This window comes from Sulfuricurvum kujiense DSM 16994, assembly GCF_000183725.1.
Taxonomy (GTDB): domain Bacteria; phylum Campylobacterota; class Campylobacteria; order Campylobacterales; family Sulfurimonadaceae; genus Sulfuricurvum; species Sulfuricurvum kujiense.
In genome coordinates this window covers 2186736-2243906 of sequence record NC_014762.1, presented here as the reverse complement: position 1 = coordinate 2243906, position 57171 = coordinate 2186736, and the positions used below count along the sequence as shown (strand labels likewise).

General features: G+C 45.3%; 59 protein-coding genes, 1 tRNA gene and 1 pseudogene (2 of these 61 running past the window's edge). 26 read left to right on the top strand and 35 right to left on the bottom strand.

The features are described 5' to 3' along the window. Nucleotides 1-736, top strand: partial view of a penicillin-binding protein 1A gene (locus tag SULKU_RS11180; protein ID WP_013461079.1) — the 3' end only. It extends 1229 nt beyond the left edge of the window; the window shows 736 of its 1965 coding nt (coding positions 1230-1965); the start codon falls outside the window, past its left edge; the stop codon is at nt 734-736. 142 nt (nt 737-878) lie between these two features. Beyond that, a tRNA-Gln gene (locus SULKU_RS11175) sits at nt 879-953 on the top strand. Nucleotides 954-976: 23 nt separating this feature from the next. Here the strand turns inward: SULKU_RS11175 and SULKU_RS11170 are convergent. Further along, entirely contained in the window at nt 977-1549 is a 573-nt protein-coding gene (locus tag SULKU_RS11170; protein WP_013461078.1) for a DedA family protein, read from the bottom strand. 4 nt (nt 1550-1553) lie between these two features. Then, nucleotides 1554-3527, bottom strand: coding sequence for an excinuclease ABC subunit UvrB (gene uvrB, locus SULKU_RS11165; protein ID WP_013461077.1), 1974 nt, complete (start codon nt 3525-3527; stop codon nt 1554-1556). Between the two features lie 419 nt (nt 3528-3946). On the opposite strand from uvrB, the pseudogene SULKU_RS15475 reads away from it, so the two are divergent. Further along, nucleotides 3947-4594 (top strand): annotated as a pseudogene (locus SULKU_RS15475) (methyl-accepting chemotaxis protein); the annotation flags it as partial. Continuing rightward, entirely contained in the window at nt 4577-5083 is a 507-nt protein-coding gene (locus SULKU_RS15470; RefSeq protein WP_425358598.1) for a CZB domain-containing protein, read from the top strand. The pseudogene SULKU_RS15475 and the gene SULKU_RS15470, both read left to right, overlap by 18 nt. Before the next feature lie 47 nt (nt 5084-5130). Here SULKU_RS15470 and SULKU_RS11155 read toward each other — a convergent pair whose 3' ends face one another. The 6 genes from SULKU_RS11155 to SULKU_RS11130 form a co-directional block, all read right to left on the bottom strand. After that, a complete protein-coding gene (locus tag SULKU_RS11155) occupies nt 5131-5595 on the bottom strand; it encodes a DUF2721 domain-containing protein (protein ID WP_013461075.1) in 465 nt (154 codons plus the stop codon). Nucleotides 5596-5632: 37 nt separating this feature from the next. Then, entirely contained in the window at nt 5633-6385 is a 753-nt protein-coding gene (gene ygiD, locus SULKU_RS11150; RefSeq protein WP_013461074.1) for a 4,5-DOPA-extradiol-dioxygenase, read from the bottom strand. 81 nt (nt 6386-6466) lie between these two features. Further along, the gene (locus SULKU_RS11145) at nt 6467-7036 is read right to left on the bottom strand and encodes a YceI family protein (RefSeq protein WP_013461073.1); all 570 of its coding nucleotides are present in this window, start codon (nt 7034-7036) and stop codon (nt 6467-6469) included. A 19-nt stretch (nt 7037-7055) separates the two neighbouring features. Beyond that, complete coding sequence (locus SULKU_RS11140; protein ID WP_013461072.1) at nt 7056-7769, bottom strand: pirin family protein; 714 nt, start codon at nt 7767-7769, stop codon at nt 7056-7058. 48 nt (nt 7770-7817) lie between these two features. Then, the gene (locus SULKU_RS11135) at nt 7818-8267 is read right to left on the bottom strand and encodes a MarR family winged helix-turn-helix transcriptional regulator (protein WP_013461071.1); all 450 of its coding nucleotides are present in this window, start codon (nt 8265-8267) and stop codon (nt 7818-7820) included. A gap of 98 nt (nt 8268-8365) precedes the next feature. Further along, nucleotides 8366-9955, bottom strand: a complete 1590-nt coding sequence (locus SULKU_RS11130) for a PAS domain S-box protein (RefSeq protein ID WP_013461070.1) — start codon at nt 9953-9955, stop codon at nt 8366-8368. Nucleotides 9956-10112: 157 nt separating this feature from the next. On the opposite strand from SULKU_RS11130, the gene SULKU_RS11125 reads away from it, so the two are divergent. The 5 genes from SULKU_RS11125 to SULKU_RS11105 all read left to right on the top strand — a co-directional run bounded on the left by SULKU_RS11125 (nt 10113) and on the right by SULKU_RS11105 (nt 12324). Further along, the gene (locus tag SULKU_RS11125) at nt 10113-10385 is read left to right on the top strand and encodes a hypothetical protein (RefSeq protein ID WP_013461069.1); all 273 of its coding nucleotides are present in this window, start codon (nt 10113-10115) and stop codon (nt 10383-10385) included. After that, on the top strand, nt 10382-10603 hold the full coding sequence (locus SULKU_RS11120) for a hypothetical protein (RefSeq protein ID WP_013461068.1): 222 nt from the start codon (nt 10382-10384) through the stop codon (nt 10601-10603). The genes SULKU_RS11125 and SULKU_RS11120 overlap by 4 nt, the downstream gene beginning before the upstream one ends. Nucleotides 10604-10691: 88 nt before the next feature. Beyond that, nucleotides 10692-11021 (top strand): hypothetical protein, encoded by a 330-nt coding sequence (locus SULKU_RS11115; protein WP_013461067.1) that lies wholly within the window; start codon nt 10692-10694, stop codon nt 11019-11021. Nucleotides 11022-11061: 40 nt separating this feature from the next. Further along, nucleotides 11062-11355, top strand: coding sequence for a c-type cytochrome (locus SULKU_RS11110; RefSeq protein ID WP_013461066.1), 294 nt, complete (start codon nt 11062-11064; stop codon nt 11353-11355). Nucleotides 11356-11496: 141 nt separating this feature from the next. Continuing rightward, nucleotides 11497-12324: a D-alanyl-D-alanine carboxypeptidase family protein gene (locus tag SULKU_RS11105; RefSeq protein ID WP_013461065.1), complete on the top strand. Its 828-nt coding sequence runs from the start codon at nt 11497-11499 to the stop codon at nt 12322-12324. Nucleotides 12325-12340: 16 nt separating this feature from the next. Here SULKU_RS11105 and SULKU_RS11100 read toward each other — a convergent pair whose 3' ends face one another. The 5 genes from SULKU_RS11100 to SULKU_RS11080 all read right to left on the bottom strand — a co-directional run bounded on the left by SULKU_RS11100 (nt 12341) and on the right by SULKU_RS11080 (nt 16889). Continuing rightward, nucleotides 12341-13525, bottom strand: a complete 1185-nt coding sequence (locus tag SULKU_RS11100; protein WP_013461064.1) for a sensor histidine kinase — start codon at nt 13523-13525, stop codon at nt 12341-12343. After that, complete coding sequence (locus SULKU_RS11095) at nt 13488-14156, bottom strand: response regulator transcription factor (RefSeq protein ID WP_013461063.1); 669 nt, start codon at nt 14154-14156, stop codon at nt 13488-13490. The genes SULKU_RS11100 and SULKU_RS11095 overlap by 38 nt, the downstream gene beginning before the upstream one ends. Nucleotides 14157-14240: 84 nt before the next feature. Continuing rightward, on the bottom strand, nt 14241-14702 hold the full coding sequence (locus SULKU_RS11090) for a DUF2202 domain-containing protein (protein WP_013461062.1): 462 nt from the start codon (nt 14700-14702) through the stop codon (nt 14241-14243). Nucleotides 14703-14778: 76 nt separating this feature from the next. Next, nucleotides 14779-16068, bottom strand: coding sequence for a Na+/H+ antiporter NhaC family protein (locus SULKU_RS11085; protein WP_083801911.1), 1290 nt, complete (start codon nt 16066-16068; stop codon nt 14779-14781). Nucleotides 16069-16265: 197 nt separating this feature from the next. Continuing rightward, nucleotides 16266-16889, bottom strand: a complete 624-nt coding sequence (locus SULKU_RS11080) for a hypothetical protein (RefSeq protein ID WP_013461060.1) — start codon at nt 16887-16889, stop codon at nt 16266-16268. Between the two features lie 69 nt (nt 16890-16958). Here SULKU_RS11080 and SULKU_RS11075 point away from each other — a divergent pair, with 69 nt between their 5' ends. Continuing rightward, entirely contained in the window at nt 16959-17639 is a 681-nt protein-coding gene (locus SULKU_RS11075) for a L,D-transpeptidase family protein (protein WP_013461059.1), read from the top strand. A 39-nt stretch (nt 17640-17678) separates the two neighbouring features. Here SULKU_RS11075 and SULKU_RS11070 read toward each other — a convergent pair whose 3' ends face one another. The 3 genes from SULKU_RS11070 to glyQ form a co-directional block, all read right to left on the bottom strand. Continuing rightward, complete coding sequence (locus SULKU_RS11070; protein WP_013461058.1) at nt 17679-18698, bottom strand: cytochrome-c peroxidase; 1020 nt, start codon at nt 18696-18698, stop codon at nt 17679-17681. Between the two features lie 71 nt (nt 18699-18769). Next, the gene (locus tag SULKU_RS11065; RefSeq protein WP_013461057.1) at nt 18770-21010 is read right to left on the bottom strand and encodes an AAA family ATPase; all 2241 of its coding nucleotides are present in this window, start codon (nt 21008-21010) and stop codon (nt 18770-18772) included. Between the two features lie 61 nt (nt 21011-21071). After that, a complete protein-coding gene (gene glyQ, locus SULKU_RS11060) occupies nt 21072-21953 on the bottom strand; it encodes a glycine--tRNA ligase subunit alpha (RefSeq protein WP_013461056.1) in 882 nt (293 codons plus the stop codon). Nucleotides 21954-22057: 104 nt separating this feature from the next. Between glyQ and SULKU_RS11055 the strand changes: the two genes are divergently transcribed. Then, nucleotides 22058-24322, top strand: a complete 2265-nt coding sequence (locus tag SULKU_RS11055; protein WP_013461055.1) for a transporter substrate-binding domain-containing diguanylate cyclase — start codon at nt 22058-22060, stop codon at nt 24320-24322. On the opposite strand, the gene SULKU_RS11050 is transcribed toward SULKU_RS11055, so the two are convergent. From SULKU_RS11050 to SULKU_RS11030, 5 genes are all read right to left on the bottom strand, one after another. Next, on the bottom strand, nt 24319-25176 hold the full coding sequence (locus SULKU_RS11050) for a damage-control phosphatase ARMT1 family protein (RefSeq protein WP_013461054.1): 858 nt from the start codon (nt 25174-25176) through the stop codon (nt 24319-24321). The two genes, SULKU_RS11055 and SULKU_RS11050, sit on opposite strands and share 4 nt — an antisense overlap. Further along, on the bottom strand, nt 25173-25646 hold the full coding sequence (locus SULKU_RS11045; protein ID WP_013461053.1) for a DUF3972 domain-containing protein: 474 nt from the start codon (nt 25644-25646) through the stop codon (nt 25173-25175). The genes SULKU_RS11050 and SULKU_RS11045 overlap by 4 nt, the downstream gene beginning before the upstream one ends. Before the next feature lie 38 nt (nt 25647-25684). Next, on the bottom strand, nt 25685-26179 hold the full coding sequence (purE, locus tag SULKU_RS11040) for a 5-(carboxyamino)imidazole ribonucleotide mutase (protein ID WP_013461052.1): 495 nt from the start codon (nt 26177-26179) through the stop codon (nt 25685-25687). 72 nt (nt 26180-26251) lie between these two features. Then, on the bottom strand, nt 26252-27583 hold the full coding sequence (locus SULKU_RS11035) for a peptidase U32 family protein (RefSeq protein ID WP_013461051.1): 1332 nt from the start codon (nt 27581-27583) through the stop codon (nt 26252-26254). Between the two features lie 205 nt (nt 27584-27788). Beyond that, the gene (locus SULKU_RS11030) at nt 27789-28499 is read right to left on the bottom strand and encodes a hypothetical protein (protein WP_013461050.1); all 711 of its coding nucleotides are present in this window, start codon (nt 28497-28499) and stop codon (nt 27789-27791) included. A 73-nt stretch (nt 28500-28572) separates the two neighbouring features. Here SULKU_RS11030 and SULKU_RS11025 point away from each other — a divergent pair, with 73 nt between their 5' ends. Together SULKU_RS11025 and glnA are read left to right on the top strand one after the other, a co-directional pair. After that, the gene (locus SULKU_RS11025; protein WP_013461049.1) at nt 28573-29352 is read left to right on the top strand and encodes a histidinol-phosphatase; all 780 of its coding nucleotides are present in this window, start codon (nt 28573-28575) and stop codon (nt 29350-29352) included. 72 nt (nt 29353-29424) lie between these two features. Next, on the top strand, nt 29425-30855 hold the full coding sequence (glnA, locus tag SULKU_RS11020) for a type I glutamate--ammonia ligase (RefSeq protein ID WP_013461048.1): 1431 nt from the start codon (nt 29425-29427) through the stop codon (nt 30853-30855). 328 nt (nt 30856-31183) lie between these two features. On the opposite strand, the gene pckA is transcribed toward glnA, so the two are convergent. Both pckA and SULKU_RS11010 read right to left on the bottom strand, forming a co-directional pair. Then, entirely contained in the window at nt 31184-32770 is a 1587-nt protein-coding gene (gene pckA / locus SULKU_RS11015; RefSeq protein ID WP_013461047.1) for a phosphoenolpyruvate carboxykinase (ATP), read from the bottom strand. Between the two features lie 123 nt (nt 32771-32893). Continuing rightward, a complete protein-coding gene (locus SULKU_RS11010) occupies nt 32894-33286 on the bottom strand; it encodes a NifB/NifX family molybdenum-iron cluster-binding protein (RefSeq protein WP_013461046.1) in 393 nt (130 codons plus the stop codon). Between the two features lie 170 nt (nt 33287-33456). On the opposite strand from SULKU_RS11010, the gene SULKU_RS15060 reads away from it, so the two are divergent. The 6 genes from SULKU_RS15060 (at nt 33457) to SULKU_RS10980 (ending at nt 40312) form a co-directional block, all read left to right on the top strand. Beyond that, complete coding sequence (locus SULKU_RS15060; RefSeq protein WP_013461045.1) at nt 33457-33933, top strand: type II secretion system protein; 477 nt, start codon at nt 33457-33459, stop codon at nt 33931-33933. Nucleotides 33934-34039: 106 nt separating this feature from the next. After that, nucleotides 34040-34522: a prepilin-type N-terminal cleavage/methylation domain-containing protein gene (locus SULKU_RS14575; RefSeq protein ID WP_013461044.1), complete on the top strand. Its 483-nt coding sequence runs from the start codon at nt 34040-34042 to the stop codon at nt 34520-34522. A 9-nt stretch (nt 34523-34531) separates the two neighbouring features. Beyond that, the gene (locus SULKU_RS10995) at nt 34532-36376 is read left to right on the top strand and encodes a primosomal protein N' (RefSeq protein ID WP_013461043.1); all 1845 of its coding nucleotides are present in this window, start codon (nt 34532-34534) and stop codon (nt 36374-36376) included. A 36-nt stretch (nt 36377-36412) separates the two neighbouring features. Next, entirely contained in the window at nt 36413-37474 is a 1062-nt protein-coding gene (gene ispG, locus SULKU_RS10990; RefSeq protein ID WP_013461042.1) for a flavodoxin-dependent (E)-4-hydroxy-3-methylbut-2-enyl-diphosphate synthase, read from the top strand. 111 nt (nt 37475-37585) lie between these two features. Then, entirely contained in the window at nt 37586-39049 is a 1464-nt protein-coding gene (locus SULKU_RS10985; protein ID WP_013461040.1) for a replicative DNA helicase, read from the top strand. Beyond that, the gene (locus tag SULKU_RS10980) at nt 39050-40312 is read left to right on the top strand and encodes a ComEC/Rec2 family competence protein (RefSeq protein WP_013461039.1); all 1263 of its coding nucleotides are present in this window, start codon (nt 39050-39052) and stop codon (nt 40310-40312) included. Here the strand turns inward: SULKU_RS10980 and SULKU_RS10975 are convergent. The 3 genes from SULKU_RS10975 to SULKU_RS10965 are packed head-to-tail and all read right to left on the bottom strand — an operon-like array spanning nt 40259 to nt 43255. After that, nucleotides 40259-41065 carry a YihY/virulence factor BrkB family protein gene (locus SULKU_RS10975; RefSeq protein ID WP_013461038.1) on the bottom strand — a complete coding sequence of 269 codons (807 nt, stop codon included), beginning with the start codon at nt 41063-41065 and terminating at the stop codon, nt 40259-40261. The two genes, SULKU_RS10980 and SULKU_RS10975, sit on opposite strands and share 54 nt — an antisense overlap. 3 nt (nt 41066-41068) lie before the next feature. Then, nucleotides 41069-42454: an FAD-linked oxidase C-terminal domain-containing protein gene (locus SULKU_RS10970; protein ID WP_013461037.1), complete on the bottom strand. Its 1386-nt coding sequence runs from the start codon at nt 42452-42454 to the stop codon at nt 41069-41071. 3 nt (nt 42455-42457) lie between these two features. Further along, nucleotides 42458-43255, bottom strand: coding sequence for a plasminogen-binding N-terminal domain-containing protein (locus tag SULKU_RS10965; protein WP_013461036.1), 798 nt, complete (start codon nt 43253-43255; stop codon nt 42458-42460). Nucleotides 43256-43376: 121 nt separating this feature from the next. Between SULKU_RS10965 and SULKU_RS10960 the strand changes: the two genes are divergently transcribed. Continuing rightward, nucleotides 43377-44570, top strand: coding sequence for a peptidoglycan DD-metalloendopeptidase family protein (locus SULKU_RS10960; RefSeq protein WP_013461035.1), 1194 nt, complete (start codon nt 43377-43379; stop codon nt 44568-44570). Between the two features lie 9 nt (nt 44571-44579). Beyond that, the gene (locus SULKU_RS10955) at nt 44580-45137 is read left to right on the top strand and encodes an NUDIX domain-containing protein (protein ID WP_013461034.1); all 558 of its coding nucleotides are present in this window, start codon (nt 44580-44582) and stop codon (nt 45135-45137) included. A 38-nt stretch (nt 45138-45175) separates the two neighbouring features. On the opposite strand, the gene SULKU_RS10950 is transcribed toward SULKU_RS10955, so the two are convergent. After that, the gene (locus SULKU_RS10950) at nt 45176-47242 is read right to left on the bottom strand and encodes a TonB-dependent receptor (protein ID WP_013461033.1); all 2067 of its coding nucleotides are present in this window, start codon (nt 47240-47242) and stop codon (nt 45176-45178) included. 248 nt (nt 47243-47490) lie between these two features. Continuing rightward, nucleotides 47491-48504 (bottom strand): agmatine deiminase family protein, encoded by a 1014-nt coding sequence (locus SULKU_RS10945; RefSeq protein WP_013461032.1) that lies wholly within the window; start codon nt 48502-48504, stop codon nt 47491-47493. A 27-nt stretch (nt 48505-48531) separates the two neighbouring features. On the opposite strand from SULKU_RS10945, the gene SULKU_RS10940 reads away from it, so the two are divergent. Further along, the gene (locus tag SULKU_RS10940) at nt 48532-49548 is read left to right on the top strand and encodes an alanine racemase (RefSeq protein WP_013461031.1); all 1017 of its coding nucleotides are present in this window, start codon (nt 48532-48534) and stop codon (nt 49546-49548) included. Here the strand turns inward: SULKU_RS10940 and SULKU_RS10935 are convergent. Genes SULKU_RS10935 through ribA form a run of 4 tightly spaced genes read right to left on the bottom strand, consistent with a single transcriptional unit; the run spans nt 49545 to nt 51325 of the window. After that, nucleotides 49545-49955, bottom strand: a complete 411-nt coding sequence (locus tag SULKU_RS10935; protein ID WP_151174306.1) for a hypothetical protein — start codon at nt 49953-49955, stop codon at nt 49545-49547. The genes SULKU_RS10940 and SULKU_RS10935 overlap by 4 nt on opposite strands. Then, nucleotides 49940-50146 (bottom strand): PP0621 family protein, encoded by a 207-nt coding sequence (locus tag SULKU_RS10930; RefSeq protein WP_013461029.1) that lies wholly within the window; start codon nt 50144-50146, stop codon nt 49940-49942. Before SULKU_RS10930 ends, SULKU_RS10935 begins: the two co-directional genes overlap by 16 nt. 4 nt (nt 50147-50150) lie before the next feature. Next, nucleotides 50151-50729, bottom strand: a complete 579-nt coding sequence (gene rsmG / locus SULKU_RS10925) for a 16S rRNA (guanine(527)-N(7))-methyltransferase RsmG (RefSeq protein ID WP_013461028.1) — start codon at nt 50727-50729, stop codon at nt 50151-50153. Further along, entirely contained in the window at nt 50726-51325 is a 600-nt protein-coding gene (gene ribA, locus SULKU_RS10920; protein ID WP_013461027.1) for a GTP cyclohydrolase II, read from the bottom strand. The genes rsmG and ribA overlap by 4 nt, the downstream gene beginning before the upstream one ends. 83 nt (nt 51326-51408) lie before the next feature. Between ribA and hemB the strand changes: the two genes are divergently transcribed. The 3 genes from hemB to SULKU_RS10905 all read left to right on the top strand — a co-directional run bounded on the left by hemB (nt 51409) and on the right by SULKU_RS10905 (nt 54578). After that, on the top strand, nt 51409-52374 hold the full coding sequence (hemB, locus tag SULKU_RS10915; protein WP_013461026.1) for a porphobilinogen synthase: 966 nt from the start codon (nt 51409-51411) through the stop codon (nt 52372-52374). Nucleotides 52375-52457: 83 nt separating this feature from the next. Next, nucleotides 52458-53378 (top strand): ornithine carbamoyltransferase, encoded by a 921-nt coding sequence (gene argF / locus SULKU_RS10910; protein ID WP_013461025.1) that lies wholly within the window; start codon nt 52458-52460, stop codon nt 53376-53378. A 9-nt stretch (nt 53379-53387) separates the two neighbouring features. Beyond that, nucleotides 53388-54578, top strand: a complete 1191-nt coding sequence (locus SULKU_RS10905; RefSeq protein ID WP_013461024.1) for a multiheme c-type cytochrome — start codon at nt 53388-53390, stop codon at nt 54576-54578. A gap of 18 nt (nt 54579-54596) precedes the next feature. Here the strand turns inward: SULKU_RS10905 and SULKU_RS10900 are convergent, their stop codons facing one another. Next, entirely contained in the window at nt 54597-54800 is a 204-nt protein-coding gene (locus SULKU_RS10900) for a hypothetical protein (RefSeq protein WP_013461023.1), read from the bottom strand. A gap of 324 nt (nt 54801-55124) precedes the next feature. Here SULKU_RS10900 and SULKU_RS10895 point away from each other — a divergent pair, with 324 nt between their 5' ends. Continuing rightward, nucleotides 55125-56705, top strand: a complete 1581-nt coding sequence (locus SULKU_RS10895; RefSeq protein ID WP_013461022.1) for a DEAD/DEAH box helicase — start codon at nt 55125-55127, stop codon at nt 56703-56705. Between the two features lies 1 nt (nt 56706). Here SULKU_RS10895 and SULKU_RS10890 read toward each other — a convergent pair whose 3' ends face one another. Both SULKU_RS10890 and SULKU_RS10885 read right to left on the bottom strand, forming a co-directional pair. Further along, on the bottom strand, nt 56707-57072 hold the full coding sequence (locus SULKU_RS10890; protein WP_013461021.1) for an HIT family protein: 366 nt from the start codon (nt 57070-57072) through the stop codon (nt 56707-56709). A gap of 41 nt (nt 57073-57113) precedes the next feature. Further along, nucleotides 57114-57171, bottom strand: the final stretch of a protein-coding gene (locus SULKU_RS10885; protein ID WP_013461020.1) for a beta-ketoacyl-ACP synthase III. Its footprint extends 944 nt past the window's final position; only the last 58 of its 1002 coding nucleotides appear in the window; its start codon lies off the right edge, out of view; its stop codon occupies nt 57114-57116.

Genomic DNA, 57171 nt, shown 5'->3' with positions numbered 1-57171 from the left:
GTACAAAGGGATGGTTACGATCCGAGATGCGCTGACCCATTCACGTAACCTTGCAACGATTAATATGGTCAGCGATATGGGATTCGGAAAAATTACCGAGGGACTAAGACGCTTCGGTATTACCGAAAACCTCCCGCCTGACCTATCGATTGCGCTGGGAACCATCTCGATTTCTCCGATGGATTTGGCTAAATATTATACGATGTTCGCCAGCGGCGGAGCGATGACCAATCCGATGCTGATCCGTGAAGTGATCACTCCGACAGGTGAAAATATCAAATACCAAAACAAAAGCCGCCAGGTTGATACGCCGCAGCAGATCTATCTGATGACGTCGATACTAAAAGACGTTGTTTCTCACGGAACCGGGACGAATGCACGTGTAGCAGGGATTGAAATCGCCGGAAAAACGGGGACGACGAACGATAATGTCGATGCATGGTTTGCCGGGTATTCTCCGACGGTAGAGACGATCGTCTGGTTCGGGCACGATAATAATACGCCGATGCGCCGAAGCGAGACGGGCGGACGTGCCGCGGCTCCAGTATTCCGTTATTATTACGAAGATATGCTGCGGATTTATCCGAATACCAAACGCTATTTTGATGTACCTGCCGGGGTTTATGTCGGATCGGGAAATGACGGAAACAATAGCGAATCGTACACCGATACCTCGGCAGTACCGGATGCGACTCAGGAAGAAGCACCGAAAACCGACGAAAAGTTGGTTTTCTAATTTGATCTTACGCACTTAATGAACAAAGTTCATCAAGCGGCAAGGACAAGATTGTCCCTGCCGACCCCCTAAAGCTTTCTGTATGAATACAGAAGATTTTAATTTTTTTTAAGGGGTTTTTATCTAAAATCCCACTTCACATTGGGGTATCGCCAAGCGGTAAGGCAACTGGTTTTGGTCCAGTCATTCGGGGGTTCGAATCCCTCTTCCCCATCCACCCTTCATTGCTTCAATCGATCTTCACTTTTTATTTTTTTTATCTTTTGTCGCGGCCGAGAGATAGAACCATGTAAGTCCTCCGATAACGATCAGTGTAACGGGAGCCAGATAGGGTTTGTCGACGATCATATCGTACGCCTTGATCAGTGCACCGCCGAAAACATAGCTCCCTCCACCGACGACAACAGCCCAGATGAGAGCGCCGAGTGCGTTATAGGCGCTGAATTTCCAAAAATCGTATTTGGTTAGGCCGATAGCTAGGGTAACGAGTGTTTTAAGGCCGTAGATGAATTTTTTAACGACAATGATCCATGAGCCGTTGCGTTTGAGCAGAAGATGCGAAAAAGCGAGTTTGCGGCGGTGCTTTTTGAAGTATTCCATCATTTCACGCTTGTGGTAGCGTGAAAAATAGAACATCAGCGTATCGCCGAGAAAGTTGGCGGCAAAAGCGACGGCGATAGAGATGGATAGGTCCATTTTACCCATAAAACTGAGAACACCCGCACCCAACAGGGCAACAAAGCCGCCACCCAAAGAGTAGAGGAATAAAACGATATATCCATAGGTCGATAAATTATTGAGCATGTCTTGCATGAGGTTACAATTTCCTTATTTTAGCTATTTCATCGCGCAAGCGCGCCGCTTCTTCGAATTCGAGTTTTTTCGCCGCTTCTCTCATCTTAATATTGAGTTCTTCGATCAGTTTTTTACGTTCTGCCGCAGGGAGGGTTTTCGCCTTTTTGGAGCGGTTATACAGCTCTGAAGGGTCTTCCAGTTTGAGATTCTCATCGAGTGAGCGTTTGGTGGTGATTGGAGTAATACCGTGCTTTTGGTTGTAGGCCTCTTGTACTGCGCGCCGATCGGTCGTAGTTTTGATTGCCCGCTCCATCGAGCCGGTTATTTTTTGGGCATAAAGGATAACGCGTCCGTGTTCGTTACGTGCGGCACGCCCGATGGTTTGGATGAGTGAGGTCTCTGAGCGCAAAAACCCCTCTTTATCCGCATCCAAAATAGCGACAAGACTCACTTCGGGGAGATCCAATCCTTCCCGCAGAAGATTGATCCCGATGAGGACGTCGAAATCCCCGACACGGAGTCCGCGAATGATCTGGTTGCGTTCGATTGCATCGATTTCGGAATGCATGTATTGCACTTTGATCCCCAAATCGGCGAGGTATTTCGTGAGCGCTTCGGCCATTTTTTTGGTCAATACGGTGACGAGGACACGATCGCCGAGGGCTACCGTCTTTTTAATCTCGTCATGCAGGTCTTCGACCTGATTTTCGCTCGGCTTGATCGTGATGATCGGATCGAGCAATCCGGTAGGGCGGATAATCTGATGGGCGATGGTGGTGCTGATATCGATCTCCTGCGCGGCAGGGGTAGCGGAGACGAACATATAGTGGGGCGCTTTATTCATGAACTCATCGATCATCAGCGGGCGGTTATCCAGGGCACTCGGGAGGCGGAAACCGTAGTCGACGAGAACCTCTTTACGGCTTCGATCCCCGGCAAACATTCCCCGAAACTGCGGCAAGCTCACATGGCTTTCATCGACGATGATCAGATATTTGTCGTGATGAAGGGCGAAATAATCGAGCAGCGTATAGGGCGCTTCGCCCGGTTTTTTGTCGGTGAGATGGCGGGAGTAGTTTTCGATCCCTTTGCACATCCCCGTTGCCTGAAGCATCTCCAGATCGAATTCACACCGTTGTTTGAGCCGCTGCGCTTCGACGATTTTCCCCTCTTTATCGAGCTGTGCCAGACGTTCTCCCAGCTCATCTTCGATCCGTTTGATCGCGCGGGAGAGTTTCTCCTGCCCGACGGCAAACTGACTGGTGGCGTAGATCGTGATCGTTTCGATGGTTTCGACGACGGAGTTGTTGAGAGGCTCGAAAAGGGCGAGACGTTCAACCTCATCGCCGAAAAACTCGATCCGTAATGCCTGATCCTGCCAGTAGGGGGGATAGATATCGACGACTTCGCCGTTGACCCGAAAGTGCCCGCCGTCGAAATAGCTGTCGTTGCGGGCATATCCCATCTCAACAAGGCGGAGGAGGAGTTTCTTCTGACTGATCTCATCGCCTATGGTGACAACCTGCACCATTTTCTCATACTCTTCAGGATCCCCCAACCCGTAGTTCGCGGAGACGGAAGCTACGACGATAACATCGTCATAACTGAGGAGATTGGCGGTAGCCGAGAGGCGTAAACGCTCCAGTTCGTCGTTGATGGAACTGTCTTTTTCGATGAACAAATCCTGGCGGGGGATATAGGCTTCAGGCTGATAATAGTCGTAGTAGCTGATGAAATACTCGACGTGGTTTTCGGGAAAGAAAGAGCGAAATTCGCTGTAGAGCTGCGCCGCCAATGTCTTGTTATGGGTCATGATGATCGTCGGGAGCTGAACCTGCTCGATTACCCGCGCCATCGTCATCGTTTTCCCCGAACCGGTGACCCCTTCCAAGGCGACGTAGCGTTCGCCACGTTTTATGCCGCTGCTGAGTGCTTCGATGGCGACGGGCTGATCACCGGCGGGCTGATAGGGAGAATGGACTTTAAAAATCGGCAATGAAACACCCTAAGAATAAATTATGAAATTATAGCGGAATTGTTGTTTGCACTTATGAAATGAGGCTAGGGTGCAAATATTTGCCTATACGCTGCTGAGTACGTTTGGAATTGACTGTTGAAAATGAAGCAAGATTACGGTTTCTTCCTAGAATTTGAGATAAAAAATATTGTGATGTATATTAAATAAGTTTATAATAAATTATAAAATATATTAATTTGCGACATATTTGCAACATACTTTCTGTACTATTTTGACGAATAATAGATAATGATCTTAAGGAAAATCGAGTATGTTTAACAAAGCAGCAATAAGAACGCCTATTAGAGGAGAAACAAGCACTTGAATCTAAATTTTTAATAGTTGAAAAAAAAAATAGCCAACTTGAAGCCATTTCTTCATTTTCCTATGATGAATACATGGTAGCAATAGATTTGTACGGTCAAGTGATTGCATCTAATACCGCTTTTGAAACGCTTTCCCATCAAGAAACAATAATTTCCGAGTTGAAAAAAAATCGTTCAAGCATCAAAGTGGGCGAATGCGAGGCCGAAGTAAAATACCAATCTATCAAGGATGCAACAGTTTATCGGTTCAAAAAAAGCGATGTCCGACATGACCAAAGCTTGCTAGAAACTCATCATGCGTCAATCCATCAGGCACTCAAAAATAATCAAGATGTATTTACTTCTATGGTAGAACATTTACGCATCATGTCAAAAGATGCCATTCAAATGACCCATGATTCTAATGAAGCAAGCGAACTAGCCACAGAAGCCATGGTTCAGACCGATCAACTTTCATTGTTTTTGGGTGAGGCTGTACAATCAACAATCCAGCTCGCACAACGAAGCGGAGAGATTTCGAGCATTATTGCCCTAATCAAAGATATAGCAGATCAAACTAATCTATTGGCATTAAATGCCGCTATTGAAGCGGCACGTGCAGGTGAACATGGCCGCGGATTCGCAGTTGTTGCGGATGAGGTCAGAAAGCTTGCCGAGAGGACGCAAAAAGCGACCAAAGAGATTGAAATCGTCGTTCAGACTATGCAGCAAGAGACCACCGATATTCAAAACAGTACTGAAGAGATAAATAATCTTGCATTAAAAACTAAAAACCTTATCGTATCTATCAACAATGATATTATCATGTTTAAAAATAATGCGATTGATGCTGAAAAAGAGACCAGCATACTTGCTGATTTCGCCTTTGGCAGTTTGGCAAAAGTTGATCATGTTATCTATAAAAACAACGTTTATACGCTCATATTCGGTGAAAAATCCGAATTTAGAGAAATGGATCATACCGCATGCCGTTTGGGCAAATGGTATAAAACTCTTGGATTGGAAGTATACGGTAAGACCAATGCCTATAAAAATCTTGAACGGCCGCACAGTATTGTCCACCGTGAAGCAAATGAATTGGCCAAAAAATGCTCCGGTAACAATGTGACATGTTCCAGAGAGGAAATAAAAAAATCAATAGATGCGATTGAAAGTGCCAGTACCGATGTATTCCGAATTCTTGATGAAATGATAAAGGAAAAGCAATAGCATTTATCGTCTATTAGCTCAATCAATCTCTTTTCAAGGCTCAAAACTTATTGGCTTTTGTCACTGCCGGATCGGGCTATTGCTTTCGGAAGCTCAATCCAAAGAGCTTTAAGAGAGAGCTCGAGATCGTAGATGAATAACAAAAGCGATACTATCAGGCTGATCACACTGAGTATAAACATGATCACGAGAAAATGAGTGATATTCAGATGACACAAAGCGGATCCGAACAATCCTATAATCAGGATTGAAACGAACAAAATGCTAAGTACGGCCAAAAAATTGCTGCTTCGTATGACCTTTGCCCTTACGGAGAGTATTTTCAGTTCCGATAAAATCCGTTCCTGATCTGCTTCCGAAGCGCTTCGGTACTCTACCGAAAGCTGGCGGGTTCTGTCGACGGTACGTCCGAAACGGTTGGTCAGGCTTAAAAGGACCAAACCGATTCCCGAAATGAGAATGACGGGGCTGATAGACAATTGCAACGTACCGACAAGATCGTTAAGCAACATGACATACCTTCGTGGCTATTTTCGAATATTATAGCGATTATCCGATTTGAAAACATCTCATTGAGAGGGTAGCGTGTTGAAACCCCTCATAGATCGTTGTTATCGCTTCATCCTCTTTTTGTGATCCCAAGATAGGGAGAATCGGAAGGTAATGCTCCAGTGTCGGATGAGCATGGTTAAAGTGGGGGAGATCATAATTAATAATTTTCTCATGATGGTCTATAAGCGCATCCGCAAAAGCGGTGTCAAACTCTTTCGCCCATGGTACGACCGGAGCATCGCGTTCTGGCTCAATATCGCTGAGATTATGGGTCACATTGCCGCTGCCGATAATCATGACCCCCTGATCTCGGAGCTGTGAGAGAGTTTTCCCTAACGCATAATGCCATGATGCGGGTTTGCTCAAATCGATCGAGAGTTGAAAGACGGGGACATCATGGTCGGGAAAGAGATGGACCAAAACAGACCATGCTCCGTGATCAAGACCGTGACGGCGGTCAATCCGCGCATGGGTCAAATGGGCTAAAAGCATGCTGGCGGACATTTCTCCGGGTGCATCATAGCGTACCAAATAAAGAGAATCGGGAAAGCCGTAAAAATCATGTATCGTCTCTGGTTTATCCACAACCGACACCACCGATTCGTTTGTAGCCCAATGCGCCGAGATGATGAGAATGGCTTTGGGTTTGGACAACGTTTTGCCGAGCTGTTTGAGGCTGCGGGTATAAGGGTTGTCATCGATGACATTCATCGGTGAGCCGTGACTGATAAAAATGGCGCTTTGACGCATGATAAGGTTCCTTTTTGGGGATGCATCGGCAGCCAAAGCTGCCAGAAGTGCTAAAAATTGACGGCGGTTCATATTCGGCGGCTATTGAGTCAATATTCCTTCGAGTTGAACATCCAATTTGATTACATCTCCCACGGCAACACCACCCGCTTCGAGGGCTGTATTCCATGTAATGCCGTAATCTTTGCGGTTAAGTTGACCGCTCAGTCCCAAACCGACACGGGTATTGCCCCATGGGTCTTTGACGACACCGTTATTCTCAAGAGCCAGTATGACATTTTTCGTTACCCCGTGCATGGTCAGTTTTCCATACGCTTTGTCCCCTTTGACTTTATCCAAAGAAAATGTAATCGACGGATATTTTTGGACATCGAACAAATCGGGCGCTTTGAGATGATCGTCTCTTTTTGTATTGGCGGTATTGATGGAGTTGACATCGATTTTTCCGTTTAACGACTTGAGTGTTTTGGTTTTCTCATCGTATTCGAATGACCCGTTGAAGGTATCAAATTTGCCCGATACTTCGGAAATCATCATATGTTTGACTTTGAATCCGACATTTGAATGGGTAGTATCCACGTTATAGTTTCCTGCAAACACGGATACAGACCCTAGTAAACATAGGGCTAAAAGAGTAGAGAATTTTTTCATTGTATTTCCTTTTATGTATTTAGTTTTGGTGCATCGGCACGTCAAATAACAAGACCGTAGACTCTGTAAGTGCTAATAGAGTGTATTCCTCCTCATCAGTGATTTGCAGTTCATCTCTTGCTTCAAGGGTATGATCTGCTATGTCTACTTTTCCTTCGACAATAAAAATCAATCGACCGTGACCCGTTCGGACGGGTGGAATCGATATCGTTTTGCCGATCGTCACTTCGGCCGAATAAACAGCGGCATCTTGTTTAATAGTTATCGAATCATCACGTCCGTCACCGCTGATAAGGGTGACCCATTTGTCGGTTTTATCGTGGTGGATAAAGCTGCGCTGTTCGTATCGGGGAGTTCCTCCGTTTTGAGCGGGGTGGATCCAAATTTGAAAAATGGAGGTATCCGACTCATCGGCTGCATGTTCGGAGTGAAAAACGCCGCTTCCGGCACTCATGTATTGAATTTCTCCCGCATGGATGGTGCCGTGATTCCCCTCTGAGTCTTTGTGTACCAATGAACCTTTCGTAACAATGGAGACGATCTCCATATTTTTATGCGGGTGCATTCCAAACCCGCTTCCCGCTTCGATGAGATCATCGTTGATAACACGCAGCGCTCCGAATCCCATCCGTGCAGGATTGTGGTATTCGGCGAATGAAAAACTAAAACGGCTGTGGAGCCAGCCGTGTTCGGCGCTGCCGCGCTTTGCTGAGCGGTGAAGTATCAGTGACATCGTATTCTCCTTGTTAAAGTACTAATTAGTACTATTTAGATAAATTTTTTATTGCGCTTTTTCTAATTTTCGCAGCAAATGCGAAAGAGTCTGAACCTCTTCTTCGTTCAGGGCTTTATCGTACCAACCCGTCAGGTTATCGACATGGGTTTGAAATATCGCTTTCATAATCTCGCTCCCCTCATCGGTTATTGCAAGGATTTTGATGCGTCGGTCTTCGGGTGAGGGGATCGTTTGGATCAGCCCTTTGGATTGAAGATTTTTGATGACGACCGTGATATTGCCCGGCGTGCTTAATGTCAACGTCGTAATCTGACCGACGGTGAGTCTTCCTAAATGATACAGGGATTCCAAAATCCCGAACTGCGGCAAGGTTAGATCATGATTCGCCAGCCAGACGGTCTCTTTCGCTCTGATTTTTGTAAGTGATCGTGAGAGCTCAATATGGGCACGTAAGACAATGTCAGCATGTTTTCCGTAACTTTTTACACGTTTCATAATAGACCTCCTCAAAACAGATACGACAATAATACTACTAATTAGTAATAAATGTCAAGAGTCTTTTATTATTCTCAACTCTATGGGTACATCTCTTTCTAGTCAGGGTTTATTTTAAGGGTGATCTCAAAGCAGGCTCCACCTTCTTTGTTATACCATCGAAGGGTTCCAAAGAGATGTTTTTCGATAATGATTCGTGAGATATACACCCCTAAACCTGTGCCGTTAAGATCTTTTTTGGTTGTAAAATAGGGTTGCCCGATTTTATCGCAAATCGACTCGGGGATTCCTCCGGCATTGTCGCAGACGGAGATGCTAATGGTTTCGTCTGTTTCGCTAACCGTTACCGTGATAGCAGCGTTTTTTATTTGGTTCGCTAAAAGCATGTCTTTTGCGTTTCCCACAATATTGAGTAAAACCTGTATTAATGAACTTTTAGTGATAAATAAAGAGCTTTTGGAGGAGTTTTGGACATTGAGTTTAATGTTGCTGTTTTCACAACTTGCACCGATGATGTTAAGTGTGTTCTCTAAAACTTCTTCCATTGTTATTTGTACTCTGGATTGGGTTGGCATGAAGAAGTTTCTAAAATTATCGATAGTTTCGGAGAGTTGATGGAGTTGTTTGTTTAGAGATTCGGAGAGCTTTAAAAGATAATCGTTAGTTATCTCGTCATCGAAGCCGATTGACATGATAAGATTATTAATTTCCATCCCCATGATAGCCAGAGGTTGTCGCCATTGATGGGCGATCATCGCGATCATGTCTCCCATAGCCGCCTGCTTTGACTGAGCGATCATCATCTCCTCTTTTTGTTTGAGTTCGAGCTCCATCTTTTTGCGTTCGGTGATATCGCGGATGATCCCTATCGCATTCCAATGACCGTTACTCATAACGGCGGAGAGTGAGAGTTCTATCGGAAATTCCGTGTTGTCTTTTTTTAAAGCGACCAGTTCAAGTGTTTTTCCGACAGCTGCCCCTTCACCTGTTTTTTTGAAATGACCGAATGCTTTGTGATGGGCTTCTAAAAAGCGTTCGGGTGCGAGCATCTCATGTAGCGGCCATCCCATTATTTCACTCTCTGAATAACCGAACATTCTTTCAGCGGCTTCGTTCCAATAGGAAATATTTCCTTCGTCATTCATCATTAGAATTGCATCTTGTGCGGATACGGTTATACTGTGAAATTTTTCTTCGCTTTCACGCAGCGATTGTTCTGCAATTTTGCGTTCGGATATATCGCGTACGGTGGCTTGTACCAGTATTTGTCCATCCAGTTCCAAACGTGTAAGGAGTACATCAGAGGCAAAGGTTTGACCGTCCATGCGCTGATGTTCCCATTCAAATGCATTGGAACCTTCTTGGATCGCTGTCGCGATCATCTCTTGAGCTTTTTCTACGGAAGAACGTCCGTCCGGTTGCTGTAGCGGCGAAACATTCCACGGTCCGAGTGTCGTGAATTCCTGTATATTGGCTACCCCGAATAATTCCAAAGCAGCTTTATTAGCCTCTGTATATTTCCATGACGGAGATGTGATCGTCATTAGAGCATCACGGGAGCTGTCAAATAATTGTCGGTACTTTTCTTCGCTTTCACGTAATTGGCGTTCAATTTGCTGATATTCGGAAAGTTGCTTTTCCAAAGCGGCTATCCGCTCCAGTGAGCTCTTTGAATCTGTATGCTCCATGAGCGCTCCTCTCCGATTTGTAAAGTAAACAGATATCTGCCGTAGGGCTAAAATTAAGAAAATGATAGATTATACATTGAAATATCAGCAAAAGAGAAAGCCAACAAAAATTTGTGTTAAAATTCTTCTTAAAGACTCTATATACCTAAGGCTAATTATGCTATTTAATCCTACCCCGTTGGAAAAACTGACTACACTCGTTACCGATTTGATCGAAAAACAAGCGGCGCTGACGGCAGAAATTGAAACATTGCGGGCTGAAAATGCTTCCCGACATGATAATGAACAAAATAAAGACGCAGAAATACAGCGTCTGCACGGGGCACTAGCTTCGAAAGACGAAGAGATTAAAATGTACGCTGAAGAGCTTGCTGCCAAAGATGCCGAAATCGAAGCAATCGTTTCAAAAATCGAAAGCTTGCTTGGATGAAGACCAAAGTATCCCTTACCATCAATGCCAAACGATACGACATTGATGTCGAGGAAGATTTTGCCCATTTTCTGACGGAGCAGATGAAACATGACTTTGCTTTTGAAGGGAACAATGATCTTAAACTCCTTCTCCAGGCGTATGTCCGAAAGAGTTTGACTCTGTACGAACAAGAAAAACAAATGAACGGGTTAATTGACCGCCTCAAAAATCTTTAATTCTCTCCACAATCGATTCACAATCACTTTTTATACTGCTCTTATCAAAAGGGAATCTCGAAAGAGACTCTCTTAAAAGGAGTTTTAGATGAACAAGTTACTCTCATTAGTATTAGTTGCGGTGCTTAGTGCCGCAGTTGCCCAAGCGGATGCCAAAACGGGCCAAAAAGTGTATCTTAAAACGCTAAAGGGCAAGTTTGGAATGAACGGAACAAAATTTGCCGCAGAACATACGGTTTCCGAATGGGAAGATCTTTTTGCAGATGATGCAAAAGGGTTTATTAAAGAGTACGGAGAACGTTTCCCTGTTGCGGCAGGTGTCTTGAATAACCCGTCGATGAAAGATAAATTGCAGGATGTCGGCGATTTTGCTAAAGAGTACGGCAGCGATTCGGGCAATGTACCGAGCTGCGGTTAATGGTTAAAAACTGTAAAAAACTATATAAAAGGAGTTGATTATGAAAACATTGTTTGCAATTTTAGGCTTAAGTCTTATGTTGAGTGCAGCCGACGGCGGCGCTTTGTATCAAAAATGCAGCGCATGTCACGGTGCAAAAGCAGAAAAGGCGGCTTTAGGAAAATCGGAAGTGATTGCCGGATGGAAAGTAGATAAAACAGTAGACGCTCTAAAAGGGTATAAAGCGGGAACACGCAATACCAAAGGGATGGGGTCAATCATGAAAGGACAAACGGCATCGCTTAGCGATAGCGATATGAAAGCACTCGGTGAATACATTGCAGGGCTAAAATAGTCTTATGCCCCCGTTGCAATACGGGGTAACCATACGTTTCAGATGTGCGCGTCTCTTTGTAATAATGCGGTATATTTTAAAAATCATATGGCGGTATTTACCCTTTTAAGCCATAATATCACATTATTTCAAAGGGGTAGAATGCTCAAATCTCTCATCTTCTTTTTTCTTCTTCTATGCATTACTTCTCTTCATGCCGAAATCGATTCTGAAAAACTGGATAAATTGAATGTAGAAGCGTTATTGGTCAAAAATCTCAAAAATAACGAAATACTCTATTCAAAAGAGGCACTTCGCGAGGTTAAACCGGCAAGTCTTACTAAAATTATGACGGCTACTTTGGCCATAGAACAGGGAGAATTAACCCGTCTGGTCGTTATTTCCAAAGAGATGCTTCAAGTGGAGCCTACCAAAGCGGGCTACAAAGAGGGGGAAATCTTTTTATTGGGTGATCTCATTAATGCGGCCATGATTAAATCGGATAACGATGCGGCGATGGCGGTTGCAATAGCCATCGGAGGATCGATAGAAAATTTCAATAAGATGATGAATGCCAAAGCCGCATCCATAGGGATGGTCAATACCGTTTTTACGAACCCGTGCGGCTTCGATATCGGCAATCACCACTCTACGCCGCAAGATCTTCTGACACTGGCGGAATATGCTATCAAAAATCCTGTTTTTAACGATATCACCCGCTTAAACCAGCATACCTATTATTCGCTCAATACGGCACGAAAATTTGTCGCCAATACCCACAATCAGCTTCTAAACAAATATGAGTACGCGGTCGGTGTCAAAACGGGCTATACCTCAAAAGCGGGACCATGCTTAATCGCCCGTGCTAAAAAAGAAGACAGAGATTGTCTGATCGTAATGCTCAATTCCAAAGAGAACCGCTGGAAAACCGCCAAAGAGATTTTTGAGCAGGTATTTGTTCCTTCGCAGGATGTTTTAGCCTCTTTGTAAGCTTGTGAACGGGAGGCTAACTCCACGTCACGCAGATCTTTGTTCCGACTTTCTCTTCCGATTCAATCGTAATATTCAAGTTATATTCTTTGGCAATCATCGCTACGATATTCAGTCCGATTCCGAACCCTCCGACACTTTTATCGGCGCGCATGTAGCGCTCAAACACCCGCTCGATCATCGCATCGGGAATACCGATTCCGTTATCTTCGACACAGAGCATTTGCGGCTGAAGAGTGATTTTGATTGTACCGCCGTGATGGTTGTATTTAATCGCGTTTGAAAGAAGATTGTCGATAACACGGGTCGCTTTGGTAAGATCGATGGTGAGTGAGACATCAGGGCTGATCGTCAAATCCAAAATAAGTTTTTTTTGCTCGATACGATGGCGGAAATACTCCAGTCTCTCATGCAAAAGGCGGCTAAGATCGAGAGTCGTATTTTCAACGGAAAGATCGTGGTTTAGGATGAGGTAGGTAAGGTCGTCATAGAGTGTTGAAATGGTACGTGAAGCGATTTCGATCCGTTTTATCTTTTTTTGTGCCGAGGGGGAAAGGGCATCCGTCTCCAGTGATTCGATATTGGTGAGAATAGCGCTGACGGGGGTATTGAGCTCATGGGTGGTATCTTTGATAAAATCATCGAGCAGGGCAATAGCCTCGTTCATCGGACGGAGAATCAGCCGGGAGAGGAGATAACCGACACCTGAGAGCATCAGAAATAAAACCGCTCCGAAAATAAGGGTGATTTTCAGGGCTTGCTGTCGCCATAGTCCGTCATCTTGAGTTTCGAATATCAGATAATATTCCCCCATCCCGTACGGTGAGAGGGGGATGATCAGATAGACATGATCAGCTGAGAGATAGATATTCTCTTTAAAATCGATGGCGGCGGTATCCAGCCGTGAAACTATCGGCTGCTGATCGTATCCGTAAAGCGCTGTCGTATAGGCTAAATCTTTCGGGAAAGAGGAGAGATTTCGGTCGTCTTCGAGCCATTTTTTGAGCTTGGGGACGTAGCTTTCAGATTCCAACTGCATCGCAAGACGATGGGAAGAGAGCATGAGCGATTTGGCGTATTGAAAATAGAGAATTCCCAGCAGTGCCAGGATTAACACCGACATTACCCCATACAGGGTCAGAAAGCTTTTGAGGGTTCGGTATTTAGCGAAACTGATACCCGAGGCGTTTGTGGCTGACAATGGAGTCCTTTCCGAGGAGTTTGCGAAGCGTTTTGATGTAAGTGCGCAGACTTCCGTCACTAGGGATTTCATCGTAATCCCATAGATTTTCCATAATCATCTCATGAGAGAGGAGCTCATTTTTATGCTGGATGAAGAGCTTGAGAAGCTTATGCTCTTTTAGCTGGAGATTTTGGACATCTCCGTAAACGGTTAGCACTTGGTTATTGATATCGTAGGTAATTCCCTCAGCCAGTGTCAGAACATCGGTGGGGTTGTGATAAAAATTCCGCTTTAGAATGGTCTGTATTCGAAGAAGCAGCTCTTTAAGGGCAAACGGTTTTCGGATATAGTCGTCTCCTCCGCTCTCGAATCCCGCTTCGACATCACTCATCGCATTACGGGATGTGATAAAAATAGCGGGGGTGGAATTGCCCCTTTTCCGGCTCTCTTTGAGAAGTGAAAAACCGTCACCCGAAGGGACATTCACATCCAGGAGGAGCAAATCATACTTTTGCTCATAGAGGCTGTCTTCCGCCGTGTGGGCATCGTAGACGCAGACAACTTCAAACCCTTGTTCTTCTAAGTATTCACTGACACTTTCGGATAGGTTCGGATCGTCTTCAAGAAGGAGAATTTTACTTTTAATCATGAAAAATTGTAGCATGAAAACGATGTGAAACCAATGAGAGTGTTTTGGAAGCGAGAACGTTATGTGACGTTCTCAGGCCGGATGTTAAGCTATGCTGTCAAACGCCCAAAGGTGGTTTAAAGAGGCATTTAACAGATTGGAATATACCTGATCAAGAGAAGATACGGTTGTCTCATCGATCGATGTTTGCAAATCGCTGATATCGGTCTCTTCGATCAAAATACCGACTCCGATAGCATTAGATGTCGATTGTGATCCTTGCAAAATCAGTTGGTCATAGAGGCTTTGGACGGTAACGTCGGTGAATACTCCCGCTTGTGTCGATAAAGAGCCGGTATCCACTCCTAATTTTGAAGCCGTTTTAAGGAGTGTAGAATAATGCGTTTGTTCGGAATCGGATATTTTGTCAAAGATACTTAAACCGGTTTGTTCGTATAAAGCATCATACACGTCTCTGGCCATTTTCTCTTCTTCGATCATGTAAAGCAATTTGGTAACGTCGGTTTGTGTGAGTGAAGAAGAAACAGCACTGTTTTTTATTTTCATAATAAAGTCTCCTTTTTCTGTATAGTAATACATTTTATTATGACAAAACAGTGTTACAAGAGTGTTAAGATGAGAATTACGCTAAAAGAAATCCGAACATAATAAATAAAATAAGAGCCGCTCCTGCTGAAATAAGAGCGTATGGAAGCTGTGTTTTTGTATGTTCTCCTACTTCACATCCGCTTGCCATTGCAGAGATAATCGTGGTATCGGAGATAGGAGAGCAGTGGTCTCCAAAAACACCTCCGGAGATGACGGCGCCCATACATAGTGCAATCGGCGCGTCAAGCCCGACAGCTAAAGGGACGGCAATCGGCAGCATAATGCTAAATGTTCCCCAACTCGTTCCGGTTGCAAATGCAATGATTGCCGCTAAAATAAAAATAGCTCCGGCCAAATAAGAAGAAGGGAGATAGTCGCCGATAAACGATGCGAGGTATTTACCCACCTCCATATCCGAACTGACCCCTCCGATAGCAAAAGCAAATAACAAAATTGCGGCGATCGGAGCCATTGCTTTCGCACCCTGAAGGGTAGTAGATAAAAATTCACGGGTAGTGAGAGCATTTTTGAATCGATAATATCCCCACATTAGGATTAGTGTGATGATAAGGGTATAGAAAATAGAGGTTGAGCCGGAACCTTTGAAAATATCTCCTTCGCCCGTCATAAACATAAATGCGATGACTCCGGTAATCATCCACACCATCGGCCATAAAAAAAGCCCGAAGTGACCTCTGTCATCATCCGAACATTCAATGGCGGGAGGAACAACGGCAGCGTGCCGCATCGGCCCGATATCGATTTCAAACCAGATGGTGACAAAGGTGATGATAAGGGCGATGTAGGCGTAAAAATTGAAAGCGACAGATTGTACAAGCCAGGTTGCGCTCTCTCCGGTAATAAGTCCCGCCGTGATTTGCCCGCCGATGAGTCCCAATAAAAGAGCTCCCCAACCGTTTAGAGGGATGAGTGAGCAAACCGGTGCCGACGTGGAATCGCAGACAAAGGCGAGTTTGGCGCGGCTGATACCGTAGCGGTCACAAAACGGGCGTCCGATCGCACCGGCTACGAGCGATGTGATGGAGGACTCGATAAAAACGACAATCCCTGCGATAAAGCTGGGCATCAGAGCCCCCCGTTTGCTTTGTACCCATGAGCGTTTGATACTGAGCTCATGGACCAGACCGTCCACGCCGCCGCTTCGCTCTATCAATGCCATGGCTGAACCGACCATGACGGCAAACGCAAGGGTTTTGAGTACCCACCCCTCGCTTAGCAGTCCTCCGAATCGCTCCGCCATCAGTATAAAAGTATTCAACGGATTAAAATCGGCAATGATAAATTCGCCGACCAAAACGGCCATCGCTAAAGCGACAAATACGGAACGGCTGAAGAGGGCGAGAAGAATAGCGATAAGCGGCGGGAGTAACCCTAATAATCCATATTCTATGGGGAGTCCTTTTTAATCTCCCACATAGTATGGGGGAAGCTTTAGGGGGTTGCAAGGGACAAATATGTCCCTGCCACTAAAATGGGTTTTGCCCATTTTAGTGTATAACATTAGAGTAACATTTGCAGGCGCATAATTCCGGCACGGTCAAACTGCTCTTTATAATATTCGCTCCGTTTCTCATCGATCATCTCGAACCCGAGTTTCTTGAAGATGAGTTCATTTTCAGCCGAACCGATTTCGATGGAGGTTTGAACTTTGCGATACCCTTTGAGGCGTGCGGTGAGCATACTTTTACCGATGAGCTCTTTATAAACGTCAATACTTTTAAATTCGGGTTTTACGAGCATAAAGTCAAGAACAAAGGTTTTGTTATCCACTTCTCCTTCGCAGAGCAGATATGCGGCGATCCGTTCGTGGTACGTTTCATCAAATCCGATCTCTTCGAGCGCTTTGGAAAAAATCTCATGGGTTGCGATCCGCGGCTCATATCCGCAAATTGTCCCTACGCTGGTTCCGCCCGACATGGCAATAAAAAAGTTGGAAAAGTGACAATAGCTTTTTGTCGTCGTGAGGGCTAAACGTTTAAGATGACCGAGGAGTAGTTCTTCATCGGAGGTATTGAACACCAAATCAAATAATCCTATGTTCTTTCCGCTGCGTGAACTTTCTAATATTGCTTGTGCAATAAGGTCAATATCCGACTCGGATGCTTTGCGAACGGTTATTGCCATTATTGCCTCACTCTTGCGATTTTCAATATGCTATACTACCTAACTTTAAAATAAACTAAGAATGAAGCTATGTTGAAAATAATTGTTATTCTATTGACCTCATTTTCTCTTTCATCACTGGTTGCTTCCGAGCAGTTAATGGTCGTTCTTTCACCTGAACTCAATGCGACCAGTGCGTCGATGCAGAGGTATGAGAAGCAGGACCACTGGGTAAAAGTGGGTGATAAAATCCCCGTTACCCTCGGGCGAAGCGGTTTAGGCTATGTTGCATTTAAAGAGCCTTTGAAAAATGAGGGGGACGGGCGTTCACCGGCGGGTCTGTTTCCGCTGATAGCTGCTTTTGGATACGACCAAAACACGACGTTTAAACTTCCATATTGGTATGCGGATGAAAATCTCTATTGTGTTGACGACGTCAACGATTCGCGCTATAACAAAATACTCCGAATTTATGACAAAAGTTCACTTCCGGCAAGTTATGAAGTCATGCGCCGGTCTGACGGCGTTTATCGCTACGGTGCGGTAGTCGGATATAACGTATCGGCTCAAAGCGGGCGGGGATCATGTATTTTTATCCATCTGAATCATTCCGACAAACGTCCCACATCCGGATGCACGGCAATGGATGAAGCGCCGCTTCGTGAATTGCTTCAATGGCTGGATCCTGTTAAAAAACCGCAGTTGCTTCAAATACTAAAAAGTGAATGTCGGAAATATAAAAAAGAATTTGAGGGAATAGAGTGTAATTAGCGTAGCTAAAGGGAGCTTTGCTCCCTTAGGCATTCTAAATTAGTTGTTTACAACGTCGACTTTAGGTGTTTTTTCCGTTGATGCGGGAAGCATCGGATAGACGATGGTCGGTTTTTTTCCTTCAAGTGATTGTAAGAACGTTTGGATCGATGTCACTTCTTCGTCGTTCAAATTAACACCGAGTTGGATGCGCCCCATCTCTTTGATCGCTTCAGGGAGTGTTGCGATTTGGCCGTTGTGGAAATACGGTGCGCTTTGGGTAACGTTACGCAATGTCGGTACACGGACCATGCCGTTTTTGTCCCCTTTGAAATCGCCTACATTCATATATTTGTATGGAGCGACAACACCGAAAGCCTGCATGGTTCCGCCCAGAGCGATATCGTTATGACACGTTGCACACCCTTTGTCGATAAAAGTTTTAAGCCCTTTTTGCTCAGCTTGTGTAAGTGCTTTTTTGTTTCCGTTGAGGAATGCATCGTAGCGTGAGGGTGTTACGAGCGTACGTTCGAATACGGCGATCGTATCGGCGATTTTTTCAAACGTGATTTTGATATCTTTGCCGTATGCGCTCTGGAATGCGGAAACGTATTGCGGCATTGAAGTGACTACGCCGGTTACGAAATCTTTCGGTGCCGCCATTTCAGGTCCTGCCTGGATCGGTCCTTGGGCTTGGTCTTCGAGGTGCGGACTGCGTCCGTCCCAGAATTGCTGGCTGTAGAATACGGCGTTATAGACGGTCGGCGAACTGAGGCCGTGCGGGTTTGAGGTCCATTTATGTCCGATGGCCGCAGCCATTCCGTCTGTCCCGCCGATTGCAAGATTGTGGCAGGTATTACAGCTGATCAAACCGCTTTTGGAGAGGCGCGGTTCGAAATAGAGCATTTTTCCGAGTTCGACTTTGGCTGCTGTAGTCGGATTTTTAGGATTGGAAGTGAGTTTTTCAACCGCTTTGGGATTTGCAGGGATCGCTTTGAGTCCCGCATTTTTAGCTTCATCGATCAGTGAAGCACCCATAACAGAGGTGGCAACGATGCCAGAGAGAATCAATGTCTTCATGGTGAATCCTTGTGATATATGGATTAGAATTGAAATTGTAGCAGAACTAACTAAAGGAAAAACTTTTTCCTTTAGTTAGTTCGCAATTCCTGCATTACGGTTGTACGTTTGGTATGTTCCAAGCGTCTGCATGCCGACTCAAATGCTCCACCTTCTCCTACAAGGATACAATGCCCTTTTGCACGTGTAAGTGCCGTATAGAGGAGTTTGGTATTAAGCATTATATGGTGTGAAAAACTCATAACCATTACGACACGCTCATACTCCATTCCCTGTACTTTATGAACGCTCAGAGCATATGAGAGATTGAGGTAATCGCTGATTTGCTCATACTTGTACTGTACGATCAACTCTTCATTGGGGTAGAAGACATAACAGAGTTCCTCATCTTCATCGAGCCGAAATACGAGCCCGCACATACCGTTAAAAATTCGCCGTTCACTCGGTTCGATTCCCTCTTTAAACTCTTCGGGTGTGTAGGAGAGGATATTTTCGTTTTTAATATGAACCACTTTATCGTGGAGCCGAAATTCACCTTTGAATGTTTTGATCTTTTTTTTCGCGTTGGGGTTGAAATACTCTTGAAGGAGAATATTGAGATTATCGACTCCGAGTGTATTGCCGCGCATCGGAGAGATCACCTGAAAGGCGTTTAGGTATTCCCGTATCTGTTTGGTTTGGAGCTTTTCACGTGAATGGGGGAGATATTTCAGCGTCACTTCGGCGATAGCGGCTAGGAGATTGTTGTTTTGGATGTGGATCGCATCATCGAACTCCGCATCGCTCAAAGAGCGTTTGAGGGCATGGCGGTTGGAGAGCTCTACCGGGATAAAGGTAAAATCTTCATACTCTTTTTGGTAGGGGGGAATAATACCTTGCCGGACGTCATTGGCGATAAGTGCTATCGCTTGTCCCTCTCTTTGGCGGTAAATCTGAGTCAGCATAACGGCAGGGGCGAGATTCAATGCAATCGCATCGCTTAAGGGGCTTCCGGCTCCGATAGGGGGGAGCTGTGCATCGTCGCCGACGATAATGACGGTTGCGGAACGCTCAATTTTCGCCATGAGACGTGCAAAGAGGGTTGAATTGATCATAGAGGCCTCATCAATCAAAATCACCTGATAAGGAAGCGTGTCGTGAGATTCGAATTTGACCAGCAGGCTTTGGATCGTCGCACTTTGATAGCCGCTGCGTTCACGAATGCGCTGAGATGCGATACCGCTCAGGGCACACGTCATGATGAGACTCGGCTCATGACGTGTCGCCAAAAGATCAAGAAGCGCTTTGGCGGTCGTACTTTTTCCCGTCCCCGCATATCCGACAAGAAAAATCAATCCGCTCCCCTGATTGATCAGTTCCAGTGCACTAAGCTGCTGTTCTCCAAGATTCAGCGAATGGGTTTTTAAGAACGATTCCAGATCACCGGTTAAGGGGTCATTCTTAGTTTTCCCCCGCCCTCTGAATTCGTTTAATAAAAGCAATTCGGCCTCATAAATTCGGGTAGGGGAGAGTTTTGCACTAGGTAGGAGCGTGATGCTCCCTTCACGGAGACGATCTTCCAGAGCTTCGCCGTATTTGGAATGTTCTCCAAGGGATACGAGCAGATCGAGTTTGTTAAACAGTGCCCCCCGTTCGATACAGCTGTTCCCCTCTTGTTCGCAGTATTCGCTGAGAGTATATTCCATCGCCGCTTGGATACGACGTTCGTCATCGCTTTGTAATCCCATATTCAAAGCTATCTCATCGGCTTTTTTAAATCCTATGCCATTGATACGCATCAATCCGTAGGGATTATGTTTGATCGCTTCGATAGGATTTTTGATCTCTTTCATTGCTCCTGCGATCAGTCGAAGCAAAGCGGGGGTAACGCCGAAAGGGGCTAGAAACTCTCCGAGCAGACGCATCGAGCGAAACTGTTTCCATCCGTCCGAGAGCTTAAGGAGACGTTTCTCATTCATCCCTTTAATCTCCATTAGACGCTCAATATCGTTGTCTAAAATCTCGATGAGTCCGTCGGTACCGTATTTCTCAATCAATTCGGCCGTAAGCTTTTTGGTAAATCCCTTGACGACACGATTAAGAAAAAAGAAGAGTTCGTTTTGGTTAACGATCAGCGTATGGGCTTTAAATGTCCGCCCGTGTTGGCGATGTTCTTCCCATGAGCCTTTGAGAGTGACTGCGGCGTTTGCGAGATGATCGACGTCACTTTCGTAATAATGGGCGCTGATTTTATCGCCGCTTTTAAGGACGGCGATAAAAAAGCCGTTGTTTTGGTAAATGATTCGATCGATTTGGCCGATGAGTATTTGCATGAGAGGATTTTAGCGGAAATTTATGTGAAGAGTGGTTTTATGACACCTGAAGGTGTCATTGTTATGCTTTGACGCGGAGGTTTCTTGCCTCTTCTTGTGATTTATAGAGTTCCGCACAGCCTTTGGCCAACTCTCGAATTTTTAGGATATAGTTTGCCCGTTCGGTGACCGAGATCGCTTTGCGTGCATCAAGAGTATTAAACGTGTGAGACGCCATCATGCACAGATCGTATGCCGGAAGGGGAAGCTCGGCGTCAAGGCAGCGTTTGCATTCGGCTGCTTTGGCTTCGAATTCGGCAAAGAGCATCGCGGTATCGGCAATTTCGAAGTTGTACTTGCTAAACTCGATCTCACCCTCTTTATGAATATCTCGATAAAGGGTTTTGCCGAATTTGTTTTCGCTCCACACGATATCAAATACAGTATCAACTCCCTGAAGATACATTGCAAGACGTTCCGTTCCGTAGGTGATCTCAACGGCTACGGGATCGCAGCTGACGCCGCCGACCTGCTGAAAATAGGTAAACTGGGTCACTTCCATCCCGTTTAGCCATACTTCCCATCCAAGCCCCCAGGCACCGAGAGTCGGAGATTCCCAGTTGTCTTCGACAAAACGGATATCGTGGTCTTTCAGATTGAGCCCCAGGTATTCGAGACTTTTGAGATAAAGCTCTTGGATATTTTCAGGGCTCGGTTTAATGAGCACCTGAAACTGATAATAGCTTCCCAAACGGTTTGGATTTTCACCGTAGCGGCCGTCTGTCGGACGGCGGCTCGGTGCAACATAGGCGACCGACCACGGCTGTGAATCGAGTGAGCGCAGAAAGGTAGCAGGATGAAAGGTTCCCGCCCCCGCGGCTATATCGTAAGGCTGTACGATTGCGCACCCTTGATCATTCCAAAATTGTTGAAGTTTTAAAAGCATGTCACCAAACGTAATCATAACTGTCCCATCTAATAAATTGCGTTATTATACCAAAAAGCCTCATCCAAAGGGTTTCTTAAAGGAAAGCATTCTATTATAAGAGGAATTAATAGAGGAAAAAAATGAAGCACTATTTTATTTTGTTATTTTTATGCTTCACGGCTCTTTACGCCCAGTTTCCGATGGAGAAAGTTTCCGTCAAATTGCAGTGGGCGGATCAGTTTCAATTTGCCGGATATTATATTGCCAAAGAGAAAGGGTTTTACAAAGATGCCGGACTGGATGTCACCATTCAAAAGTTCGATCCCAAAAAACTTGCCGTTGATGAGGTAATATCCGGAAGAAGCACGTACGGGATCGGGCGCTCTTCACTTTTGGTCGATCGGATGGAAGGGAAAGATATTGTTGCTTTAGCCGCAATTTTTCAAAGTTCCCCCTTTGTTCTTCTCTCAAAAAAATCTTCTGATATTCAAACTCCGCATGATTTGATCGGCAAGCGGATCATGATGACCAAAGATTTCCAGGATACGATTACGATTCGCGCCATGCTCAATTCGCAAAATATCGGAATAGATAAAATAAAGTTTTTGGAACACAGTTATAATCCCCTTGATATCGCCAACGGTAAAACGGATGTCATGGCCTGTTATATTTCCAATGAGCCGTTTGTTCTCAAAGAACATGGGATTGAGACGAATGCCATTAATCCCGAAGCGTATGGATTTGATTTTTACAGCGATATTTTGTTTACGTCAGAAACTGAAGTCCGTAATCACCCCAAACGGGTACGCGCATTTGTGGATGCGACATTAAAAGGGTGGGAATACGCTTTTGAACACATACCTGAAACGGCACAGATGATCCGTGAACGTTACAACGCTCAAAACAAATCGTTGGAGAGTCTCATTTATGAGGGGCAGGTGCTAAAAGAGTTGGCGTATCGCGGTAACAGCCCGTTGGGTTCGATGGCAGTTGATAAATTTTATCGAATATCGGATATTTACCGGGTTATGGGATTGCCTCAAAACGACAAACGTCTGGAGGGATTCGTGTATAACGATAATTCACGCCAAACGGTACCCATGAGAGTTGACGAACGTTCATTTTTACATATGAACACTATCCGCTACACTTCGACAGCGGCATGGCCCCCTTTTAATTTTAGTACAGAAAGCAACGGTACGAAGCTTCAGGGGATTGCGATTGATTTTTGGCAATTGATCGTAGAACGAACCGGTATGAAGAGTTCATATATTTCTTCGCCGACATGGGCAGCCGTTTTGGATGCGATTAAAACCAAATCGGCCGATATTACATTAGGCACATCACTCTCGAAAGACAAAGAGCCGTATGCTCTGTTTTCAAAACCGTACGCCTCTTTTCCGAATGTCATCGTCACTAATAAAACTATCGATTTTCTTCCGGGGTTAGAGGCGCTTAATGGGAAGCGGGTAGCCATCGGCAAAGGGTATAGCTTTGAGGAAGCGATTGCATCGAAATATCCGAATATAACCATTGTCAGCACAGAAGATACACGTGAAGCCCTGAAATTGCTAAGTTCGGATCGCGTCGACGCTGTCGTTGATATCCTCCCCGTTGTTGCTTATCTCATTAATGCCGATCATCATATTGATCTAAAAATTTCTGGAACAACTGAGTTTGTCTTTGACGTTCGGATGATGATACGAAACGATTATCCGGAACTCAAAACCGTTGTAGATAAAGCGATCGATTCGATTACGCCGGCAGAACGCCAGAGAATTTTGAACCGCTATATTGCGATTACCTATGAAGATCGGGTCGATTATGGATGGGTATACGGTATTACAGTGGGTGCTTTATTCATAATTTCCATTTTTATCTATCGGCAGTTTGAGATGGGGAAATACCATAAACGGCTTTTGAAAATGGCTACGACCGATCCATTGACAGGGCTGGTAAACCGAATCCGTCTGGATGAAAAATTAGCCGAATGTCATCAGTTTTATCAGCGTACGGGGCGCCATTTTTCGGTCATTATTATTGACTTGGATTATTTTAAACGGGTGAATGATACCTACGGCCATTTGATCGGGGATAAAACATTGGTCAATATTTCCAAAATATTGAGTGACAATATCCGCAGTATCGATATGGTGGGACGATGGGGGGGGGAAGAGTTTATGATTATTTGTCCCGAAACGACTAGCGAGGGGGGGAAACAGCTGGCCGAAAAAATTCAGTCGGTTATCGAGCGAAACGATTTCCCTTACATCCATACGATGACATGCAGTTTCGGGATCAGTGAAAGCCGGGAAGGGGATCGTATCGAAAACATTGTAGGGCGTGCCGATAGTGCCTTGTACCGTGCAAAAGAAGAGGGTCGGAACCGAGTTTGTCTGGCTTAGGAGAATTTACAGACGATATCTCCTATTTCACGATTGAGTGAGCGCGCGACGACAGAGCATTTGACTTTCAGTAAAAAGCAGATTTTATTCCGTTGTTGAGGCGTCATGCACTCGTAATTTCCCATCCCTTTGGCTAACACGATGTCAACGGTATCAAACACTCTTTTTGCTTCTTCCGAGGCGAGGTCATAGACAAATCCGGGTGTAGGAACACCGCTGTCCATCACAGAGCAAATTTTTTCGATTCCCGCTTCGCCGGCTTCGCTTAATGTCACATCGTTGATAATCGGATTTCCCCGCACCGCATAGGTGATTGAGAGTTGAGGATAAAGGTTTTGGAGCGACTCGATGGTGAGTGCATCGAAGATATGTTCTCCCGCATTGTCACCGATATAAAGCAGTGTATTCGCACTATCTAGGGTGTGTCGCAACACCTCGGAATCATTATGTCCAAACGGTATGGTGAATACGGAAGAGATGGCGTCATGAAGATCGAAACTGACCTCTGCGGCGAGATCGATAACATTCCCTACTACCGCTGTTTTAAGAGCAGCTATAAACGGATCATCACTGTTCTGGATTGTTTCTTTCAAAAAAGGGATGTAGGTTTTAGCTTGAAGAGTCGCATGTTGTTTTTGCTCTTTGTATAAATCATCCGTTCGGGCAAATTCTGCCATTTTTTCATACAGCGGTGCGGCGACTACGGGAGGGGAAAGGGTAAAATCGGCATTTTGAAGTGCAGTTTCGACGTGGTTGACAATTTTTTCTTTGAGCGCCGCATCGGCATGAATTGCCTCGCAAACTCGGTGACTTTGGGCAACGATGCACCCGATACATTCTTGCTGTATGGTCATTGTGATGCGTGATCGTCGATGACTTTGCCCCACATCAGTTTGTATTTACGGCGCATGAATTCAACTTCCTGTTGCGAAAGTTTGAGCTGTTCGGTAAGGGTAGCAATGGTATTTCGATCTTCTTCGTAAAGCTCTTGAAGTGATGCAAGGGCTTCTTTGAGAAATTCGTTCTCATTTTTGATTGATTCAATGGTCTCTTCTTTGGCAACCAGCACTTTTTCATGAAGGTTGATGATGGTACCGATTGTTTTTTCAACAAAATTAGCACCCAGTGTGACATCCGCTTCGGATGCACTAAGCTCTTGCAAGGTTGCGGGGACGATACCTTCCATCCCTTGACCGGGATCGATGATAACTTCTCCGTCTTCGATGAGAGTAGTGAGCTTTCCACGTACGATTAAGGCTTCAACAGCACTGCGATCCATGTTTGTCATTTGAGCGTAGTCATCAATACTCATCCACCCTTGCATCTTCCACCGCCTTCAAATTTTAAACATTATAGCAAAACTTATAAAATTGTCTCAATTTCTAGTGAATCCATTTCCACTTTTTTTGCTTTTGCGATACGGTCCTCTTGGAGCTTCATACTTAGCTCTTCATTGTTCAATGCAAGGATTTGCATTGCAAGATAGGCAGAATTGATCGCTCCGGCTTTACCGATGGCGACGGTCGCGACCGGCATACCCGCGGGCATCTGTACGGTAGAGAGGAGTGCATCGATACCGTTGAGAGCGGATGCACTCATCGGAACACCAATGATCGGTTTGACGGTTTTAGAGGATAATACACCCGCCAAATGTGCCGCCATTCCGGCTGCCGCGATAAAGACCTGCGCCCCTTTGGCTTCGGCTTTTGCAATATAGTCTTTGGTACGTTCCGGACTTCGGTGAGCTGATGAGATGATCAGTTCATATTGAACACCAAACTCTTCAAGTGTTTGTGAGCACGATTTCATAACATCGAAATCGCTTTTGCTCCCCATAATGATTGATACGAATTTCATACATTGTCTCCTGTGATTTGGTTAAGATTGAAAAAAGCGCATACATGCGCGTGAGTTCTCTGTTGAAAAGAACTAAGCGTTAGCTAGTCCGGAGGGACTTTTCTCCTTGGGTGTATCACATTTAACCGTTCCCATGTCCTCGGTGGCAGGGATACGGAAAAAAGTAAATGCCGGCAGTGCAGCGGGCAGTTTAAAGCGGTTAAGATTTCCGCTGTGGACCTGATCCCATACTTTGCCGTTTTCAGCAAGAAGCTGTTTAAATGCAATGGTCCATTGCCCTTCAATTTTACGGATAGTCCCAATCTCGTTATCCACCTCCGTAAGCACCGATTCATCGGGTGTTAGTATTTCCATTATATCTTCGGGGAAAGTTTTATATTTACACTCAAAAAACAGACCGTCTTCATCGACAATCCCGCTTACCTGGTGTGTCCCCATCATCATTGAAAAATCGAGATTTTGGGTGTCGTTTTTTTCGAAAGGGCGGTTAATGAGATAGGCATCGGTAAAACCGCGGTTTTGCATTGTGTTCAATTCCCGCTGGTAAACTTCGCCGTCAAATTTTCCCTCATAATAATCATCGATGGCACGGCGGTAGACTTTTGCGGTGACCGCGGCATAGTAAGGGGCTTTAGTACGACCCTCGATTTTCAGTGAATCGATGCATCCCGCATCCAAAATCTCTTTGATATGGGATGCTAGATTGAGGTCTTTGGAATTCATGATGTAGGTTCCGATCCCCTCATCTTCGACGAGTTTGAACAGCGTCCCGGTTTCAGGATTGGCGGCATACATCTCATACGGAAATCGGCAGTCATTGGCACAGCTTCCGCGGTTCGGGACGCGTCCGCTTTGCAGGGTCGAGATCAGACAGCGTCCGCTGTAGGCAAAACACATCGATCCGTGGACAAATACCTCAATCTCCAGATCGGGAAGCTCTTTTTTGATCTCTCCTAGGTCTTTGAGTGAAATTTCGCGTGCGGCGATGATGCGGCGCGCACCCATGTCGTAATAAACCTGCGCATCCAGTACGTTCATAACATTGGCCTGTGTTGAGAGATGCAGAGGGATATGCGGCGCGATTTGGTGAGCCAGTTTAAGTACACCCGGAGTCGCCACGATAAAAGCATCGGGTTGTAAAGATGCCATCGTCGCGATATGTTCTTTGAGTAATTTTAATTGGGAGTTGAAGGGAAAACCGTTGATGGTAACGTAGACTTTTCGCCCTCGTGCGTGAGCGTAGTCGATCCCTTCTTTAAAGCTCTCCAGATCGAACTCTTTACCTGAGCGGATACGGAGCGAAAAATGGCTTACGCCCCCGTATACGGCGTCCGCACCGTAATCGATAGCGATTTTGAGTTTTTCAAGATTTCCCGCAGGCGAGAGAAGTTCGACTTTTTTCAAAGAGAGTTACTCGATTCATTAATATTTTAGGGAATTTTATCGAAAAAAAGGTGTGTATTATTTAAAAGGAAGAATTTAACTGTGCCCCCACACCATACCAAGAGCCCAACCGTTGGCAGCAGTGCCAAAACGGTTGGTAGCGTTCTGGTGAGGGGGCGCTTTTCTTTTGGTACTTTATCTTTTTTAAAAAGAAAAGTACAATCTGTTATTTTTGCCCGAATGAAGCCAGCAATGCTTCAATGTCTTCGCTGCTGACGACATCTTCGGTTGTATTATCACCAGGAAGATGAACGGCAGAGCTGACCCGTTTACTGTCATCAATTTTTCCGGCAAATAGGTGATTCATATAAGTTGAGAGGGCACGCATAACATTGATAACACGCTCGATTTTTTGGCGGTGGATATCTTGGTACTGCATGATATCCATAATATTCATGATGGTATCTCCGCCGTTTTGAAGCATATCAAGGACATCTTTAAGCCCATGTGCGGCTTTTTCATTTTCGGATAGTTGTGTTTTGAACGCTTCAATGTGAGGAAATTTTGCACTTAGCGTTGTAAAAAGCTCTAGATTGCTTTGAATAATCGCCTGAAGTGCTTTAACATCCTTTTCTCCTTTGCCGAGATCATTGCTGATTCCTTCAATAAGATCAAAAATTTCGGTTGCTTTTTGTTCGCTCTCTTTAGTGACATCATCCAATTGATGAACCATTTTATTATCATCGGTCGGAGGGGGCGGCGGCCAGCTGTGCATGGCGGAAACACGGTATTTATCCGGATCCAATTCATTATAAGGATCGTCACCGGCCGGTTCGTCTGAAGCTGCGGGAGTTTCATTAACTTCGGCTTCTTCTTCGTACCCTCCCTCTAAATCTATGTCACCATTCATTAGCGCATCTAACTCTTCTTGCGTCATGATCTCTATCCTCAAACGATTTAAAATTGCACTATAATAACATTAAAACCATTATTTTTCTTAGGGTGTATTCATGAAAGTCGATCTTCATAACCATACGGTACTGTGCAATCATGCTACGGGAACGGTTGCAGAGTATGTCGAAGCTGCCATTGGGTGTAAAACCGAGTATTTCGGATTTTCCGATCATGCACCGATGCACTTTGACCCGAAATATCGTATGCACTTTGATCAAATGGAGGTGTACGAGTCGTGGATTAAAGAGGCGCAAGAACGTTATGCTAAAGATATTACCGTCTTATTGGGGTATGAGATCGATTATCTTCCGGGGTACATGGATGAGAGTGTTTGGGGACGAAAGTGTGATTATTTAATCGGAAGCGTCCATTTTATCGATGATTGGGGATTTGATAATCCGGAGTTTATCGGACGTTATGAAGGGGCCGATATTGATGATATTTACCGACGCTATTTCGCTCTCATTGAAACGATGGCTAGCAGCGGAAAATTTGATATCGTAGGTCATCTGGATTTACTCAAAGTCTTCAAATTCTTGCCGACTAAAGATATACGGATATTGGCGGAAGGGGCGTTAAAAGCGATCAAAAAAGCAAATATGACAATAGAAATTAATGTTTCCGGGTATCGCAAACCGATTGAAGAAGCGTATCCGTCTCCTCTTTTGTTAGAGTCAATTTCCGAATTGGAAATTCCGATTACATTCGGTTCGGATGCCCATTGCAAAGAGCAGGTAGGGATGTATAGTAGGGAGACTGAGGCATTGGCACGTTCGGTCGGATATAGTCAATGTGCACTCTATCGCCAGAGGGATCGGGAAATGATTAAATTTTAATCATGCAAAATATTTTAGATAACGTTAACTTTTGCTATACTGCGATACTTTAATTATTTTCAGGAGATTCGCATGGGTAAATTCGTAAACAGTGTCGACGAGTTTTTCAGTTTTTGTAAAGAGAATGACGTTCAGTTCGTTGATTTTCGTTTCACCGATATGAAAGGGACTTGGCATCACGTTAGCTACCGTATGAGCGCCGTTAATGCGGGCCATTTTGAAAACGGTCTTCCGTTTGACGGATCATCTATCGATGCATGGCAGCCGATTAACCGTTCAGATATGCTTCTTAAACCGGATGCTCCATCAGCATTCATGGATCCTTTTACCGCTGATCCGACCATTATCGTATTCTGTGACGTTTATGACATTTACAAAGGTCAAGCGTATGAAAAATGCCCGCGTGCAATCGCTAAAAAAGCGCTTGAGCACCTTGCAAATGCCGGTGTAGGTGATGTTGCCTATTTCGGACCTGAAAATGAATTCTTTGTATTCGACGATGTAAAAATCCGTGACGAAGTAAACTGCTCATACTATGAAGTTGATACCGAAGAGGGTGCATGGAATGATGGGAAAGATTTCAAAGACGGATTCAACACAGGTCACCGTCCACGTACTAAAGGGGGTTACTTCCCGGTAGCTCCGATTGACACTATGGTTGATCTACGTGCAGAGATGATGTTGGTATTGGAACAAGTCGGTCTTGAAGTTGTTCTCGGTCACCATGAAGTTGCACAAGGACAAGGGGAAATCGGTGTTGTTTTCGGAACATTGGTTGAAGCGGCTGACAATGTTCAAAAACTTAAATACGTTATCAAAATGGTTGCTCACCTTAACGGTAAAACAGTTACATTCATGCCTAAACCGCTTTACGGAGACAACGGAAACGGTATGCACGTTCACCAATCTATCTGGAAAGACGGCAAAAACACATTCTATAAAGAGGGTGGTTACAGCAACTTGTCTGAAACAGCACTTCACTACGTTGGCGGTATTTTTGCTCACGCGCGTGCAGTTGCAGCGTTCACTAATCCGTCAACTAACTCATATAAACGTCTTATCCCTGGATTCGAAGCACCTTCAATCTTGACGTATTCAAGCCAAAACCGTTCAGCTTCTTGCCGTGTTCCTTACGGTGCGGGTGAAAAAGCGACACGTATTGAAATGCGTTTCCCGGATTCTACGTCATGCCCATACCTTGCGTTTACTGCAATGTTGCTAGCGGGACTTGACGGTATCAAAAACAAAATGGTACCGGTTGGACCGATGGATGAAGATTTGTTCGAACTTTCTTTGAATGAAATCCGTGAAAAAGGTATTCCACAAATGCCACACACATTGCGCGGTGCGTTGGAAGCATTGATCCGTGATAACGCTTTCTTGCAACCAGTTATGACTCCTGAATTTTTGGATACATACCAAAACTACAAATTCGAAACACAAGTATGGCCTGACGAAGCTCGTCCTACTGCATTCGAATTCAAATCTACTTACTCTTGTTAATCTTCCGTGCGGGGTGAAAGCCCTGCACACTTTTTCTTCACTCACTAATACATAATTTTTTATTTGTCCTTTTCTGTTTAGCCAGAAAAGTACCAAAAGAGCATACCATGATCCAAGAACGCACGTTCCTCTCGGCACTGCTGCCTTCGGAACGGCTCTAGGATTTGGATCACGGGAATTTTAAAAATAATGCCCTCACACCACACCAAGAGCAAGGTCGCGTGCAGTAGTGCACAAGCGTACCGCCAGCGTTTTGGTGTGAGGGCGATTTTCTTTTGCTACTTTTCTTGTGAAAAAGAAAAGTAGAGAGAAAGAGAAGAAAATAAGATTAGTTTGGAAGTTTCGGACCGGCAGCAGAATAATCGAAATCGCTATTACCGTCGGTATATTTTTGGAAGTTTTTGATGAAAAGTGCCGCTAGGTTATCACGCTGAACGAGATATGCGTCACGATCCGCCCACGCATTACGAGGATTAAGGATCACAGGATCGATATCACCGAGTGTTTTAGGGATATGGAAACCGAAAGTGTTGGTAATGTCAAATTCACTTTGATTGATCGTACCGTCCAAGATTGCGTTGATGCAAGCACGGGTATCTTTGATGCTCATCCGTTTTCCGACACCGTATCCGCCGCCTGTCCAGCCGGTATTTACGAGGTAAACATTTACCCCGTGCTGATCGATTTTTTCACCCAATAGTTTTGCATAAACGGTCGGATGAAGCGGAAGGAACGCTTCCCCGAAGCATGAACTGAATGTCGCGACAGGCTCGGTGATCCCGCGCTCCGTACCCGCAACTTTAGCCGTATAGCCGCTGAGGAAATAGTACATTGCCTGTTCTTTAGTGAGTTTACTGACCGGAGGCAATACACCGAATGCATCGGCAGAGAGGAAAATAATGTTTTTAGGATGGGCCGCCATAAGTGATGGCTGGTGGTTCTCGATATGTTCAATAGGATACGAGACACGGGTATTTTCAGTTTTTGAGCCATCGGTATAGTCGACGACACCGTCTTCATCGTAGACTACATTTTCGAGCAAAGCATTGCGGCGGATGGCATTATGAATCTCAGGTTCGCTGGAAGGATCGAGATTGATCACTTTCGCGTAGCATCCCCCCTCGAAATTAAAGACACCCTCGTCGTCCCAACCGTGCTCATCATCTCCGATGAGGGCACGTTTCGGATCGGTAGAGAGGGTTGTTTTTCCGGTACCGCTGAGTCCGAAAAAGAGACAAGTGTCTCCATTGGCTCCTACGTTTGCCGAGCAGTGCATGGAGAGCTTCCCTTCAAGAGGAAGCCAGTAGTTCATCATTGAAAAAATCCCTTTTTTCATCTCTCCGCCGTACCATGTGCCGCCGATGATGCAGAGATTCTCTTCGACGCTAAAGAGGACGAATACTTCGGAATTCAATCCGTGGTTCTTCCATTTTTCATTGACCGCTTTACACGCATTGAGGACGGTAAAAGAGGGTTTGAAGGTTTCGAGTTCCGCTTCGGTTGGGCGGATAAACATATTTTTGACAAAATGGGACTGCCATGCGATCTCAGATACGAAACGGACAGAACGTTTACTGCTGGCGCTTGATCCGCAATAGACGTCGGTGATGTAGAGATCTTTTCCGGAGAGTTGTTCACGGGCGACTACGAGAAGTTCGTCAAAAACCGATTTGTCAATTTTTTTATTGACATCACCCCATGCGATATATTTATTAGAAGGGTCTTGATTGACAAAATATTTATCTTTTGGGCTTCGGCCCGTAAAAATGCCGGTATCAACCATTGTTGCACCGTTATCAGCGAGTTTGCACTCGCCGTTTTCGAGTTCATGTTTGATCAACTCATCATAGCTGAGGTTATGGAAAAGCTTTCCACTGTTTTTTATGCCTAACGTCTCAATCTCTGCGGAAATCATGGTGTTATTTTACCTTTTAGGGCTCATCTGCATACTGTACGCAGATGAAGATTTAAAGCGGATGCTTTATTTACGGTGCGAATTATACGCCTCCAATTTATAAACGAGAATTAAAGTGGCGGATTATTTGAACTGAGATGCCAATTCCGTTAAAATTTTTGGGGCCAATGCTTCGGTTCCGTTGTATTTTTGGAGTTTAACTCCGATGTTATTCATACTTTTAGCAGTATTTTTACATGCCATTTTGACGACGAGGTAATCACAGTCTTCGATGGTATCCGCCATCGTATCATGCGCACGGATATGTTCGATATCCCCCTCATCATGATCGCAGGTATGGTGTTCGTCATGATCATGAGGTTCTTCTCCGGGAACTTTCGGATTGGCACGAAGCCCCTCTAGGGTAAAGCTTTTAAACATCCCTCCGTTTAGATTAAACACGGCAAAGTAAGGGGTATGTCCCGCATTTCCGGCCATTTTCAAACTCTCATCCATTACGGGTACAGCAATTTTCATAAGTCTCTCCTTCATATTGATAAATTATGCCATATTCTCGTTGAAACGCCCGTAATAAAACGGTTTGTAGATTTATGTTAAATTTTAATCAAACTGTAAGAGAATCCCATTCATAATAGCAGGATGGTTACGAGTGTAATCAAAATTTTATTTAATCCAAGGAGTAAACCATGAAACGTTCAGGTTTTACTATGATCGAGTTGATCTTCGTGATCGTTATTTTAGGGATTTTGGCAGCAGTAGCTATTCCAAAATTGGCAGCAACACGTGATGATGCGAAAGCAACCGTAAAAGGGCAAGAAATTACAGGTTTGATTTCAGAACTTGGTAATTATTATACAGCGCACGGTACCCTCGCCGCAAAAATCAGTGACATTACTAATGTTAAAACAAAAGAAGCAGGAACAGTTGTCTTAGCAAATAATGGCACTATCACTCTTCAAGATAGTTCAAACCCTCTTCAAGATTGTGTTGTTATCGCTATGAATAAAGTAGATGATGGTAACGTTACGGTAAAAGCTGGAGCAGGAACGAGTGCTGAGTGTAAAGGGATGCGTCGTATCGTAGCATCTTCACTGAAATTGACTGATTTGAATACAACCGGTAAAGTCGTACTTTACGGCGGTGATTCTAATATAACATATTAATGTTATAAATTCTATTCGTTCCCACTCTATGTAGAGCGGGAATGTATTTGTGTTGATTTGTATGATTGATATTCAATCGTAAAACTCAGAACAAATAAGGGTGACAATGAAACGTTTTGGTTTTACCATGATTGAGTTAGTATTTGTATTGGTGATAATAGGGATTTTGGCTGCAATAGCCATCCCAAAGCTCGCTGCAACCCGTGATGATGCCCAGATTGCTAAGGGGCGTAGCGATGTCGCGGCAATCCGTGCAGCGATTGTGAGTGAGCGACAAGCACGATTGTTACAAGGAAATACGCGCTACATTAATCAACTTCATGCCGGAAATGCCGGTAATAAAACCGTTTTATTTGAGAATAACGGTACGGCTGCAAATGTTTTGTTACAGTATGGAATCGCAACTAGAGACAGTTCAAATGGGCATTGGGATGATACTGTTGCTCAAAATGGAAATAATTGGGATTATGTATACCGCATAGTAGGAACGGATATTACATTTACTTACAATCGTACCAATGGAACGTTTGCATGTGATAATGTCGGAAATACGAAAGCTGAACAGTTATGTCGAAAACTGGTTGATTAAAAGAACGTAGTGAATTTTTTTATTATAGCCCTTTTAGGCTCCCCTCTCGAATCTCTTACTTATCATTCAACACATTTATTGGACATTGGGACGGAAATCGAAGTCGCCCTCTCCAACCGTGCCATGCGCGGAGTCGTTGTCGCACTATGTGAAAAACCCGATTTTTCGACACAGCCTGTGGGCGATAGCACGCCTTTTTTCTATTCGGATACCCAAATACAAACTGCGCAATTTATGGCCGAGTATTACGGGTGTTCGCTGGGGGAAGCGCTGAATTTGTTTGTCCCTTTTACAAAAGAGATAGAATCTATTCACAAAGAGCCGTCTTCTCCATCTATTAACGTCACTCTCTCACCTGCACAGTCGAAAGCTCTTGATTTTATCCGCTCACATCCTGTATCTCTTTTGTTCGGCGATACGGGGGCGGGGAAAAGTGAAATCTATATGCGGCGGATGGACGAAGTTCTGGGTGAGGGTAAAAGGGCATTGCTTCTTCTTCCCGAAATCTCTCTTACTCCTCAGATGGAGAAACGGTTTTGCAACCATTTCGGTGATGCGGTAGTGTTGTGGCACTCGAAGATGACCCCGAAACAGAAAAAAGTGACGCTGGAGAAAATTTATAACGGTTCGGCAAATATCATCGTCGGTCCCCGCTCGGCCCTCTTTTTGCCGATAAAAGATTTGGGATTGATCGTTGTCGACGAAGAGCACGATGAAAGTTATAAGTCCTCAAGCCGTCCCCGTTATAACGCTCGGGATATGGCGGTCTATATCGGAAATCTTCTCAAAATTCCCGTGGTGCTCGGGAGTGCGACGCCGAGTCTCTCAAGCTATGCCAAATATCCGTTTTTCCGTTTGCGTGGAGGGTATTATGAGTCAAAGCGGACGTTTGTGTTTGAACCTTCACTCGAGGCGTTGACGCCAACTATTGATCGTGCTGTAATGGAAAACTTTTCAACAGAGCATCAGGGGATCGTCTTTATCCCGACCCGTGCCAATTTTAAATATACGGTGTGCGAGAGCTGCGGCTATCATGTGGAATGCCCGTTTTGCAGTGTCGGAATGAGCCAGCATAAAAATTCCCGCGCCCTCAAATGCCATTACTGCAACTACACCGAGGTACTGCCTAAAGTGTGTCCGAAATGCCAAAGCGGAGCCCTCAAAACGGCACGCCTCGGGACGGCCGAAGCGGTGGAACATTTTAGTAAACTCGATGACAAGTTGCGGGTTCAGCAGTTTGATAGAGACATCATCACGACCCAAAACAAATTGATCAAAGTGCTCGAAGCGTTTAACAATCGAGATATTGATCTTCTTGTTGGGACGCAGATGCTCTCCAAAGGGCATGATTATCACGACATTACCCTCGCCGTCGTGATGGGGATCGATAATCTCCTGAGCCAGAGCGATTACCGCGCGCGGGAGAAGGCATTATCGCTGCTGGTACAGATTGCGGGGCGGAGCGGTCGGAAACAAAACGCCCTTGTTTTGGTCCAGAGCTTCAACGAGTCGTTTTTCCGAGGCTATTTGGATGATTATGAGACATTTTTGATCGATGAGATGAGAATCAGAGAGGGGCGATATCCTCCGACGAAAAAGTTGGCACGTCTGCTGTACGCCCATAAAAACGGACTCAAAGCAAAGGCAGAGATGGAGAAAGCAGTTGAGCAAATCGAGCAAATGGCTCACGTTCAGATCGTCGGATACGGTGCCTCCCCGATCGAGAAGATTGCCGATAAATACCGTTTTCAAATCCTACTTCGAAGCGATAAAAGTACCGATTTGATCCGTGCTATCAAACATGTCAAATCTCCGCTGTGTGAGATCGATATGGATCCGATAGAATTTACGTAACTTTCTTTTAACATCAAAATCGTTACAATCTATCCTATGATAACACGCTACCCAACCAAACAAATTTTTGTCGGAAATGTCGCTATCGGCGGGGATGCCCCCATCTCGGTGCAGTCTATGACCTATTCGCGGACCGCTGATGTTGCGGCTACGGTGGAACAGATTAACCGTCTCCATTTTGCCGGATGCGACATCGTCCGTGTCGCTGTCCCCGATGAGGAAGATGCGCGTGCGCTTAAATCGATCAAAGAGCAGATATCTCTCCCCCTTGTCGCCGATATCCATTTTAACTATAAACTCGCTCTTATTGCGGCGGAAAGTGTCGACTGTATCCGTTTCAATCCCGGAAATATCGGAGAGAAATCGCGTATCCGAGAGATCGTAAAGGCATGTCAGGAACGCAACATTCCGGTTCGTATCGGGGTGAATGCGGGAAGTCTGGAGAAAGAGTTTGAACAGCGCTACGGGGCAACGGCAGAGGGGATGGTGGCCTCAGCCGAGTATAACATCAAATACCTCGAAGATCTTGGATTTACCGATATAAAAATCTCTCTTAAAGCCAGCGATGTGCAGCGTACCGTCGAAGCGTATCGTCTTCTCCGTCCTAAAAATAACTATCCGTTTCATCTGGGTGTGACCGAAGCGGGGACGGTTTTTCATGCGACGATCAAAAGTGCGATCGGTTTGGGGACGCTCTTGCTGGAGGGCATCGGCGATACGATGCGTGTTTCCATTACGGGGGAACTCGAAGAGGAGATCAAAGTCGGCCGCGCGATTCTCAAAGACAGCGGGGTTGCCAAAGAGGGGCCGAACATTATCTCGTGTCCGACCTGCGGACGGATCGAAGCCGATCTGGTGAGTGCGGTCAGCGTCATCGAAGCGAAAGTCAAACACATCAAAAAGCCTCTCGATCTCTCGGTGATGGGATGTGTCGTTAACGCCATCGGAGAAGCAAAACATGCCGATGTCGCAATCGCGTACGGAAAAGGATCGGGGCTGGTAATGGTCAAAGGGGAAGTGGTAGCGCGGTTGGATGAAGACAAGCTCGTGGATCGTTTTGTCGAAGAGGTTGAGAAAATGGCTAGAGAGGAAGATTAAATGCTAAAACACGATAAATCTGCCCCGAATGGGGCAAGCTTTAGTGACCCAAGCGGTCTTAGCGTAGTTGCATGGGCTTCGCTCATGCGGCGTCTGCCGGAGGCAAACTAAATGGAAGAGTCTTTATATAATTTAGCGTTTGAGCGCTCTGTTCTAAGCTCTATCATTTTCGATCCTTCGCAGTTTGACGATTTTGATGCAGTGCTGACACCGGAAGATTTCTATCTCTCTGCCCATCAGGAGATTTACCGTGCCATGATGAGTTTAGCTCATCGGGATCTTCCGATCGATGAGGAGTTTCTCCGTAAAGAGCTCATGGCAAAACAGAAGTTCGATGAACGGGTGATGGTCGATATCCTCACCGCCAACCCGATCGCCAATACCAAGGCGTATGTGCAGGAGATCAAAGACAAAGCGATAAAGCGTCATCTTTTGACCCTCACAACGGAGATCAAACGGGTAACGCTGGAAGAGGAACTGACCGGTACCGACGTTGTCGATTTGGTTGAGAAAAAACTCTACGAGATTACCCAAAGCTCTCAGGCGACCGATTTTAAAGATGCCCCCTCTATCGCCGATGAGACGCTGGCATATATCGAAGAGATGAAAGCGCGCGGCGATTCGGTTCTTGTCGGTGTCGATACGGGATATGCCGAGTTGAACAAAATGACGACGGGATTCGGCAAAGGGGATTTGGTCATCATCGCCGCCCGTCCGGCGATGGGGAAAACGTCGTTTGCTCTCAATATGGTGCAAAATCTCCTCGATAAAGGGAAAGGGGTTGCATTCTTCTCGCTGGAGATGCCGGCTGAGCAGCTGATGCTGCGCCTTTTGAGCGTTCAAACCTCGATTCAGCTTCAGCGTCTCCGTGTCGGGGATATGAATCCGCAGGAGTATAAACAGCTTAACGATGCGGTCGATAAAATGCGCCGATCCAAACTTTTCGTCGACGATCACGGCTCGGTCAACATCCATCAGCTCCGCTCCAAACTCCGTAAACTCAAATCCCGTCATCCCGAGATCGAACTGGCCGTTATCGACTACCTCCAAATCATGAACGGAACAGGGGGAAAAGATCGTCACCTCGAAGTGAGTGAAATTTCGCGGGGGCTGAAAATGTTGGCGCGTGAACTCGGGATTCCGATCGTCGCCCTCTCTCAGCTCAACCGCGGACTCGAATCGCGCGCGGATAAGCGTCCGATGCTCAGCGATATCCGTGAATCGGGTTCGATCGAGCAGGATGCCGATATCATCCTCTTCGTCTACCGTAACGACGTCTACCTCTACAAAGAGGAGAAAGAACGGGAGAAAGAGGCGATAAGTGCGGGAAAAGAGTTTATTTCCAAATACGTCGAAAAGGAAGAAGAAGAGGCGGAGATCATTATCGGAAAACAGCGTAACGGTCCGACGGGGCACGTGAAGCTGATGTTCCAGAAAAAATTCACCCGTTTCGTCGATCGACCGACATTCGGTGCGGCGCAAATCGTCTATGAAAGCATCGATATGAAACCAGCTGTTATGAACCTTGATGATGAGAATGTTGAGAAAATTTCAATGCCAATAATTCCATTTTAAATGTCAAAACTGGAGCGTGTTGATCTCTTCGATTTCAAAAGCGGCTCGCTCTTTGTTCTGTTTCTCCTTTTTATCTTCTCACTCTCTTTATCCTATGAATATTATCAGTTTAAAAAACTTAAAACATTTGATGATCCGTTGGTTCGAGCCGAGGTCATCGATCAAGAAGTACGTCTTATCGGTGAGATTCCTAAAACCTCGATGAAGCTTCGGCTCGAAAACGGCGCGACTGTCCGATGTGCTATGTCTCCCTATCTGCGTGATCTGCGCGGACGCAATGTATCGATCGAGCTTCAGGTCGCAAAAGTGACTTTTCTAGATTATCTCAAAGGGTTTCGTACACGCGGCGTGATTATGGAGGTGTATCCGCAGCTGAGTCTCAAAGAGCAGTGGTATCGCCGTATTGCGCTTGCACACGATGATCCGTGGATGAAGGAACTCTACGGAGCGCTGTTCGTCGCTACCCCCATGTCGCAAGAGTTTCAAACACTGGTAGGGGCAATGGGGCTGAGCCATATTCTATCCATCAGCGGCTATCATTACGGGATTATTTCGCTGATTGCCTATTTTCTGCTCCGGCGTCCCTATCGGTGGCTTCAAAACCGCTATTTCCCTTACCGTCACGGCAATCGCGATCTATTTTTTATCGTATTGGGAATCTTGTTTTTGTATTTATGGGCACTGGAGTTTATTCCGCCGATGGTGCGGGCTTTCGGGATGATCGCTGTCGGGTATTGGCTTTATGATCGGGGGATAAAGATCGTATCGCTGCAAACACTGCTGATTACCGTCGGGGTATTGCTTGCTTTTTTCCCGAAACTATTGTTCTCTCTCGGATTCTGGTTTTCGACGTTTGGGGTGTTATCGATTTTTATTTTTGTCCGCTATTATGAGCATTGGAAGCCGTGGCAGATATTTCTGGCGCTTCACATCTGGTGTTATCTCGTTCTTTTACCGATTTCCCTTTCTATTTTCGGAACCTTCGGTTGGTGGCATATCGGATCAATTCTGCTGGCCCTTGTGTTTAACCTCTACTATCCTGCTGTTTTGGCATTGCATCTGACACCGTGGGGAAATCTTTTTGATCCGTATCTTGTCGGAATGTTCGAAGCGGGAGCGGTCAATAAGGTAACGGTACCGATAGGGATCGGTATCGGAAGTATTGTCTTGGCGTTGATAGCGATGAGACGAAAAGAGGCTTTTTGGGCGCTAGGCGCTTTGGGACTCACCACGCTGGGCAGCGCGGTTTATCAGATAGCATAGTTTCATTCCGTAGATGACGATAATCCATGAAACATAAATCCACAAAAAGAAAAAGATGAGGGCGGAGAATGATCCGTACATGGTGGCGTAGGTTTTGTTGTAGAAGACGTATTGGATAAAGCTGTTTTTAGCTATTCCCCAAACGACGGCAACGATAAAAGAGCTTATAGCGGCGGCTTTTGGGGAAACATCGGCATTGACCGCAATATGATAGATGACGAAAAAGATTCCCCACAGCAGCAAAAAAGGGAAAATAGAGAGGGCATGGAGTGCCGCTCCGCTGACATGAGAGACCAAATAAGCGTTTAAACTCATGGAGGCGATAAGGACGATCGGCGTAAGGGTAATGAGGGTCCAGTACGTGGTAATAGCATCCCAAAGACCTCTTTTGGGCACTTTGAAAATTTTACTGACGATATGCTCGAAATTTTGGAAAAAGAGCAAAGACGAGACGATCATCGTCGTAAAACCGATGACCCCAAGCTGTACCGAATTTTGGAAAAAGGATTCGAGATAGCCCGCAACTGCGGCGGTTTGAACGGGCATCATGTTTTCAAAAATAAAGATTTGGATTTTGGCGTACTGCTCTTCAAATACCGGGACATTGGCTATCAGACTAAGAGAGATGATCAAAAGCGGTACGACGGTAAAAATGGTGTAAAAGCTGAGGCTTGAAGCATAGACGGTGATTTCCCGATCAAAAAGCATCAGGAAAAAAAGCCGGATGTGACGCAGCAACGCTTTGAGTTTCATCACCTATTCAAGACCCATTTTGGACGGATTAAGGATGTTATTAGGATCAAACGCCCGCTTGATTGATTGAAACAGCGCCATCTCTTCAGGTGTGAATGCCATCCCCATGTACGGTGCTTTCGCCAGACCGATACCGTGTTCTCCGCTGAGTGTTCCGCCCAGATCGATCGTTGCTTGAAAGACCTCTTCGATCGCTTTGTAGCCGATTTTGACCTGTTCAGGGTCTTTGCCGTCTACCATGACGTTAGTGTGGACGTTACCGTCACCCGTGTGGCCGAAGCAGGGGATTTTGATATTGTATTTGTCGGCGATTTTGTAAAACTGATCCAGCAGTGCCGGAAGCGCGGAACGCGGTACGGTAACGTCTTCGTTGAGTTTTTTACTACCGTAGACCGAAAGCGACTGGCTGGCGTTTCGGCGGGCAAACCACAAATCGGACGCTTCCTGTTTGTTTTGGGCGATGTGAAAATCGCTGCATCCGTTTTCACGGAAAACGCGTCCGATAACGTCAAGTTGAAAATCAAGATCCTCTTCGAGGTTCCCGTCGACATCGGTGACGAGGATTGCCCCGGCTTCCACCGGAAGCCCTTTATGGTACGTTTGCTCGACTGCACGGATGGTGAGGTTATCCAAAAACTCCATCGCGACTGGGGTAACACCGCTTGCCATCGTTTTATAGACCGCTTCCATAGCCGAATGTACGGTCGGGAATATTCCCATGGCTGTTTTGGTCATTTTCGGTTTGGAGAGGAGTTTTAGAGTCACTTCGGTCGTAACGGCAAGCGTTCCTTCTGAAGCGATGAGGATGCCAGCGATATTGTACCCCGCGACGTCTTTGATCGTCTTTTTCCCCGCTTTGATAATATCACCGTTGGGAAGTACTGCACGGATCGCCATGACGTAATCTTTAGTAATGCCGTATTTAGCCGCCCGCATACCGCCGGCGTTTTCATTGACGTTGCCGCCGATGGTGGAGTATTCCTGACTTGCCGGGTCAGGCGGATAAAAGAGCCCTACCTCTTCGACAGCACGTTGCAGTTCCATATTGACAACGCCCGGTTGGACGACGGCAACCATGTTTTGCATATCGATTTCCAGGATTTTGTTCATATGTTTTTCAAACGCCAGTACGATTCCGCCGTTGGCCGGAAGAGCTCCGCCGGTAAAGCCGCTGCCCGCTCCGCGCGGAACGATGACGATTTTGTGTTCATTGCAGTATTTTAAGATATCGCTGACGTCTTGCTCATGGCGGGGAAACAGTACCGCTTCTGGCTCAAAACGCTCACGTGTCGCATCGTAGCTGTAGGCGATGAGGTGGGCTTTGTCACTGTAAACGTTCTCTTTGCCCAGTAAAGTTGTAAAAAAATCTAATGCGTGAGTGCTCAGCATTGCTTATTCCTTCGTCTCGAAATAGCGCAATAGTGCACTTTCTTTACTAAATTTCCCTTTGTACAGTTCATATAGCTCTTTGCTTTTTGAATTGTTTAAAGCGATGATATCAAGATAATAGGGTTCATAGCTGTCCAAACTTGAGCTTCCCTCACCCCACCATGCGGCTCGGATAGTCGGTATACGGGTATAAAAAGGGGTTTGTTTTTTTTCTGAAACCGCTGCAAAAGGGGTTGTCTGAAGAACGGTAAAGCTTTTGCAATCGAGGGTAAAAAGGTTCTCTGCGCTTTGGATATAGAGCAGTCCTACCGAATTGGCCGTACAGTAGCTTTTAAAATCGTCTACCAAAGGAGTTTGATGTCCTTCGTAAGAGAGAAACGATGCGTAATTATCGGGATGTACCCATTCAACGCCGGAGATACTTTTGGTGATCGCGTCATAGGTATCGTCATTCGGTGCTATAAGCAGCGCCCGTTCATAATCATACGCCAATACCGCAATATCGGACGGTTTCGGAGTCCAGTTGCCGCCGGGAAGAGCATCTTGATGCAGACCGTCATATTGACTGATGGTGAGTATAGTGCGGTTATTCGCCGGATTGGTTTGTTCAACACGTGCATTGGCAATGATAGTGCTATGGTCGGTATCAAATTGTCTAACGATAAACCCGCTCATCCCTACCTGTAAATTTTCAGCGATGATGGATGCCCGGTTTTGCTCGATATCGAGTAGGGGCGCAGTAATGGGCGAAGCGTTTAAGACGCTGCAGGTAATAAGAGTAATAAGCCAGATGCGCATCATGGTAACCTTTTGGTAAAGTAAGTAGGGTTGATTATAGCCAAACACCACTTTGTAAATGGAATTTTTGCTATTATTTAATTCTTTTTTGCATTTGCAATGCGTATTTTGACCAAGGATGAGAATGGGCCGCCTTTTTATATTGTTAGTATTGCCCCTTCTCCTTTTCGGCGGCTCTGTAAAACCCTTTAAATGGAATAACGGCGAAAGTTTTCTTACTTTTCTAGAGAGGAAAAAACTGCCCCTTTCACTCTATTACAATCTTGATAAAGACGATCAAACTCTGACCGAAGACATACCTTACAGTGCTAATTGCCAGATGGTGGTGAATGAAAAAAATATCATCCGTCAAATCCTTATTCCCGTCAATGATGAACTTCAACTTCAAATTTATCTAACGAAGAAAAATCGTTACGCCATGAAAGTAACACCTATCGTGAGTGAAGAGTATACCGAGACACTTTACCTTCCGATAAAAAGTCTTCCGTATGATGACATATTAAAGGCAACAGGTTCTAAAAACCTTGCTTCCGTTTTTGTCAAAATGTTTAAAGGTAAAGTCGATTTTCGAAAAGGCTTTCGCGAAGGTGATCCGATTATCATTGTCTATACCCAAAAATACCGTTTGGGGAAACCTTTTTCAATGCCGGAAGTTCATGGTGCCATGGTCGGAATTAATGGAAAAAAAGTGACCGTATACCGTCATAAGGACGGCCGTTTCTATGATGAAAAAGGGGCGCAGTACGAGAAGTTTTTATTTAAAATTCCGATTAAAAATCCCCGAATCACTTCCGGTTTTACGAAAAGCAGGTTTCATCCGATACTGCACCGTTACCGTGCCCATTTGGGAGTCGATTTCGGAGCGCGTCCGGGAACGCCGATATTGGCGACGGGGGACGGACGCATCAGTTTTGTCGGATCGTCCCGAGGATACGGAAAAACAATTAAGATTCGGCACTCTAACGGCCTAACAAGTTTGTATGCACACCAAAAATCGTTTCGAAGCGGCATCCATAACGGCTCAAAAGTTAAGCAAGGAGAAGTGATCGGATATGTCGGAAATTCAGGGCTGTCCTCAGGCCCGCATCTGCATTTCGGGATGTATTCGGGAAGTACGGCGATCAATCCCCTTAGCGTTATGAAAAAGACGACGGAAGGATTTAGCGGAAAAGAGCGCAAAATTTTTATCGCCATACGGGATAAGATGAATAAAATATTTAAAAAGGCACTTGCGGCTAAACCTGTCCGGAAGCCGTATTTCGATTTCCACGAGACCTATTATGTGGATCCCGATACCTTTAAACCGAAGCCTTTTTAAAGAAGAGCCATGATTAATAATGTCACTGTCGGGGCGTGTGTACATTCCGATTTTGTGAAACCCAAACGGATACATTACTCTCAGGAGGGTGTTTCCAAGGTTTGGGATATGGTGGAAGTGCACGACAGCGTCGCTATTATTTTGTATCATGAAGAGCGTCAATCACTGGTTGTTGTCAAACAGTTTCGTCCTCCTGTATATCTTAAAAATAATGACGGCTATACGTATGAATTATGCGCGGGGATCGTTGACAAAGATAAATCCCTTGTCGAAATTGCACATGAAGAAATACTCGAAGAATGCGGGTACCATGTGCCGCTGGAAGAAATAAAACGGGTAACATCGTTTTATACGGCAGTAGGCTTTGCCGGATCGGTACAGACTCTATATGTCGCTCGCGTCAATGAATCCATGAGGGTCAGCGAGGGTGGCGGTGTCGATGTCGAATCGATTGAAGTGGTTGAAATTCCGCTTAGCGAAGTGAAAAAATTTGTATTGGATGAGACCAAAGCCAAAACACCGGGTTTGATGTTCGGCTTCGGATGGTTTTTGGAGAATAGAGTATAGTTCCCGCAGGGTGCGGGAATTGACGAAACACTCTAGGATTAGAATTTGTAGCTTAGGGTTGCGTAGAAATTACGTCCCGGTTCATTGAGAACGAGCGGGTCAATACCGTCTCCGGTGATTAGTTCGTTGCCGATGTATCCGTTATTAACGGCATAGGTACGGTCAAAGAAGTTATTGACCCCGGCCATCAACGAGAAGCCGTTTTGGAAATCGTGCCCGTATTTGAGATTTAGGATTCCATATCCCGCAACTTCCTGTTCCCCGTTATCGCTGTCAATGGTTTGAAAGCGTGCTCCGATAACTTCAGCCATAGCATAGTCCGCAGAGTTGTCGAATACAAGAGCGACACGACCCTTCATCGGAGGAATCTCAGCTAAATCGTTATCGTTTTGTCCTAGAACATTCGGATCTTTTTTGGTCCCTTTCTGATAGGCGGCACCCGATTCGATACGCCATTCATTGTTCAGCATGTAATCAGCTTGCAGATCCAATCCGACAATACGCGCATCGATATTGGCCCATGTATTGGTAGATGCCCCTGTTTTATATTGATAGATGAAATCTTTTAAATCGCTGTAAAATGCGGTCCCTTTTACATGGAAGTTACCGGCAGTATGTTCGGCCCCAAGATCAATCTCACGGTTTTTGGTAGCTTTGAGATTGTCATTACCTCCGTTGATGGCAGAGTTGATATTTGCGGTTCCTGTCGTATTGACCGTAACCCAATAAAGCTCTTTAGCATCAGGAACTCGTATGGATTGACCGAGGCCCATAAAAACATTGGTATTGTTTGTGTAGTGGTATTTGGCCAAAATATTTGCACTGACATTATTATAGTCGCGGTCTTCAATTCCGTTAAGATAAGCAGCATTGACGGCATCGTGGGAGGCCAGAGACTGTTTTGGGTCGATCGTCGTATCGTCATAACGTGCCCCCGCGCTCAAATCGTATTTCCCGATTGATTTTGAAGCTTTAGCGTATAGCGCAATATTTTTGGTATCGACATCCGGAAGGAGGATAAATCTTGAAGGGTTCATTTTTGACCCTTTTGTTCCGTCCCAATTGCGTACACTGCCGTCTACTCCTACAGATACTTTTGTTCCGGCCAACGTTAGTGTATTTTCAATCGAAGCCCCTTTGATTGTAGCATCAACAGGTGCTACCATGGTTGCAGCCGGGGTTGTAGCACCTTTTCTGAAATCGGTTCCCATGACGTGTTCAACTTTTGAACGGTAGCCTTCGATTTTCAGTTCATCCGAGAAATCAGACAGGTTAAACAACTGGTATTTAACGTTGAACATATCGGTATCGTCTTTTTGGGCATCCATTTTGTACCGAGGATATAAAACATCATCGGCACGGTCGCCAAAATAGCTCAGGGTGAGTTTTTGATTGCTTCCGATATTGCCTACGATTTTTGTCCAAAAACTGTTACGATCGTATGCATCCATATCTTTATAGGCATCAGCGTATTTTTGTGCTGCCATTGTCGCCAAAAGATCGGTTTGCTCTGTAAGGGTACGGCCGTTACCGTCTTTGTATTGTCCCGATGTTTCGCGGCTGAAACCCACAAGTGCCTGAACGGAGTCGTTTCCTCCCTCGAGCACGGTTGAAAGCTTGCGGTAATCATAGCTGCCTGCTGTTGCCGATATTTCACCGTGAATCCCTTTTGCCGGATCTTTGGTAACAACATTGATTCTGCCGCCGAGACTTCCGAATTGGGTTACGTCAAACGGACCCTCTTGTACTTCGACATTAGCGATTTGACTTGATGATACGTGCATAGCGGGAGGGTCCATACGATTCGGGCAGGCCCCGCATACTTTGGCATCATCGATAGTAACATTGATGTTATCTTTACGAAATCCGCGGACGATGATATCGTTACCTACACCGCTGTTACGAACAAGATTAACTTCCGGGAGAGTATTGGAGAGCATTTCGCCCAGATCAGACTGACGCGAGAATTTGACCATTTCATCGGCAGCTACATTTTTTCCGTCAGCTTTAGGCGCTTGGGCTTCGACGGTGATTTTTTGAATCGTGACAGGTTCTGTAGCCAGCGCAGCAATCGCGGCTAAAGAGAGGAGAGTAATTTTCTTCATACTTCTTAATCCTTAAGATAAATATGAAGAGATAATAGAAAAAAAGTGTTACATTAGTGTTAAGTCGATGCCCTAAATCATGTTAATTGCGGTATTTGCTTTTTATGTTACACTTTCATGCATGAATAAAAAACAAATACTCTTAACCATTATTCTTTTTGCGGCATCGGGCTATTTTCTCTATTCCGGTTTTTCCCTTTTATTCCGTTGATTCGGATACGCCAAAGGTATGATCCTTCGGGCAGAATTTAATCAATTCTCAAAGATATATCTTCGGGGAACTGCATCGTAACGCAGTGGAGCGAACCGTGCTGGCGAATTAATACGGAGCAGTCGATAGGGATAATATCGCGTCCTTTGAACGCTTCGCGGCAGATCGCAATCGCTTCGGCATCATGCGGATCGTTATAGACGGGGAGCAATACGGCATCGTTGATAATCAAGAAATTGGCATACGTTGCCGGCAGCCGCTCATCATCATAAAATACCGGTGAACACATCGGCAGTGCGATAAGATTAAACGGTTCTCCGTCGATATCGCGCAATACTTTCAACTCCTCTTCCATTTTTTTGAGCGCCTCGTAATGTTCATCGTTTTTATCATCGCATTTGACGTACATGATCGTATCGGTATCGATAAAACGGGCTAGCGTATCGATATGGCTGTCGGTATCGTCTCCTGCCAAATAGCCGTGATTGAGCCATAGAATCTGCTCTACGCCGAAATGTTTTTTGAGCTCGTTTTCCATCCCTTTTTTATCCAAATGGGGATTTCGGTTGGGATTAAGCAGACACTCTGCGGTGGTGAGCAATGAACCGTTTGCATTGGTTTCTACGCCTCCCCCCTCAAGTATAAGGTCTATTTTTTCCATTGGCGCACCGTAGACATGGGAGATGGATGAACTCATCTCATTATCACGGGATGCGTCAAATTTTCCTCCCCATCCGGTAAAGGTGAAATCAAGCAGAAGCGGTTCGCCTTCATCTTCGTCGATAACACTGAGGACACTGCAGTCGCGTGCCCAGGTGTCGTTGGTTTGGTATGGGACAAAGATTAGATTCTCATGAGATGAAAAGTACCCTTTGACCAGATCAACGTCATCGCATACGATAAGACAAGGCTGATAACGGGCAACGGCAGTGGCTATGTTGACAAAACACGCTCTCGCTTCTTCGAGATAGGGTGCCCAATCGCTTTGCGGATGGGGAAAAATGAGCTGTACAAAACTTTGAGGTTCAAATTCGGCGGGGAAATAACGCATTAACTTACCTTGGAATATAATATCAGTATGGGAACAATAAAGCTTAGCCGTAAGGCATTGATTCATAATCTTGACATTATCGCACACCAAGTCGGTGGAAAAGATAAAATTGCGGTTGTTTTAAAAGATAACGCGTACGGTCACGGTGCGGTATTAATCGCTCAGACGGCATCGGAGTACGGTGTAAAGCAGGCAGTGGTCCGATTGGAACGTGAAGCCGAAGAGATTGTCAGATATTTTGATAATGTATTGATATTGGGACAAAAGCCGACACAGGTGCATCCGCACTTTAGTTATGCGATCAATTCGCTCGAAGAAATAGCACAGTATCCGAGCGGAGCACGTGTCGAACTTAAAATTGATACGGGGATGCACCGTAACGGAGTCTTTCCCGAACAGCTTGAAGAAGCGTTTGAAAAAATAGCGCAAAGAGGACTCATATGTGTCGGGCTCATGAGCCATTTTAGAGCTGCCGATACACTAAGTTCGGAGTGGTTTTGGCAACGCAAAATCTTTGATGCGACAAAAATTAGAGCTTCGGCTTTAGCCAAAAAATACGGGTGGAGTCTACGGTTTCATATCTCTAACTCAGCCGGAGCTTTTCGTTCAGCGGAATGCAGCGATGATATGGTTCGAGTCGGGATTGCGCTGTACGGCTGTCTTGAAATGGATAAAACCCTCGAACAGCCTGAGCTGCAAAGTGTCCTTTCGCTGTGGGGCGATAAAATAGCGACCCGTGTTCTAAAGGCGGGAGAACGTGTCGGTTATAACGGAATCTATGAAGCGCAGAGCGATGAGGTGATCAGCACCTATGATCTGGGGTATGCCAACGGGTTGGACAGATTGGCTTCCAACCGTTACGTTACGCCCGAGGGGATTGAACTTCGCGGCCGTATATCGATGGACAGTGCCAGTTTTGCCGGTGATGCGGAGCAGTTGATGATCTTTGACAATGCCAACGATTACGCGCGCATCGTCGGGACAATCGGGTATGAGATTCTCGCATGCCTCGATAAAGATTTAAAACGCGAGTGGATCGATTAGGAATTTATTTTAATAATCGCGTCTGAAAAGACGGCTCCGTCAAGACGCATGTCGACCAGCTCATCCAGATGGTTTACGTTTTCAATATATCCCAATACTTTGGCATCAAATAAATAATGTTCTGCCACTTTTTGAACCGAAACGGCATATTTCGGAATGACGATCAGATACGATGCCCCTAAGTTCTCAGCGACAACCGCATCGGTAGCCGTTTCGATATGGAGTGCAAAACGGACGCCGTTTTGGCGTAGATGTTCAATAATATCAAGATTTTCAGGGGTAAAAAAGAGGGCAACGACGGAATTGGGCGGTGTGTGCCGCAGTGCTTCGATCGAATCGATATGATAAAACGGCACAGAGGGGATATATGGGTGGCCGAATAACAACATAATCAGGCCGCCAGACATTCACGCGAGCAGTAATATTTGCCATCGCGCATGAGAGATTCTTTGACTTGTACGTATGTCCCGCATTTGGCACACGGAATCATCGCTTCTTCCTGTGAGTTATCCGAAGAGGGAGGGGTAAGAGCTTTCTTTTTGAAAAAAAGGTAATAAACTCCGATCACTACACCGACTAATAATAATAGCTTTAACATGTTTTTATCTCTTTATGAGCAGATAATGGCGATTTTCTGCTTCTATAATAGTGTAATCGAGTGTTTCATCGATTTCATCATACACTTTTTCCCCTTTGTAAAAGAGTAAAAGGCTTCCCTCTCGGCAAAACGGTTCTGACAGTTTCAAGAGCATTTCGGTGTCGGTAACTGCGCGGGAGGTTATCAGATCGTAGGGTTCGCTTTTGAGCTGTTCGGCTCGGAGCGCTTTGACGTCAACATTCTCAAGTCCCAAATCGGCTTTGACAAACTGCAAAAAACTGGCCCGTTTTGAGAGGGGTTCGACGAGGGTAAAATGGGTTTGCGGCATAGCGATAGCCAGGATCATCCCCGGAAATCCGGCTCCCGTCCCGATATCCATCGCTTTTTTGACGGAAGGTAGAAACGTGATGGGGATAACGGCATCGACGATAAATGCATCGATTTGCTGGAGCGTTTTTGCTCCGGTGAGATTATGGATTTTATTCCATTTCTCAAGCAATGTTTTGTACTGCTCGATCTTTTCAAAAAAATCTTCGTTTACGCTCACGTTGTACTGTGCTAAAAGCTGCTTCAAATGGCTCATAGGTCATGCCCCATCTGTTCTTTTTTAACCCGTAAATATCCCTCGTTATGAGGGTTCGGATCGATAATGACGGGAACCCGTTCGGTAATTTCGACATTGAATCCTTCGACTACATTTACTTTTGCGGGATTGTTGGTCAGCAGACGGATTTTTGTAAGATTAAAATCTTTGAAAACTTCACCGACTACATCGTACGTACGCTGATCGGGGGCAAAGCCGAGTTCGACGTTGGCTTCGATTGTATTGCGTCCCTGATCCTGGAGGCAGTAGGCATTGATTTTGTTCAGCAGACCGATATTTCGCCCCTCTTGACGGTGATAAATGATCAGTCCCCCCTCTTGGGCTATCAACTTAAGAGCTTTGTGTAACTGATTGTTACAGTCACATTTGATACTGCCGAAAGTGTCTCCGGTCAGGCACTCCGAATGGATTCGGACCAACGGCGATTCTTGTAGCTCAAAGTTTTCGGTAAAAATGGCTAAATGCTCTTGAATCCCCTCTTTATAGACACGGATTTTAAAATGTCCGTATTTGCTCGGGAGATTGGCAATGGATGATTTTTCAAAAAGTGGTGTTGTTGTTTTCATTAGTGCCATTATAATCGGTGTTTCTAAAAAATGGATTATTAAACTAAGTGGCGATACAATCTATTCGCTATTTTATTATTGGAGTCACATTTATGGAGCGTTTTCGCCGTACCCGTCTTAATTCCCAACTGCGCGCATTGGTTCGTGAGACCCATGTCGGGGTAAACGATTTTATCTATCCTTTGTTCGTTCGGCCGGGGGAGGGGATCAAAACGGAAGTCGCTTCGATGCCCGGTGTTTTTCAAATGAGCCTAGATGAGATTTTAAAAGAGTGCGAGCTTCTTCAATCGCTCGGAATTCATTCGATCATCCTTTTCGGTATCCCCGAAGTGAAAGATTCGGTCGGTTCCGATGCCCTTTGCGATCACGGGATAATCGCAACGGCGGTACGTGCCATCAAGCGCGCATTTCCTAAAATGTTTGTGGTGACCGATTTGTGCTTTTGTGAATATACCGATCACGGACATTGCGGTATTTTGGACCATGTTCATGAGACGGTGGATAACGATTTGACACTGGGGATCTCGGCGCAGCAGGCGTTGGTACATGCCCGTGCGGGTGCCGATATGATCGCACCTTCAGGGATGATGGACGGAATTATTACGACATTGCGCGACGCACTTGACGGCGGAGGGTATGTCAATCTTCCGATCATGAGCTATTCGACGAAATTCGCCAGCGGCTATTACGGACCGTTCCGTGATGTTGCCGAATCGGTTCCGAGTTTCGGCGACCGCTCTACGTATCAGATGGATCCGGCCAACCGGCGTGAAGCGATTCGGGAAAGTTTGGTCGATGAAGCACAGGGTGCCGATATTTTAATGGTGAAACCCGCTCTTGCTTATCTCGATATTATTCGCGATATCCGTGAAGCTTCTTCTCTTCCTCTGGCGGTTTATAATGTCAGCGGCGAGTACGCCATGCTCAAACATGCGGGTGCGGCGGGGCTCATCGATTATAATCGTGTTATGATGGAGACAATGGTCGGATTTAAACGCGCCGGTGCCGATATCATCATCAGTTACCATGCTAAAGAAGTGGCAGCTTTGCTGTCGTAATTTCAATTCTTGCTTAAACTAAAAGTGGATTTGTTAATGAATTTTTTTTATGATATGATTGTTTTTTGTATCGAAGGAACACTGTGAGACATTTTTTAACGTTAAAAGATTATACGAAAGAAGAAATACTGGAAATTTTGACGATCGGTTTGGAGATCAAAAAAGAGGTCAAAGCCAAAGAGTTTAAACCGCGTATGGCGGGGCAAACATTGGCGATGATTTTTGAAAAAAGCTCTACCCGCACCCGTGTCAGTTTTGAGGTCGGAATGTATCAGCTCGGCGGTCATGCCCTGTTTCTCTCCAACCGTGATATCCATCTCGGGCGCGGTGAGCCGGTCAAGGATACTGCACGTGTTATCTCATCCATGTGCGATATGGTAATGATTCGAACCTATGAGCAGGCTATGCTCGAAGAGTTCGCTCTGTATTCGAAAGTCCCCGTGATCAACGGCTTAAGCGACAGTTACCACCCGGTACAGCTGTTGGCGGATTACATGACGATGATGGAGTGCGGAAAAGATAAAAATCCGGTCGTAGCCTATGTGGGAGACGGTAACAATATGACCCATTCATGGTTGATGCTCTCTGCCAAACTCGGATTTGAACTGCGTGTCGCAACCCCTAAGGGATACGAATGCGATCCGGCAATTATTGCCGATGCACTTGCGCTTGCAGAGCAAAGCGGTGCCAAAATAACCTTCACGAACGATCCGAAAGAGGCTGTTAAGGGTGCTACCGTAGTAACCACCGATACGTGGATTTCGATGGGACAGGAAGAGGAAAAAGCGCAGCGCATCAAAGCGTTCGAAGGGTATATCGTTGATGAAGCACTGATGGCGCTCGCAACGGATGATGCGATCTTTTTGCACTGTCTTCCTGCTTATCGCGGAGTCGAAGTGAGTGAAGCGGTTCTGGACGGAGCTCAAAGTGTCATTTTTGAAGAGGCAGAAAACCGTCTTCATGCTCAAAAAGGGTTAATGGTTTGGTTAAATAAACATCGATAAGGGGTTTATATGCGTTTGATATGGCTGTTGTGGATCGTCAGTTTTAGTCTTTATGCCGCGGTAGCGGTTCAGGTCGGAGACAAATTTAAAGATTCCGGCAAGTGCAAAGCGTGTCACAGCCATATTGTAAAGCAGTGGGATAATTCCTGGCATGCCAAGTCACATTACGGAAACGATGAATATTTCCAAAAAACGATCGATTATGTTGCCCGCAAAGATAACCGAAAATCCCTCAATACGATTAAAATCGAATGTGCCACCTGCCATAATCCCCGCATAGCCGTTACTTCTACCAGCGCCGAATACGAAGCGATTGCGGCATTAAAACTTGATAAAGACTCTGCCGCTACCAAAGCGCTTCAAAGCGATACGATCTCCGAGGGAATCAACTGTGTCGTCTGCCATAATATCGATCAGATACATGATGAACTGCCCGCCGACAAACGAGGTATCAATCGTGTAACATGGATGAAATCGGGAACTATGATCGGTCCGTTTGCCGATGCGAAGTCCCCTTATCATCATGTAGAACAGCGTCCGTTTATGGATACCAATCCGAATCAGCTCTGTTTTGTCTGTCATGCCAATGATACTTCCGAAGAGGGACACCGCTTTATCGATATGCAGTCAGAATTTAAGAGCGGTTCGAAAGCATGTGTCGATTGCCATATGGGGCCTCGAAAAGAGGGAGTTGCATCGACATTGCCTATAGCAAACGGCCAACCGCGCAAACGTCTGATACGTGAACACGGATTTGTCGGAGGCCATACCGAGTCAATGTGGCAAAATGCCCTTAACGTAGATGTACGAAAAAACAGCAATACGTTGGACATCGTGCTTTCCAATCCGCAGCCCCATGCGCTTCCAAGCGGATTCGGATCGAGAGAGATACTGATTGAAGCGCAATACTTCAATAAAGGGAAGTCCGTTAAAAAAGAGGTTTTGTCATTGACTGCACATTATCTCAGTAAGCGTGGCAAACCAACGGTTCCCCATTTGGCGGCTAAAACGATTCAAAGTATTTCGATACCGGCACAGGGAATGAGGGCTTTTTCATTACCGATTGCCGCAGGAGCTGATCAGGCGGTTATAACGGTATCGTACCGTTTGGTAAATGATGAAATTCGGGGGATACTTGATCTGAAAGATCCGATTTGGTCGAAGAAAATGGTGATAAAAAAGATCAGTTTGAAATTCTAAACAAGGGGAGAATTCCCCTTAGTTCATCTCTACTTTAATGATGAGATCATTGCCTTCTTCGGCAACGGTAAAATTGTGTTTTTGGCAAAATGTTTCATTCATCTCTTCCGCCCATGCTTTGGCTTCGATCATTGCATCGTCTTTATTTCCGAATGTTTTGATACTATCCATACCGCTTCGCTTGAAACAGCCGCACTCTTTTTCCATTTTTACATTAAACATTATTTACTCCGGTTTTAGTTTGAATATTTTGGAAGTATAGTTTTTAAAGATTAAAAATGATAGACAAAGTAGAGACAATTTGAAACTAAAGGTTATCTTTATCTTTTAGTATAGTGATATCATCAGAGTTATTTATGTAAAGTTCAGGTATCATTCCATTTGAATTTTGGGTACCTTCTAAAGTCATGCTTGCATGTTTTTCTAAGGTGCCCTCGCGGATGAGAATCCAACTTATCCTCATTAGAAATTTCTCTCCCCCTATGAGCGGGCAAGCGTAACTGGTCGGAAATGGGTTTTCCGATGGCGTATATATAAAGGGTCACTATGAACATTACAGAAGAAACAATCACAGACGAAAATTTGGCTACATTTGAAGCTTTCGGTCTTCGCAAAGAGATTATGCAAAGTATCAATTTTGCAGGATTTAAAACACCGAGTCCGATCCAACAAATGGTTATTCCAGTTATTATGGAAGGGCGCGACGTTGTAGGACAAGCCCATACGGGTACAGGTAAAACGGCTGCATTCGGTCTTCCTGCATTGAATAAAATGCATTTAAAAGGGGGAATTGAAACCCTTATCATCACTCCGACACGCGAACTTGCGAATCAGGTAAGTGATGAAATTTTCAAATACGGTAAACATCTCGGTGTCCGTACCGTAACGATTTACGGCGGATCATCATATAACCGACAAATGGATTTGATCGAGCGCGGTGCGCAAGTGATCATTGCTACTCCTGGGCGTTTGCTTGATATGTTGAGCCGTAACATGCTCAAAGGATTTACCCCTTCAACCGTTATTTTGGATGAAGCGGATGAAATGCTCGATATGGGCTTTTTGGATGATATCAACGAGATTTTCACCTATTTGCCGACGGAACGACAAACATTGCTTTTCTCAGCGACAATGCCGGCTCCGATCAAACAATTGGCTGAGCGTATTTTGGTGAATCCGTTTTTTGCCTCCATTACCAAATCTGAGACAACGAATACCGATATCACTCAACAGTACTATGTCATCGAAGAATCGGAACGTGATGATGCGATTATCCGTTTGATGGATTCCGAAGATGCGAAAAAAACCGTTGTATTCTGCCGAACAAAAAAAGAGGTTGATCGTCTCTCTAACGTCCTTTCAGCTGCAGGTTATATGGCAAAAGGATTGCATGGCGACATGGAACAGCGTCAACGTGAAAGCGTTATCAAAGGGCTTAAAACGGATGCGGTTGACGTATTGATCGCAACTGACGTTGCGGCGCGCGGATTGCACATCGATGACGTTACCCACGTTTTCAACTACCATATTCCGTTTGATCCGGAGAGCTATGTTCACCGTATCGGTCGTACGGGGCGTGCGGGTAAAAAAGGGGTAGCGATTACTCTCGTTACTCCGTTGGAATTCAAAGAACTTCAACGTATCCGTGCCAAAGTCGGCACAACAATGGAACATGCTTATATTCCAAGCAAATTGGATGTTAAAGAGGCACAAGTATCCCGTTTAGTGCGTGAGATTGAAAAACAGCATGTGTACGATGAAGCACACAAAGTGCTTGATTTGTTGAAACAAGATTATGACCAAGAACAAATTGCGTATAAATTGATCTCAGTATTGATGGAACGCAATACGGTGCAAGGACCGAACAATATCGGTATCGCGGCTGAACGTTTGGAAAAAATCCTAAGCAATCTAGCAAATCGACATGATCGCGGCGGTCAACGCAGCGGCGGATTCAACCGTAACCGTAACCGAAGCGGCGGAGGCGGATACCGCGGAAACAACGATCGTAATGCCGGCGGTGAGCGCAGCGGCGGCGAACGTGGCGGTGAGCGCGGCGGAAATGATCGCGGTGAGCGTTCACGCAGTTTCAGCGGACAAAATCGCTCGCCAAAACCTAGATATTAATTTAAAGGGAATCTAATTCCCTTTTTACTTTCTCTAAAAAAGGCTCCATCGGAGTCTTTAATGTAAATCCCTCTCTTTGTTTAGCCCCCCACATCGGTTCAGGAAAATAGCTGTCATCACTAAAACGTGCCATGATATGCCAATGGACTCTCGGTAACATATTTCCAAACGATGCGATATTGATCTTTTCAGGTACAAAGTATGCGAGCATCTCTTTTTCGATAATATCGAGAGCATCGAAGATAGCTTTCTTTTCTTCTTTGGAACACTCTGAAAACTCTTTATGAGCTGTATGGGTGAAAATTTTTAGCCAGGGGATTTCACTCTCGTGAAGTTCGATGTAGATAAGGGGATTGGAATAAATCATTACAGACCTTTGAATAGATCTGTAATTGTAGCAGGAGTTTTTTAGCGGATACCTTTGCCAGCAAACGGAACAAGGGCGCTTCCCCAGGTCAAACCGCCG

Coding starts and splice junctions, on each gene's coding strand:
- SULKU_RS11170 (WP_013461078.1), bottom strand. CDS start 1,549: ATGCAAGACATGCTCAATAATTTATCGACCTATGGATATATCGTTTTA.
- SULKU_RS15470 (WP_425358598.1), top strand. CDS start 4,577: ATGCAGCAAGAGACCACCGATATTCAAAACAGTACTGAAGAGATAAAT.
- SULKU_RS11155 (WP_013461075.1), bottom strand. CDS start 5,595: ATGTTGCTTAACGATCTTGTCGGTACGTTGCAATTGTCTATCAGCCCC.
- ygiD (WP_013461074.1), bottom strand. CDS start 6,385: ATGCGTCAAAGCGCCATTTTTATCAGTCACGGCTCACCGATGAATGTC.
- SULKU_RS11145 (WP_013461073.1), bottom strand. CDS start 7,036: ATGAAAAAATTCTCTACTCTTTTAGCCCTATGTTTACTAGGGTCTGTA.
- SULKU_RS11140 (WP_013461072.1), bottom strand. CDS start 7,769: ATGTCACTGATACTTCACCGCTCAGCAAAGCGCGGCAGCGCCGAACAC.
- SULKU_RS11135 (WP_013461071.1), bottom strand. CDS start 8,267: ATGAAACGTGTAAAAAGTTACGGAAAACATGCTGACATTGTCTTACGT.
- SULKU_RS11130 (WP_013461070.1), bottom strand. CDS start 9,955: ATGGAGCATACAGATTCAAAGAGCTCACTGGAGCGGATAGCCGCTTTG.
- SULKU_RS11125 (WP_013461069.1), top strand. CDS start 10,113: ATGCTATTTAATCCTACCCCGTTGGAAAAACTGACTACACTCGTTACC.
- SULKU_RS11120 (WP_013461068.1), top strand. CDS start 10,382: ATGAAGACCAAAGTATCCCTTACCATCAATGCCAAACGATACGACATT.
- SULKU_RS11115 (WP_013461067.1), top strand. CDS start 10,692: ATGAACAAGTTACTCTCATTAGTATTAGTTGCGGTGCTTAGTGCCGCA.
- SULKU_RS11110 (WP_013461066.1), top strand. CDS start 11,062: ATGAAAACATTGTTTGCAATTTTAGGCTTAAGTCTTATGTTGAGTGCA.
- SULKU_RS11105 (WP_013461065.1), top strand. CDS start 11,497: ATGCTCAAATCTCTCATCTTCTTTTTTCTTCTTCTATGCATTACTTCT.
- SULKU_RS11095 (WP_013461063.1), bottom strand. CDS start 14,156: ATGATTAAAAGTAAAATTCTCCTTCTTGAAGACGATCCGAACCTATCC.
- SULKU_RS11090 (WP_013461062.1), bottom strand. CDS start 14,702: ATGAAAATAAAAAACAGTGCTGTTTCTTCTTCACTCACACAAACCGAC.
- SULKU_RS11085 (WP_083801911.1), bottom strand. CDS start 16,068: ATGGCCGTTTTGGTCGGCGAATTTATCATTGCCGATTTTAATCCGTTG.
- SULKU_RS11080 (WP_013461060.1), bottom strand. CDS start 16,889: ATGGCAATAACCGTTCGCAAAGCATCCGAGTCGGATATTGACCTTATT.
- SULKU_RS11075 (WP_013461059.1), top strand. CDS start 16,959: ATGTTGAAAATAATTGTTATTCTATTGACCTCATTTTCTCTTTCATCA.
- SULKU_RS11070 (WP_013461058.1), bottom strand. CDS start 18,698: ATGAAGACATTGATTCTCTCTGGCATCGTTGCCACCTCTGTTATGGGT.
- SULKU_RS11065 (WP_013461057.1), bottom strand. CDS start 21,010: ATGCAAATACTCATCGGCCAAATCGATCGAATCATTTACCAAAACAAC.
- glyQ (WP_013461056.1), bottom strand. CDS start 21,953: ATGATTACGTTTGGTGACATGCTTTTAAAACTTCAACAATTTTGGAAT.
- SULKU_RS11055 (WP_013461055.1), top strand. CDS start 22,058: ATGAAGCACTATTTTATTTTGTTATTTTTATGCTTCACGGCTCTTTAC.
- SULKU_RS11050 (WP_013461054.1), bottom strand. CDS start 25,176: ATGACCATACAGCAAGAATGTATCGGGTGCATCGTTGCCCAAAGTCAC.
- SULKU_RS11045 (WP_013461053.1), bottom strand. CDS start 25,646: ATGCAAGGGTGGATGAGTATTGATGACTACGCTCAAATGACAAACATG.
- purE (WP_013461052.1), bottom strand. CDS start 26,179: ATGAAATTCGTATCAATCATTATGGGGAGCAAAAGCGATTTCGATGTT.
- SULKU_RS11030 (WP_013461050.1), bottom strand. CDS start 28,499: ATGACGCAAGAAGAGTTAGATGCGCTAATGAATGGTGACATAGATTTA.
- SULKU_RS11025 (WP_013461049.1), top strand. CDS start 28,573: ATGAAAGTCGATCTTCATAACCATACGGTACTGTGCAATCATGCTACG.
- glnA (WP_013461048.1), top strand. CDS start 29,425: ATGGGTAAATTCGTAAACAGTGTCGACGAGTTTTTCAGTTTTTGTAAA.
- pckA (WP_013461047.1), bottom strand. CDS start 32,770: ATGATTTCCGCAGAGATTGAGACGTTAGGCATAAAAAACAGTGGAAAG.
- SULKU_RS11010 (WP_013461046.1), bottom strand. CDS start 33,286: ATGAAAATTGCTGTACCCGTAATGGATGAGAGTTTGAAAATGGCCGGA.
- SULKU_RS15060 (WP_013461045.1), top strand. CDS start 33,457: ATGAAACGTTCAGGTTTTACTATGATCGAGTTGATCTTCGTGATCGTT.
- SULKU_RS14575 (WP_013461044.1), top strand. CDS start 34,040: ATGAAACGTTTTGGTTTTACCATGATTGAGTTAGTATTTGTATTGGTG.
- ispG (WP_013461042.1), top strand. CDS start 36,413: ATGATAACACGCTACCCAACCAAACAAATTTTTGTCGGAAATGTCGCT.
- SULKU_RS10985 (WP_013461040.1), top strand. CDS start 37,586: ATGGAAGAGTCTTTATATAATTTAGCGTTTGAGCGCTCTGTTCTAAGC.
- SULKU_RS10980 (WP_013461039.1), top strand. CDS start 39,050: ATGTCAAAACTGGAGCGTGTTGATCTCTTCGATTTCAAAAGCGGCTCG.
- SULKU_RS10975 (WP_013461038.1), bottom strand. CDS start 41,065: ATGAAACTCAAAGCGTTGCTGCGTCACATCCGGCTTTTTTTCCTGATG.
- SULKU_RS10970 (WP_013461037.1), bottom strand. CDS start 42,454: ATGCTGAGCACTCACGCATTAGATTTTTTTACAACTTTACTGGGCAAA.
- SULKU_RS10965 (WP_013461036.1), bottom strand. CDS start 43,255: ATGATGCGCATCTGGCTTATTACTCTTATTACCTGCAGCGTCTTAAAC.
- SULKU_RS10960 (WP_013461035.1), top strand. CDS start 43,377: ATGGGCCGCCTTTTTATATTGTTAGTATTGCCCCTTCTCCTTTTCGGC.
- SULKU_RS10955 (WP_013461034.1), top strand. CDS start 44,580: ATGATTAATAATGTCACTGTCGGGGCGTGTGTACATTCCGATTTTGTG.
- SULKU_RS10950 (WP_013461033.1), bottom strand. CDS start 47,242: ATGAAGAAAATTACTCTCCTCTCTTTAGCCGCGATTGCTGCGCTGGCT.
- SULKU_RS10945 (WP_013461032.1), bottom strand. CDS start 48,504: ATGCGTTATTTCCCCGCCGAATTTGAACCTCAAAGTTTTGTACAGCTC.
- SULKU_RS10940 (WP_013461031.1), top strand. CDS start 48,532: ATGGGAACAATAAAGCTTAGCCGTAAGGCATTGATTCATAATCTTGAC.
- SULKU_RS10935 (WP_151174306.1), bottom strand. CDS start 49,955: ATGTCTGGCGGCCTGATTATGTTGTTATTCGGCCACCCATATATCCCC.
- SULKU_RS10930 (WP_013461029.1), bottom strand. CDS start 50,146: ATGTTAAAGCTATTATTATTAGTCGGTGTAGTGATCGGAGTTTATTAC.
- rsmG (WP_013461028.1), bottom strand. CDS start 50,729: ATGAGCCATTTGAAGCAGCTTTTAGCACAGTACAACGTGAGCGTAAAC.
- ribA (WP_013461027.1), bottom strand. CDS start 51,325: ATGGCACTAATGAAAACAACAACACCACTTTTTGAAAAATCATCCATT.
- hemB (WP_013461026.1), top strand. CDS start 51,409: ATGGAGCGTTTTCGCCGTACCCGTCTTAATTCCCAACTGCGCGCATTG.
- SULKU_RS10905 (WP_013461024.1), top strand. CDS start 53,388: ATGCGTTTGATATGGCTGTTGTGGATCGTCAGTTTTAGTCTTTATGCC.
- SULKU_RS10900 (WP_013461023.1), bottom strand. CDS start 54,800: ATGTTTAATGTAAAAATGGAAAAAGAGTGCGGCTGTTTCAAGCGAAGC.
- SULKU_RS10895 (WP_013461022.1), top strand. CDS start 55,125: ATGAACATTACAGAAGAAACAATCACAGACGAAAATTTGGCTACATTT.
- SULKU_RS10890 (WP_013461021.1), bottom strand. CDS start 57,072: ATGATTTATTCCAATCCCCTTATCTACATCGAACTTCACGAGAGTGAA.